General features: G+C 65.0%; 43 protein-coding genes and 3 pseudogenes. 26 read left to right on the top strand and 20 right to left on the bottom strand.

Annotated features, from left to right (window positions below; all coding sequences use genetic code 11):
• From GKO32_RS29255 to GKO32_RS29210, 10 genes are all read left to right on the top strand, one after another.
• On the top strand, positions 1–1,272 hold a 1,272-nt coding region (locus GKO32_RS29255), incomplete at its 5' end, for a nucleotide sugar dehydrogenase (RefSeq protein ID WP_246244868.1).
• Positions 1,269–3,659: a glycosyltransferase gene (locus tag GKO32_RS29250; RefSeq protein WP_154760134.1), complete on the top strand. Its 2,391-nt coding sequence runs from the start codon at positions 1,269–1,271 to the stop codon at positions 3,657–3,659. The genes GKO32_RS29255 and GKO32_RS29250, both read left to right, overlap by 4 nt.
• On the top strand, positions 3,656–4,720 hold the full coding sequence (locus tag GKO32_RS29245) for a glycosyltransferase (RefSeq protein WP_154760133.1): 1,065 nt from the start codon (positions 3,656–3,658) through the stop codon (positions 4,718–4,720). Before GKO32_RS29250 ends, GKO32_RS29245 begins: the two co-directional genes overlap by 4 nt.
• A gap of 17 nt (positions 4,721–4,737) precedes the next feature.
• Positions 4,738–6,057 carry an O-antigen polysaccharide polymerase Wzy gene (wzy, locus tag GKO32_RS29240; RefSeq protein WP_154760132.1) on the top strand — a complete coding sequence of 440 codons (1,320 nt, stop codon included), beginning with the start codon at positions 4,738–4,740 and terminating at the stop codon, positions 6,055–6,057.
• Positions 6,054–7,283 (top strand): lipopolysaccharide biosynthesis protein, encoded by a 1,230-nt coding sequence (locus GKO32_RS29235; protein ID WP_166459774.1) that lies wholly within the window; start codon positions 6,054–6,056, stop codon positions 7,281–7,283. The genes wzy and GKO32_RS29235 overlap by 4 nt, the downstream gene beginning before the upstream one ends.
• The gene (locus tag GKO32_RS40285) at positions 7,280–7,849 is read left to right on the top strand and encodes an acyltransferase (protein WP_312868721.1); all 570 of its coding nucleotides are present in this window, start codon (positions 7,280–7,282) and stop codon (positions 7,847–7,849) included. The genes GKO32_RS29235 and GKO32_RS40285 overlap by 4 nt, the downstream gene beginning before the upstream one ends.
• Positions 7,846–9,051: a DegT/DnrJ/EryC1/StrS family aminotransferase gene (locus GKO32_RS29225; RefSeq protein WP_154760130.1), complete on the top strand. Its 1,206-nt coding sequence runs from the start codon at positions 7,846–7,848 to the stop codon at positions 9,049–9,051. Before GKO32_RS40285 ends, GKO32_RS29225 begins: the two co-directional genes overlap by 4 nt.
• Complete coding sequence (locus tag GKO32_RS29220; RefSeq protein WP_154760129.1) at positions 9,048–9,698, top strand: sugar transferase; 651 nt, start codon at positions 9,048–9,050, stop codon at positions 9,696–9,698. Before GKO32_RS29225 ends, GKO32_RS29220 begins: the two co-directional genes overlap by 4 nt.
• A 279-nt stretch (positions 9,699–9,977) precedes the next feature.
• A complete protein-coding gene (locus tag GKO32_RS29215; protein ID WP_154760128.1) occupies positions 9,978–10,715 on the top strand; it encodes a GAF and ANTAR domain-containing protein in 738 nt (245 codons plus the stop codon).
• A gap of 351 nt (positions 10,716–11,066) precedes the next feature.
• Positions 11,067–13,829 carry a sensor domain-containing protein gene (locus GKO32_RS29210; RefSeq protein ID WP_154760127.1) on the top strand — a complete coding sequence of 921 codons (2,763 nt, stop codon included), beginning with the start codon at positions 11,067–11,069 and terminating at the stop codon, positions 13,827–13,829.
• Between the two features lie 565 nt (positions 13,830–14,394).
• Here GKO32_RS29210 and GKO32_RS29205 read toward each other — a convergent pair.
• Positions 14,395–14,829 (bottom strand): hypothetical protein, encoded by a 435-nt coding sequence (locus GKO32_RS29205; RefSeq protein WP_154760126.1) that lies wholly within the window; start codon positions 14,827–14,829, stop codon positions 14,395–14,397.
• Positions 14,830–15,160: 331 nt separating this feature from the next.
• Here GKO32_RS29205 and GKO32_RS40790 point away from each other — a divergent pair.
• Positions 15,161–15,790, top strand: a pseudogene (locus GKO32_RS40790) (transposase); the annotation flags it as partial.
• 120 nt (positions 15,791–15,910) lie between these two features.
• On the opposite strand, the pseudogene GKO32_RS29185 reads toward GKO32_RS40790, so the two are convergent.
• From GKO32_RS29185 to GKO32_RS29165, 5 genes and pseudogenes are all read right to left on the bottom strand, one after another.
• Positions 15,911–16,165, bottom strand: a pseudogene (locus tag GKO32_RS29185) (transposase); the annotation flags it as partial.
• 215 nt (positions 16,166–16,380) lie between these two features.
• Entirely contained in the window at positions 16,381–17,253 is an 873-nt protein-coding gene (locus GKO32_RS29180; RefSeq protein ID WP_154760122.1) for an LLM class F420-dependent oxidoreductase, read from the bottom strand.
• A 55-nt stretch (positions 17,254–17,308) separates the two neighbouring features.
• Positions 17,309–18,061 (bottom strand): N-acyl homoserine lactonase family protein, encoded by a 753-nt coding sequence (locus tag GKO32_RS29175; protein ID WP_154760121.1) that lies wholly within the window; start codon positions 18,059–18,061, stop codon positions 17,309–17,311.
• A gap of 58 nt (positions 18,062–18,119) precedes the next feature.
• Complete coding sequence (locus GKO32_RS29170; protein ID WP_154760120.1) at positions 18,120–18,968, bottom strand: amidohydrolase family protein; 849 nt, start codon at positions 18,966–18,968, stop codon at positions 18,120–18,122.
• A gap of 10 nt (positions 18,969–18,978) precedes the next feature.
• On the bottom strand, positions 18,979–20,403 hold the full coding sequence (locus tag GKO32_RS29165) for an aldehyde dehydrogenase family protein (protein ID WP_166459773.1): 1,425 nt from the start codon (positions 20,401–20,403) through the stop codon (positions 18,979–18,981).
• Positions 20,404–20,755: 352 nt separating this feature from the next.
• Here GKO32_RS29165 and GKO32_RS29160 point away from each other — a divergent pair, with 352 nt between their 5' ends.
• The 7 genes from GKO32_RS29160 to GKO32_RS29130 all read left to right on the top strand — a co-directional run bounded on the left by GKO32_RS29160 (position 20,756) and on the right by GKO32_RS29130 (position 28,235).
• Positions 20,756–21,844: a fumarylacetoacetate hydrolase family protein gene (locus tag GKO32_RS29160; RefSeq protein WP_154760140.1), complete on the top strand. Its 1,089-nt coding sequence runs from the start codon at positions 20,756–20,758 to the stop codon at positions 21,842–21,844.
• A gap of 298 nt (positions 21,845–22,142) precedes the next feature.
• Positions 22,143–22,991, top strand: a complete 849-nt coding sequence (locus tag GKO32_RS29155) for a cupin domain-containing protein (RefSeq protein WP_208024583.1) — start codon at positions 22,143–22,145, stop codon at positions 22,989–22,991.
• Between the two features lie 52 nt (positions 22,992–23,043).
• On the top strand, positions 23,044–24,678 hold the full coding sequence (locus GKO32_RS29150) for an FAD-dependent monooxygenase (protein WP_154760118.1): 1,635 nt from the start codon (positions 23,044–23,046) through the stop codon (positions 24,676–24,678).
• On the top strand, positions 24,671–24,877 hold the full coding sequence (locus GKO32_RS29145) for a hypothetical protein (RefSeq protein ID WP_154760117.1): 207 nt from the start codon (positions 24,671–24,673) through the stop codon (positions 24,875–24,877). The genes GKO32_RS29150 and GKO32_RS29145 overlap by 8 nt, the downstream gene beginning before the upstream one ends.
• Before the next feature lie 64 nt (positions 24,878–24,941).
• Positions 24,942–25,769, top strand: a complete 828-nt coding sequence (locus GKO32_RS29140) for an SDR family NAD(P)-dependent oxidoreductase (protein ID WP_208024582.1) — start codon at positions 24,942–24,944, stop codon at positions 25,767–25,769.
• A gap of 139 nt (positions 25,770–25,908) precedes the next feature.
• Positions 25,909–27,069: a lactonase family protein gene (locus GKO32_RS29135; RefSeq protein WP_166459772.1), complete on the top strand. Its 1,161-nt coding sequence runs from the start codon at positions 25,909–25,911 to the stop codon at positions 27,067–27,069.
• 50 nt (positions 27,070–27,119) lie between these two features.
• Positions 27,120–28,235, top strand: a complete 1,116-nt coding sequence (locus GKO32_RS29130; RefSeq protein ID WP_154760115.1) for an alpha/beta hydrolase family protein — start codon at positions 27,120–27,122, stop codon at positions 28,233–28,235.
• Positions 28,236–28,256: 21 nt separating this feature from the next.
• Here GKO32_RS29130 and GKO32_RS29125 read toward each other — a convergent pair whose 3' ends face one another.
• The 8 genes from GKO32_RS29125 to GKO32_RS29090 all read right to left on the bottom strand — a co-directional run bounded on the left by GKO32_RS29125 (position 28,257) and on the right by GKO32_RS29090 (position 37,754).
• Positions 28,257–29,261, bottom strand: coding sequence for an amidohydrolase family protein (locus tag GKO32_RS29125; protein WP_154760114.1), 1,005 nt, complete (start codon positions 29,259–29,261; stop codon positions 28,257–28,259).
• A gap of 74 nt (positions 29,262–29,335) precedes the next feature.
• The gene (locus GKO32_RS29120) at positions 29,336–31,024 is read right to left on the bottom strand and encodes a thiamine pyrophosphate-binding protein (protein ID WP_154760113.1); all 1,689 of its coding nucleotides are present in this window, start codon (positions 31,022–31,024) and stop codon (positions 29,336–29,338) included.
• The gene (locus tag GKO32_RS29115; RefSeq protein ID WP_154760112.1) at positions 31,024–32,472 is read right to left on the bottom strand and encodes an aldehyde dehydrogenase family protein; all 1,449 of its coding nucleotides are present in this window, start codon (positions 32,470–32,472) and stop codon (positions 31,024–31,026) included. The genes GKO32_RS29120 and GKO32_RS29115 overlap by 1 nt, the downstream gene beginning before the upstream one ends.
• 164 nt (positions 32,473–32,636) lie before the next feature.
• Positions 32,637–33,557: an ABC transporter substrate-binding protein gene (locus GKO32_RS29110; RefSeq protein ID WP_154760111.1), complete on the bottom strand. Its 921-nt coding sequence runs from the start codon at positions 33,555–33,557 to the stop codon at positions 32,637–32,639.
• Between the two features lie 100 nt (positions 33,558–33,657).
• Positions 33,658–34,848 carry an amidohydrolase family protein gene (locus GKO32_RS29105; RefSeq protein WP_208024581.1) on the bottom strand — a complete coding sequence of 397 codons (1,191 nt, stop codon included), beginning with the start codon at positions 34,846–34,848 and terminating at the stop codon, positions 33,658–33,660.
• A 77-nt stretch (positions 34,849–34,925) separates the two neighbouring features.
• Positions 34,926–35,783, bottom strand: coding sequence for an ABC transporter permease (locus GKO32_RS39375; RefSeq protein WP_154760109.1), 858 nt, complete (start codon positions 35,781–35,783; stop codon positions 34,926–34,928).
• Between the two features lie 13 nt (positions 35,784–35,796).
• A complete protein-coding gene (locus GKO32_RS29095; protein ID WP_154760108.1) occupies positions 35,797–36,636 on the bottom strand; it encodes an ABC transporter ATP-binding protein in 840 nt (279 codons plus the stop codon).
• A 14-nt stretch (positions 36,637–36,650) separates the two neighbouring features.
• A complete protein-coding gene (locus GKO32_RS29090) occupies positions 36,651–37,754 on the bottom strand; it encodes an ABC transporter substrate-binding protein (RefSeq protein WP_154760107.1) in 1,104 nt (367 codons plus the stop codon).
• A gap of 804 nt (positions 37,755–38,558) precedes the next feature.
• On the opposite strand from GKO32_RS29090, the gene GKO32_RS29085 reads away from it, so the two are divergent.
• Entirely contained in the window at positions 38,559–39,293 is a 735-nt protein-coding gene (locus GKO32_RS29085) for an IclR family transcriptional regulator (protein WP_166459770.1), read from the top strand.
• A gap of 226 nt (positions 39,294–39,519) precedes the next feature.
• Here the strand turns inward: GKO32_RS29085 and GKO32_RS29080 are convergent, their stop codons facing one another.
• The 5 genes from GKO32_RS29080 to GKO32_RS29060 all read right to left on the bottom strand — a co-directional run bounded on the left by GKO32_RS29080 (position 39,520) and on the right by GKO32_RS29060 (position 45,201).
• Positions 39,520–40,266, bottom strand: coding sequence for an SDR family NAD(P)-dependent oxidoreductase (locus tag GKO32_RS29080; protein WP_312868718.1), 747 nt, complete (start codon positions 40,264–40,266; stop codon positions 39,520–39,522).
• A gap of 19 nt (positions 40,267–40,285) precedes the next feature.
• A complete protein-coding gene (locus GKO32_RS29075) occupies positions 40,286–40,705 on the bottom strand; it encodes a nuclear transport factor 2 family protein (protein WP_154760105.1) in 420 nt (139 codons plus the stop codon).
• A complete protein-coding gene (locus GKO32_RS29070; protein WP_154760104.1) occupies positions 40,702–41,649 on the bottom strand; it encodes an alpha/beta hydrolase in 948 nt (315 codons plus the stop codon). Before GKO32_RS29070 ends, GKO32_RS29075 begins: the two co-directional genes overlap by 4 nt.
• A gap of 4 nt (positions 41,650–41,653) precedes the next feature.
• Positions 41,654–43,510, bottom strand: a complete 1,857-nt coding sequence (locus GKO32_RS29065; RefSeq protein ID WP_154760103.1) for a flavin-containing monooxygenase — start codon at positions 43,508–43,510, stop codon at positions 41,654–41,656.
• Between the two features lie 128 nt (positions 43,511–43,638).
• Positions 43,639–45,201, bottom strand: a complete 1,563-nt coding sequence (locus GKO32_RS29060; RefSeq protein WP_312868716.1) for a long-chain-fatty-acid--CoA ligase — start codon at positions 45,199–45,201, stop codon at positions 43,639–43,641.
• Between the two features lie 131 nt (positions 45,202–45,332).
• On the opposite strand from GKO32_RS29060, the gene GKO32_RS29055 reads away from it, so the two are divergent.
• Genes GKO32_RS29055 through GKO32_RS29045 form a run of 3 tightly spaced genes read left to right on the top strand, consistent with a single transcriptional unit; the run spans position 45,333 to position 48,300 of the window.
• Positions 45,333–46,511 (top strand): lipid-transfer protein, encoded by a 1,179-nt coding sequence (locus GKO32_RS29055; protein WP_154760102.1) that lies wholly within the window; start codon positions 45,333–45,335, stop codon positions 46,509–46,511.
• A 3-nt stretch (positions 46,512–46,514) separates the two neighbouring features.
• Positions 46,515–47,054, top strand: coding sequence for an acyl-CoA dehydrogenase family protein (locus GKO32_RS29050; protein WP_246244866.1), 540 nt, complete (start codon positions 46,515–46,517; stop codon positions 47,052–47,054).
• 58 nt (positions 47,055–47,112) lie between these two features.
• Entirely contained in the window at positions 47,113–48,300 is a 1,188-nt protein-coding gene (locus tag GKO32_RS29045) for a TetR/AcrR family transcriptional regulator (protein ID WP_154760101.1), read from the top strand.
• A gap of 47 nt (positions 48,301–48,347) precedes the next feature.
• Here the strand turns inward: GKO32_RS29045 and GKO32_RS29040 are convergent, their stop codons facing one another.
• Positions 48,348–49,091, bottom strand: a complete 744-nt coding sequence (locus tag GKO32_RS29040) for a class II aldolase/adducin family protein (RefSeq protein WP_154760100.1) — start codon at positions 49,089–49,091, stop codon at positions 48,348–48,350.
• Between the two features lie 663 nt (positions 49,092–49,754).
• On the opposite strand from GKO32_RS29040, the pseudogene GKO32_RS40650 reads away from it, so the two are divergent.
• From GKO32_RS40650 to GKO32_RS29020, 4 genes and pseudogenes are all read left to right on the top strand, one after another.
• Positions 49,755–49,941: pseudogene (locus tag GKO32_RS40650) on the top strand (IS5/IS1182 family transposase); the annotation flags it as partial.
• Between the two features lie 120 nt (positions 49,942–50,061).
• Entirely contained in the window at positions 50,062–51,015 is a 954-nt protein-coding gene (locus GKO32_RS29030; protein WP_208024580.1) for a helix-turn-helix domain-containing protein, read from the top strand.
• 14 nt (positions 51,016–51,029) lie between these two features.
• On the top strand, positions 51,030–51,491 hold the full coding sequence (locus tag GKO32_RS29025; protein ID WP_312868715.1) for a cupin domain-containing protein: 462 nt from the start codon (positions 51,030–51,032) through the stop codon (positions 51,489–51,491).
• Positions 51,488–51,942, top strand: a 455-nt coding sequence (locus GKO32_RS29020; RefSeq protein ID WP_312868714.1) for an NAD(P)-dependent alcohol dehydrogenase, incomplete at its 3' end; no start/stop codon positions are given. The genes GKO32_RS29025 and GKO32_RS29020, both read left to right, overlap by 4 nt.

Below are 51,942 nucleotides of genomic sequence, written 5' to 3'. Positions count from 1 at the left end.
TCCCCCACCACCGCACCCATTCGGCTGGTCGTCGTCGGCCAGGGTTATGTCGGCCTCCCCGTCGCGATGCGCGCGGTGGAAGCCGGCTTCTTTGTCATCGGTCTCGACACCGATGCGGTTCGCGTGTGGTCTTTGAAGGACGGAAAGTCCTATGTGGACGACGTGTCGGCCGAACAGCTGCAAAACGCTCTGGCCAGCGGACGGTACCTGCCGACGGACAGCTACGACGACGCGCAAGCCTTCAGCGCGGCCATCGTCACGGTGCCGACGCCGTTGAAGGACTCCGCTCCCGACCTGCAACATGTCGAGTCCGCCGTCAGAGGGCTGGCACCGCATTTGCGCCCGGGAGCGACAGTGGTGCTGGAGTCGACCTCCTACCCTGGCACCACAGAGGAAGTCGTCGTCCCGCTCCTGGAAGAAGGCACCGGTATGGTGGCCGGGCAGGACTTCTCGGTCGGTTATAGCCCGGAACGCATCGATCCGGGCAATCCACGCTGGAATCTGGTCAATACTCCGAAAGTCGTGTCCGGCATCAACGCGGCATCACTCGTCGCGGTCATGCGCCTCTATGACCGGCTGGTCGACACGACCGTGCCGGTGCGCACGACCAAGGCGGCCGAGCTGACCAAACTCCTGGAGAACACGTTCCGGCACGTCAATATCGCACTGATCAACGAAATCGCGGTGTTCGCCCACGAGCTCGACGTCGACGTATGGGAAGCGATCGACGCGGCGACCACCAAACCGTTCGGCTACTGCCGGTTCACGCCGGGGCCGGGCGTCGGGGGTCATTGCCTGCCGGTTGACCCGAGCTATCTGTCGTGGCAGGTCAAGCGGGATCTCAAACGCGACTTCCGGTTTGTGGCGCTGGCCAACGACATCAACGACCGCATGCCCGACTACGTTGTGCAGCGGCTTACCGCCGCGCTCAACTGGCGGCACAAAGCTTTGCACGACAGTGTGATCCTCCTTCTCGGCCTCGCGTACAAGCCAAATACCGGCGACATCCGCGAATCCCCTGTGCTGCGCGTTATCGACCAACTCGCGGCGCAGGGCGCGGTGATCCGGGTGGTCGACTCCCACGTCGAACCGCACCGTTGCCCGGAGTCGATGAAGCTCGTCGAGCTCACCGAGTCCGAACTGCGCCAGGCCGACGCTGTCGTACTGCTCACCGATCACGACGACGTCGACTACGAGCTCGTCTCCCGCTCGGCGACTCTCGTGCTGGACACGCGGCACCGGCTGTCCGGCCGGCAGGTGGAGTATCTGTGAGTACCGACGTCGAACCTTCCGCCACCGCGGCGGGGGTGCGGGCGGTGCCTCCGCTCCGCATCCTGCTCGTGCTGAAAACAAGCCAAGGCGGGATGTGGGTACTGCCGCACATCGACGAACTGCGGCGACGTGGGCATTCGGTGATCGTGGTGCTGCCGGCCGAATCCGGACGCCTGCGTGCCGCGCTCCAGGAGCGCGGCGTGCCGCTCACCGACAGCCCGTTCGACTTCAGGTTCCGTCCGTCCCCCGGTGCCCTCGCCGGTTTGCTGCGCCTGCGCCACCTCTTCCGCCGGCTGTCCCCTGATGTGCTGCACTACCACTTATACGCGTCGGCGCTGGCGGCACGCCTGGCCGGAATCGGGCTCGGCGTCCCGAAGGTGCACATGGTCGCCGGCCCGCTCTATCTGGAGTCGGGGCCGATTCGGACGGCGGAGCGGCTGCTGTCCCGATTGGACTCGGTGACGATCGGGGGAAGTGAGTTCACCGCGCGCCGGTATCGCGAGCTGGGCCGGCCGCATGGCCGGTATCCCGCAATTCCCTACGGGTTGGACACCCAGTATTTTCAGCCGCTCGGCGAGCGGACCCGAACGGGGACACGCACGATACTCGGCGTCGACCAGGGATCGTTCGTGGTCGTCATGATCGCACTCGTCTACGCCCCGAAACGGCTCGTTTGTGGTGGCCGCGGCATCAAGGGCCACGACGTACTCATCAGCGCTTGGCGAAAGTTCCACGCGGAGCATCCCGACAGCCGGCTGATCCTCGTGGGCAGCGGTTTCGACGAAGCGGGCGAACGGTATCGCCAGCAGTTGATCCACCTTTTGCGACTCGATGACGACACCAGCACCGGGATTACCTGGCTGGACACGACCGACGATGTCCGGCCCTACTACGCCGCCGCCGACCTGTCGGTCTCGCCGTCCCTTTCGGATAATCACGGCGCAGCCGTCGAAGCCGGCGCGATGGGTCTGCCGAGCGTCGTCAGCGATGCCGGCGGTCTTCCCGAGGCGGTACCCCGGGACGGCGGCTGGGTGGTACCGCGGGGGAACAGCGACGCGCTCGCGCAGGCACTGGCGATGGCCCACGGCGAGCATGTCCGCCGGGTACTGCACCTACGCGGTGCGCGGGCCCGGCAGCACATCCTGACCAACTTCTCCGGATCCCGGGTGGCGCAAGCGATCGCCGACACGATCGAAGAGGCCGCCGGCCGGCCGGCCACCGGCCGGGTTTTCAGTTTGTTCACCGACGCCAGGTTCATCGTCCGCGGCGGGGGCTGGGTGCCCGTGGATCCCGCGAACGGCCCATCCGCGCGGGAAGGCTATCTCCGCGACGGCAACAGGATCCGGGTGGTGGCCCGAAGTGAGCCGCTACCCGGCGGGTCGAGCTTCCAGTTCGAGGACGGCAGCGAACTGCGGCCGTTGCCCTACTACCACGGAGGCGGTGGCCTGCTGGCCAAACTGGTTCCGCTGACCACCTCCGTCGTGCATGCCGTAGCCGACGCCGATGCGGTGCTGCTGCGGCTCCCCGGCGCGGTCGGCTCGGTCGCCGCGGCTGCTTGCCGCGCCCTGAACCGGCGCTACGCCGTCGAAGTGGTGGGTGACCCCGCGGAGGTTCTGCGATCCGGTGCGCTGGGCGCGGCAGGTCGCAGGCTGGCCGGGCCGGCCGCAGGCTACCTCCGCTGGGTCGTCCGCGGCGCGTCCGCATCCCGGTTCGTCACCAGCAAGACATTGCAGCGACGTTACCCACCACGGCCGGGCACCCCGACCATGACGATACCGAATGTCCGGCTCAGCAAAAGCATGTTCGTCGACCAGGGCCGCCACTGGTCGCCGGGGCCGTTCCGGCTCGTGGCGATCGGGAGTCACGAAACTCGCTACAAGGGCCACGATGTGCTGTTGAAGGCAATCCGGCTCCTGCTCGACGACGAGGTCCCGGTCACCGCGGCCATCGCGGGCGATGGCCGGATCCACCACGAGCTACTCGCTTTAGGACGGTCGGCTGGACTCACGGGACACGTCACCTTCACCGGCACGCTGGACGACCGGGCCACCGTCATCGACCTGCTGGACTCGGCGTCGTTGTTCGTGATGCCCTCGCGGACGGAAGGGTTGCCCCGTGCACTCGTGGAGGCCATGGCCAGGGCGCTGCCGGCCGTTGGTTCCGCCGTCGGCGGCATCCCCGAGTTGCTCGATCGCTCGTGTCTCGTGCCCGCGGACGACGAGGTGGCACTTGCGGCCGGCATCCGCCGGCTGATCTCGAATCCACGGGAGTGGGAAACGCAGTCCCGACGCAATCTCGCCGTCGCCCGGGACTACGAACAATCGGTTCTCGACGAGCGGCTCACCAGCTGGCTCCGCGATGTCCCGTCGGCTCGGAGCCGCCGATGACCGTGACGGTCGTCCACATCATGGGCACCCTGAACCGGGGCGGCGCGGAAAGCGTCGCACTCGAGCTGTGCCGCCACATCCCGGCCACCGAAGTGCGGCAACGGTTTCTCGTCCTCGGCGGGCATGAGGGAAGCTTGGCGCCCCGGTTCCGGGCCGCCGGCGCGACAGTGGATTCCTGCCCCGTCCGGCCCATGGTCACGTTCGTGCCGCGGCTGTGGTCATGGTTGCGCGCCGCGCACCCGGACATCGTGTTGTCTCATGTCAGCCTGTCCAGCGGGATGATGCTGGCGGTGGCGGCCTTGGCCGGGGTGCCGGCCCGGATCGCACGCCTGCACAGCGAGGGCGACGGCCGGCCGGGGACGGTTATCCGGGTAGTGCAGCGTGCGGTGATGCGCATGGCCTTGCGTCACTGCGCTACCGCAGTACTGGGCGTCACCGATGCCGCGCTCGCATTCTCCGCCCCGCCTCGGGGAGACCGGCGATATCGGGTGCTGCCCAACGGGGTCGACACCGGCCGGTTCGCGGTTCCGGCGGAACCTCCGGCACATCCGATATTTGTCCACATAGGACGGTGTGCGCCGGAAAAGAATCGCGCCTTCCTGCTGCCCGTCCACACCGAAGCCTGCCGGCTCCGGCCCGATACCGAGCTGGTGGTGGCCGGCCCGGGCGGGTGCACCGATCTGGGCTCGATGGCGGCCGATTCTCCGCTGATCCGGCTGAACGGCGAAATCGAGCACGTCGAGAAGGTGCTCGCCGAAGGCAGCGTGCTGCTGTTGCCGTCACTCCGCGAGGGCCTGCCGGGTGTCGTGCTCGAAGCGCTCGCGACCGGAGTACCGGTGCTGGCCTCGGATCTGCCGGGGTTGCGCGCACTTTCGCGGCAACTTGGCGGAATCACCCTGCTCTCACTGGCGGCCGGCCCGCAAGTGTGGGCCCGTACGGCGCTGGGCCTCGCGGAGATGCCGGCCGCAGAACGACAGCGGATCGGGGCCGGGCTCCGCCGGTCGCCCTTCGCCCTTGATCGGAATACCGAATCCTGGAGGCAGTTGTGGACCACTCGCTGACCTCCGACCGGCCTCGCATGCGCGAGTTTCTGGTGTTCGCACTGCTTTGCATCACGTGTGCGTTGTTCATCCAGCCGCTGGGCAACGACGACCTACCCGTCCTCGCGGCGGTATATGGCATCACCTGGGCGCTGTGCGTCGCGGTGCTCGCGCGGCGAGGGTTCTACCGGCCCAGCACCGCCTATATCATCCTTTTCGGGCTCTTCCACGGCGGCTTGCTGATCAGCATCGCGCTGGGTGGGCCAGATGTTCTGCCCGGCTACGACAGTTCGTGGCTCAGTGGCGGATACACCGCCGGCGCTGTGCGCCTGACGATCACGGGCATGGTCGCCTGTACGCTCGCCGCGACGGTGGCCGCCGGTTCGGCTCCGACGCGACCCCCCGTCGCGGTTTCGCCCCTGGCCGGCGGTATATCCGCGGCGACCGGGTTGTCAGTGGAGCTTGCCGGTCTCGGTATCTTCGCGAGCGCCGTTGCGCAGGCAGGCGGTCTCGGGCTGCTTTCCGGCGGATATACGGAATTCCTGCAGGCCAACGAATCCGACGGGTCACTCGGCTACGGCACACTGCTCATCGGGGTCGGCACCATTCTGGCCATCATCGCGGGCGGGCCGGCTCGCGTTGCCGGATGGATTGGTTTTTCCTGTTACGCAGCAGTGGCTTTTCTGATCGGAACGCGTGGCGCCGTGTTGTTCCCATTGCTGGCGTTGCTTGTCGTCGAGCATCGGCGAGGGCGCCGGATCAGACCACAGTGGACACTCATCGGCGTGCCGTGCCTGCTCGCCCTGATCGGGCTGGTGCGGGCGACGAGACTGCCCGGCGGCGACACCCGGATATCCTCCCTGTGGTCGGCGCCGCTGGAGGCCGTCGCCGAAATGGGCTGCGCGCTGCGCCCCGTCACGGTCGTCCTGGACTGGCACTCATGGGGTGACTCCTTCCTGCATGGGATGACCCTGGTCGCCGTGCCGATGCGTTTCATCGAGGGGGTGACCGGCTGGCACGGGGGGCCACCAAGCACGGACGACCGGCTGCTCAACGTCGAAATCACTGACCGGGTCGGGCCCATCGGCGCCTCGCCCATCGCCGAGGGATACCACAACGCCGGGCTGCTGGGCGTCGTGGCGCTGCTGGCCGTGATCGGCCTTGTCCTCGGGGGCCTTGAACGTCGTCCACGCACTCCACTGGCCGACGCCCGCGTCGGAATCGTTCTGCTGCCCCTGCTTATCCAGACCCGGAACAGTTTCGCCCCGGTGCCCGTCCAGCTCGGGATAGGACTGCTGCTGTTGTGGCTGGTGTGGGCCGTCTCCCGCGCGGTCTCGGCACGGGTGGGGCGGCGATGAAGGGGCTGGCGACATTGTCCGGCGCGAGCGCCCTGCAGGCGGCCGCGAACTCCGCGGCCGGTCTGGTCGCCACGCAGGCGCTCGGCCCGCGAGAACGAGGATTGATGGTGCTGGGCGTGACAATCGGCAGTATCTGCGGGCTCGTCGGCGGGCTTGGCTCTGGTGCCGCGTTCCGCGCCTTCCTGCCTGCCGCCCCCAGCTCGGACGCGCGGCGGCGGCTGGTTTCCACGTTCACGTGGTGCTCCCTGTGCGGTCTGGTGGTTGCGCTGGCCGGTGCGCTGGCGACCACGGCGGCCTCGTCACGGTGGATCGACAGCGCGCTCGCCACGCCCGGATTCCTTGGCGCCACAGCGAGTTTCACCGTGGGTCAGGTACTGCTGGCGCTGGTCCCGGATGCCTGGTTCGCCGACGGCCGGTTCCGGCGCGGCGGGATGGCTGCGGCCCTGGTGAGCGCGGGTGGTCTTGCCGGTGTGCTCGCCGCGTTGACGGTCTCGGTGTCCGCGTCGGTTGTCTTGCAAGCGCAGGCATCCGGCATGGTTCTCGCCGGGCTGGCCGGGTTGTGGGGTCTGCGCCGGGCAGGCCTTGCCAGGCTGGACTGGCCCGAACCGGCCAGGATCCGGACGTTGCTCCGCCGGGGCACACCGACGCTCGGATTGACGGTCGGGCTGGTCGTGGCGCTGCGCGCCGATCGCTACTTTCTCGGCCTCGCGGGTGGAACCACCGCGGTCGGAATCTACTCGCTCGCCGCGAGCCTGTCCGAGACCGCACGGCTGCTGCCGGCGGCCGCCGGGCAACTGTATCTGCGGGATACCTCAACCGGGCTCGGTGCCCGCCGGCTCCGTCCGGCGACCGCTTTCGCGGTCGGTGCCGCGCTCGCCGGCGGCCTGATCGTCGTCATCGCCGCCTGGCTGTTCATAGTGCCGGTCTTCGGTACCGAGTTCGCTCCTGCCCGGCCGCTGGTGGCGATCCTCGCCGGAGCCGAACTCTGCCTGGCACCGTACTCGGTGGCCAGCCGCGGCTTGCTCGGCGGCGGCTGGACAGGGGCGGCCGGCACGCTGGGAATTGCCGGCAGCGCCGTCGCGCTGGCGGTGTACGCGATTTCGGCCGACTGGGCTGGGGCACTTGGTGTCGCCATCGGATCCGTACTCGTCTACGCCGGTCTTTCCGTCGGTTCCACCGGCATCCTGCGGCGCCGGGTCCGTACCGTGAAGGCGGTGATCCGGTGAGAAGGATCGTGCGAGGTGCCGGCAGAGCGGCGTTTCTGGCCGCGTCGGCGGTGAGGGTGAACTACCTCCGACTCGCCTTCCCCGGCGTCGAGATCACCGGCTCGGTCATCGGGCCGGGCTGCGAGATACGCGCGGGCGCGGGAGCCCGGATAGTCCTCGACGGTGTCATCGTCGGCCGGGGGTGTCAGATCATCGCCGGACCTTCGGCGTCGGTCCATATCGCCGCCGAGTCCATCGGACCGCATTCGGTGCTTGTGGCGCGCGAACGGATCGAGATCGGCGATGGCTGCTTGCTGGCCGAAATGGTCGTGGTCCGGGACTCAGACCACGACCGGAGCGGCGGCTTACCACTGCGCGCGGGTGCGCACCGAACGTCGTCTGTCCACATCGGACCTGAGGTCTGGCTGGGCGCTCGCGCCACCGTGCTCAGCGGTGTCCGGATCGGTGCCGGCGCGACAGTCGGTGCCGGTGCAGTGGTGACCCGTGACGTGCCGCCAGGCATCACCGTGGCCGGTGTCCCCGCGACAACCATTCGACCCACCTCACCTTCTGGAGGCAGCTCATGACGTCGCTAGCCGCTTCTGGCGGGCGCCCGGTCAGAACAACTCCGCTGCCATCGTGGCCGGTCTTCAGCCAGGAGGAAATAGCGGCGGCGGGAGAGGTACTGGCCTCGGGGCAGGTGAATTACTGGACCGGCAATCATGGACGCAAATTCGAACAGGAATTCGCTGAGGCTACGGGAACGGTATACGCAGTCGCGGTCGCCAACGGCACCGTTGCGCTGGAACTGGCACTGGGCAGTCTCGGCATCGGCCCCGGGGACGAGGTGATCGTGCCAGCGGCGACCTTCATCGCGACGGCCTCAGCGGTCGTGCGATGCGGCGCTACACCGGTAGTCGTCGACGTGGACCTGCGCACCCAGTGCCTCACCAGGGAAACCGTGGAGCCACGGCTTTCCCCGGCCACCCGGGCAATCGTGGTCGTCCATCTCGCCGGGCACCCCGCGGAGATGGCACCGCTGCTGCGGCTTGCCAGGGAGCGGAGCATCAAGGTGGTCGAGGACTGCGCCCAGGCGCACGGAGCCCACTATTTCGGTCAGCCGGTGGGCAGCCTCGGCGACGTAGCCGCCTGGTCGTTCTGTCAGGACAAGATCCTCAGCACCGGTGGAGAAGGCGGCGCCATCACCACCTCCGATCCGACGCTTTGGCGACGCTGCTGGGAACTCAAGGATCATGGCAAGAACGCCGCGGAGGTAGAACAAGGCGCGCGACACCCCGGCTTTCGCTGGCTGCACGACAGCTTCGGCACCAATGCCAGGATGACGGAGATGCAGGCCGCGATCGGCCGGGTGCAGCTGTCCAATCTCGACACCATGGTCAAGCACCGGCAACTCAACGCCGGCATTCTGCTCGAGACTCTCCGCGAACATCCGGCGATCCGGGTCGAGGATCCACCGGCCCACGTCGAGCACTCGTACTATCGCTTCTACGCGCATGTACGGCCGAACCGGCTGCGCCGCGGCTGGGACCGCGACCGGGTGGTCGTCGCGATCAACGCCGAAGGAATCCCCTGCGGGTACGGAGGTTGCGCGGAGATCTACCGCGAGCGGGCCTTCGAAGTGATCGACGGCGCGCCGAGACGACTGCCCAACGCCGCGGAACTCGGCCGTACTTCACTCACCTTGCCCGTCCAACCCAATCTCGACACCCATGACGTGCAGGACATGGTCGCGGCCGTGGTCAAGGTGCTGATGGCGGCGACGGCATGATCGCGCGGGCCCGGCCGGGATCCGACGGGCGGGCCCGGCGCACCTGCGATGTGCTGGCTGCGAGCATCGCGCTGATCGTGCTCACTCCCGTCCTGCTTGCCGTGTCGTTGCTGGTCGGTTGGCGGCTGGGCTCGCCCATACTGTTCCGGCAGCGCCGGGCCGGGAGGTTCGGCCGGGAGTTCGTGGTGCTCAAATTCCGCACGATGCGCCCGGCGAGCTACCCGGGTGAGCCGGATTCCGTACGCGAGACCCGGCTCGGCACCATACTGCGCCGGATGAGCCTGGACGAGCTACCGCAGCTGGTGAACATCCTGCGCGGCGACATGAGCGTCATCGGTCCACGCCCGACTCTGCCGGAGCAGGTGCGCCGGTACGACCGGAGGCAGTTCGGCAGGCTGGCGGTACGCCCCGGCCTGACCGGCTGGGCTCAGGTACACGGGCGAAACCTGCTCAGCTGGCCGGATCGGATCGAATTGGATCTGTGGTACATCGAACGCCGGAGCTGGCATCTCGACGCGTGGATCGTGTTGCTGACGGTGGCCTGCCTCATCCGCCCACATGGCGTCGTCGGCCAGTCGGGCGTCAATCCCGATTTTCCCGAAATCCACCGGAGTGGCGATGAAACTCGGCCTGCATCTCATCGATGAGCTCGAGACCCGCATCGACCCGCGGCTACTCGCGCCACTGCGTCCGGTCGCCGTGGCCCTCGGGCGACGTCAACGCCGCCGGGTGAGGTTCTCGGGCGGAGCGTGGGGTTCCCTATTACGTATATTGCCGCGCGCACGTGAGTCCGCACGTGCATTCGATCTTCACGTTTTGACCCGTACGAGGTGATTCTGCTGGAAACCACTTCCCGCATCGCCCGCGAGCCATAACAATGTCGCACCGAAAGAATTTCTGACGAACGTTGCCATGAAAGGGAAACCATGCACCGCGAGGTCGAAATAGCCGCGGCCTTCATCGCACTAACCGATCTGAACGACCGGCTGTCAGACGAAGCACGTTACGCCGACTGCCTGGCCGGATATGCGTCCCGCCTGCTCAACTGCGACGCGGCCGGTGTGCTGTTGGCCGGACCGGACGGACGACTCGGCGCGGCCACCACCTCCCCGGGACTGATGGAAATCATTCAACTTGCCGAACTGCGCGTCAACGACGGACCGAGTGTCAGCGCCTTTCACACCGGGGCCGCGACGAGTGTGGCGGACCTGCGGACCGACGAACGCTGGAAACCCTTTCGGTCGGTCACGCTCCAGACCGGATTCACGGGAGTACACGCCATCCCCGTGCCGTCGCCCGGGAAACCGGTGGGCGCGATCACGCTGCTGCGCAGGCGGCCCGGGCCGTTCAGCTACGAGGACGACAGGCTGGCCGAGTCGCTCGCGGCCATCGCCGGTGCCCACCTGTGTGCGAAAAGAGCCATCACCAGCGCCGAGACTCGGTCCGAACAGCTGAAGACCACGCTGCGCTCCCGCATCGGGATCGAGCAGGCGAAGGGTATTCTTGCCGAACGGCACGGAATCACATTGACCGCCGCGTTCGAGCGAATGCGCTCGTTCGCGCGCCACCACCGGCGCCGCCTCGACGACGTGGCGCGTACCATCGTCGAGAACTCCCCGAGTGCAGCGCAACTGGATCCATTGACCAGGCCGACGCCAGGGTGAGGTGTCTCCATGGATATCGGCAGCCTCCCGTCGCGGTTACCGCTCGTCAACCAAGAGAAGCAGGTATTCACCCGGAACCGCGTGACCACGCCAACCGCGCTTCGGGGATGCGGTTCATCACTCCAGTGGCGGCAGTGCCATGGTGCAGCTGTGCCCTCCCATGCCCAGGGACGATTTCACCGTGAGCGCAGCCGGCGGGGGTGTCGGCCCGGACAACGGCTGAAACATCTCTCGTACCCCACCGGGATGGCCGCGACTTCGACGGCGGACGCCGCACCTTGGCGGTGCGCCACCAACGGTTTGACCGGATACAACCCCGTGTCCATCATCGATTGATGATCGGAGAGCAGCATGGGAATCGAGGCCAACGATATTGACAACCTTACCGCCGGCACCGACCTGGGCTCCGACCTGCTCACGAACCTCGCGCTGTCGGAAAGTGGAAGCGCCGGATGGCGGCTGGACCTGGCCACGAACTCCGTTGTCTGGATGCCGGGAATCGGCGAACTACTGGAACTCGACGGAGTTGCCCGCGACGCGGTCGACCGACGCCTTCACCAGGCGGTGAAACCGTTGATCGAGGAAGCCCGGACAAACCCCGCGCAGGATGAGTTGGAGCTGGTCCGGAAATTCGAGAAACCAAATGGCGGCGTCCGATGGACGCATTTCCGGGCGTTGCGATTCGGTTCCGGCGACGCAGCCGGGCTGGTGGGCGTGGCGACGGACGTAACCGGGTACGCCGAATCGCAGCAGGCGCTGACCGACCTCAGTGACCGCTACCGGCTTCTGGTCGACCTCAGCCCCGACGGGATCGTCGTCCACCAGAGCGGTCAGATCGTCTACGTCAATCCGGCGAGTATGCGATTTGTCGGCGCGCGTAGCGAAGCCGAGCTCATTGGACATTCCATTTTGGACTTCGTACGGCCGGAGTCCATACCGGCGCTCCAGGCGCGAATCCGGTCGCTGCGCCGGCCGGGGGCGACCTCTGAACCCGCCGAGGCGACACTGCGCCGCGTCGACGGCGGCTCGCTGACGATCGAGTCGGTGTCGGTCCGCACCACCTGGCATGGCGAAGCCGCGTTCCAGGTCATCATGCGCGACGTCACTGCCCAGCGTGCGGCCGAAGCGGCCGTACGGTACCAGGCGGCGCTCGTCACCCACGTCAGTGACGCGATCGTGGCTACCGACGAAAGCTGGGTGGTGACCAGTTTCAATCCCGCCGCCGAGGCCATCTTCGGCGTCTCAGCTGACGATGCACGCGGCCGTACCGTCGAAGAATTCGTCGGCGTACGCCTGGATGCCGAAGCGGTGGTGCGTGCGGGCGGGGCAACCTTGACGACCCACCGGCTGTGCGACGGCGAACTGCGCCACCTGCGTGTGTCGGCGGCACATATGGACGGCGGATACGTATTGGTCTGCGCCGACGAGACGGCACGGCGCCGCGCTGAGCAATATTTCACCGCCGTCGTCGCGTCGCTCGAAGAAGCGGTGGTAGTGCTGAACAAACAGGGAATCGTGGAATCGGCCAACCCTGCGACCTCCCGGATGTTCGGCCTACCGGCAGAGCGGATCATCGGCGCGCGTGCCGACTCGTTCACCGCCTACGACGAGACCGGGCAGCGCATACCGGTAACGGAATATCCGACAACTATCACGAGGGCGACCGGCGAGCCACAAAACTCACAGGTGATCCGGATGAAGCGGGCCGATGGTCGTGATGTTTGGCTTTCGGTAAGCAGTCGCCCCCTGGAGCCCGACGGCGACGCTCCCTACGCCGTGGTCGCCTCCTTCAGCGATACCACAGAAAGCCGCGAGTTCAGCAAACGCCTGCTCTACGAAGCCACCCACGACGCGCTCACCGGGCTCGCCAACCGAGGCCTCCTCGTCCGAAGGCTCAACGATGCCCTGCGCGAGCCGTATCGCAAGGAGACGATCACCGTCCTGTTCGTGGACCTGGACAAGTTCAAGGTCATCAACGACTCTCTTGGGCACAGCGCCGGCGACGACGTGCTCCGGATCGTCGGCAAGCGGCTGCACGGGATCATCCGGCATGGTGGCCTGGTCGGCCGTTTCGGTGGCGACGAGTTCGCGGTGGTCGACTTCCACATCGGCGATCCGAAGGAGACCGAGACACTGGCGAAGCGGATCCAGGAAAGCCTTGCCGCACCGATCAGTGTTACCGGCCGGGAGCTGCGCATCGGCGCCAGCATCGGAATTGTCATCGCCACGCCCGAGGACAATCGTCGTGCCGAAGATCTGATCCGTGATGCGGATGTCGCGATGTACGAGGCGAAGACCCATGGGCCTGGCCGCTTCGAATTCTTCGACGTCAAGCTCCGGGAACGGCTGCAGCGCCGGCTCGGGCTGGAACAGGACCTACGGCGCGCGGTACTCAATGAGGAACTGTGGGTGGCCTATCAGCCGGTAGTCGAGCTAGGCACCGGCCGGACCGTGGCAGTGGAAGCACTGCTGCGCTGGGACCAGCCGGTCCTCGGCGCCATCTCGCCCGACGAGTTCATTCCGCTCGCCGAGGAAAGCGATCTCATCAACCGGATCGGCATCCAGACGTTACGGGTGACCACCCAGGACATCGCCGAATGGCGACACGAACACGAAGTGCCCCTACAGCTGGCCGTGAACCTATCAGCCCGTCAGCTCGACGATCCGGATCTGCTTGTCACGGTGGAGCAGGCGTTGCGTAGGGCGGACCTTCCCGCGAAAGCGCTTTGTCTGGAAATCACCGAAACCACGTTGATGCGCGACCCGGTCGCCGCGACGGCGAAACTAAAGGCGTTGCGAACGCTCGGCGTATCTCTCGCCATCGACGATTTCGGTACCGGCTACGCCTCGCTGGCCCAATTGCTGCGACTACCGCTGGATATCCTGAAGGTGGATCAGTCGTTCGTCACCGCACTCGTCGATTCCCATGAAGCCGAGGGTGTAGTCGGTGGCATCATCGCAATGGCACATGGAATCGGGCTCATCGTGATCGCGGAAGGTGTCGAAACGGCACAGCAAGCCGGAATCCTGCGCCGTCTGGGCTGCGATCAGGCGCAGGGCTACTTTTACGGCCGCCCCGAATCGAGCACGACGTGGATGCCGCCGGAAGCATGACCCAGGTCTCTCCCTACGCTCCGCCGTGGACCCGGCACGGACCGGCCATCGAGAGCTGTCCCCACTGCATTGCCGTGACGGCCGAGGCGATCGCCCGCCACGGCCGGCCCAACGCCGCAACGACCTGCACAGCTTGCACGGACACCGCATACCCACTCGCCGCCCTGGCGTCTGTCCAGTAGCTACAAGGGGTACGACAACCCCGCCAGGGCACCGGCATCCTTCGCCTCGACCGAACCGGCCGCGCTGCGGAATGTCCCCCAGCCCGTTGCCAGCGGCCGGACAGCGTGGTGGTGCAGTCGCGTTGAGCACCAACCAGCTGTACGCGGGCGGCACCAGCCGAGTCGCACAGATCGACTCTGGGGGCGCGCACGGGAAACGACAGCTACAACGTGTCGAGCTGGGAAGCTTGCGCCGTCTTACCTCTTCCACACCTGTGCACGACACATCGGCCGCCGGTGCGGTCATCTCGCCGAGCATGCTCATCGACAACGAGGTACGCCAGTGGTCCACCACCTCATCAGGACCGACACGAACCGCACTACCCGCCACCACCGCTCCCCCATCACCGGGCACCCCGCTTCGGCCGCCGCTCCATCACCAAGGGCACGTCAGCCCGAATCAGCAGCCCACCAGGCACAACAACTGGTGTGATAGCTGCCGGAATCTCACCGGGGGCACCCGCAGCAATCACACCATGCTTGACCTGGTGTTTTTCCAGTCCGACCTTTGTGTCGTCGCTTACCTCCGCAGCGGCTTCGGCGATGCCGTCGATTCTGTCGCTGGGCAGCGCGATGTCGATCATGGCGTGGTCCGTTTCGTGGTCGACACTGAGATGCAGTTTGGTGAGTTCGTGAAGGCGAGCCTGGAGCTCGACGGGCGCGCGATAATGGTTCACCGCCAGGTGCGGTAACAGGTTCAGAAGGTCAAGATCCTCACGAGTGGCAGTAGCCGGTGACCACTGGTCGTGGTGATCGAGTTCGGTGATCTGGTCCAGCACGAGCCGGTGTTCCGCCCCGAGCAAGTTGCATCGCTCCCTGAGCCCATGCGTAACGGATCCTCGGGGTCGGCATCTTCGGCCTGACGGAGCACGTTGTTTTGCTTGCGGGCCGGCTCCGCGGCATGCTTCTCCAGCCGAACACGACGCCCGGCCCGTTCGCGACGTTCCCGATCATCAACCTGAGCCAGCTGCGGGGTGAGTAGCTCCATCCGGCGATGACCGAACAGGTACCCGGCATAGACGTGATTCACGGCGGCAAGGATCGCGTCTTCGCGCATGTACACGCTCTGGGGATGGTCGGTTATGGCCACGGTGGTGATGCCCGAGCTTCGGCAACATCGATGACATGATCCTGTCACTCTGTTCGCGGGGAATGACAACCCGCGAACAGAGGTGCAATTGTGTGAAGTATATGGCGTGAATGCGTCGCGGGAATTGATCTCGAATGTCACCGAGGTGGTGGTCGACGAGATCAAGACGCGGCAATCGCGGCCGCCCGACGGGGTGTATCCGGGTCAAGGACAACGGGGTCGTCACCACCAAGGTCGCCTACCTGGCCATCGGGGTCGACGTGGACGGCCGCAAGCACGCCCTGGGCTGCTGGATTCAGGACACCGAGGGCGCGAAGTTCTGGCAGAAGATCCTCTCCGGCCTGCGTCGTGCACGTCATCCGCAACGCGATGCGATTCGTGTCCTACGGAGACCGGAAGACGATCGTCAAGGCGATGAAAGAAATCTACACCGCACCCACCCTTGAGGCCGCCGAACTCGGCCTGGCAGAATTCGACAGGCAATGTGTGGCGTAACGCAGTGGGATGAATTCATCCCAATTCTCGACTACCCGCCCGAACTACACAAGATTGTCTACACGACCAACGCGATCGAGTCGATCAACTTCCAACTCCGAAAAATCACGAAGAACCGCGGACATTTCCCCGACAAGGACGCCGCAATGGAACTCTCAACACACTGATCAACATCTTCCCAGGACGCATACTTTTCTGATAACCTGTAAATGTAAGCAATCACCTCTGGCTTACACAAAAGACGTGACAGGCTCACCAGTACCACTTCGACGTGTACGCAGACTCGCCCGCACCAGGTGCACCACGCACAATTGCACCTCCGCCTGCGGCCACAACGCTGTGATCGCGTCGGGCAGCCCTTTGAGCCCGTCGCAGGCGACGATCAGGATATCCTCGACGCCACGATTCTTCAGGTCCGACAGGTGATTCATCCAGCCCTTGGCGCCCTCGCCGCCGGTACCGACCCACATGCCCAACACGTCCCGCTCACCGGCCAGAGTGATGCCCACAGCAACATAAATCGACCGGTTACCGCGCCGTCGCGAATCTTGTGAATAGCATTGGCGGCCACATCGGCCGCCCTGTCCTCGCCTCTCAACCTTGAACCCTTTTCCACCGGAGCAACCGCCCCAGCATGCTCAAGATCACCCGCCACCCACAAGATCACGGACAGCCCCGCCCCTTGGTCACGCCATACTTCGCGACGCCCGTCGAGATCCATCGTTCGGCGCAGGGGCGCACTGGATCAGGTCCACCGTGAGATCTCGGGAATGATGTCTCGTCCGATCACGTCCAGGGCCGCTACGTCACCGGCGATGGGTGTGCTGCCATGTACGACTTGGATGCCAGCGTCGTGGAGTTGACGCAGATTCTCGAGCAACTGTCCAGACTTCTCGCCGTCGCTGCCGACGTCGAAGTGGATAGACGACGTACGCAGGATCGTGTCGTAGTCGCGACCGACCGCGGCACAGTGGTCGCGCAGCACAGTCAGTTTGTGCGCGACTGTCTTTGCGTCTCCGAACAGGTTGCAGGCATCCGCGTACTTGGCCACCAGTCGCAGCGTTTTCTTCTCGCCTGACCCGCCGACCATGATGCGGGGGCGGTTGATCGGCAGGGGGAGGTTCAGCGTCTCGGCCAGCTGGTATTGCTCCCCGCGGTAGGGAGCGACTTCCCCGCTGAACATCTGCTGACAGATTTGCAGTGCCTCCTCCAAGCGTGCGAATCGTTCCGCGGTGGGCGCGAAGTCCAGGCCTAGTCCAATGGCCTCCTCCTCGTTCCAGGCGGCTCCGACACCCAGCCAGGCTCTGCCGCCGGAAAGCACGTCGAGGGTCGTCACCGCCTTCGCCAGGAGGCCGGGTGCCCGATAGGTGACTCCGGTGACGAGCGTGAACAGCTCAACTTTGCTGGTGTGGGCGGCGAGATACCCGAGCGTCGTGTACGCCTCGAGCATATCCATGTTCTTGTTGCCGACCTGATTGATTTGCCAGAGGTGGTCCATCACGGTGACCTTGGCGAACCCTACGTCTTCGGCCTTTCGAACGACGCTTGCCAGGGTCGGCGCCAGTTCGGTGTTCGGTCCACCGAACGTGAAGTTGCTGATGTGTAGCCCGAGTTCCATACCTGTCCGTCCTTTTGCCGCGGCTCCGTGCCGATGGCGTCAACTGGTCGATCGATCAGTACACGGCTCTGTCCAGCATCCTGGCGTCGTGCGAGGCCAGCACGATGTCGGCTTCCTGGTCGAGTTTCGCGAAAGCTGTGTGGCAGTCTTCGAGGCTGGCGTGAAGGCTTGGTGCAATGTGCCCTGGAGATTCCGCGGTGCCTTCCCAGTTCTCGATCTGGTTGACGAGGTCGCCCACGACTGCGTAGCGGCCGGTTCGTCCCTGAAAAATTACACCGGCCGACCCGGGTGTGTGCCCCGGCAGCGAAACCATCCGGAATCCCGGGGAGACTTCGATGTCACCGGTGACGGGTTCGATGCGGTCGAACGACGGCATCCAGCTGGGGGACGTTCCGCGCGTTCCGACCTCGTATCCGCGCCGGAACTGGGTCGGCGGCGAGACAGCGAACTGAAGTTCGCGTTCCTGCACGAAGATCCGGGCGTTGGGGAGGTTCTCCGCGCCGGCGCAGTGGTCCCAATGGAGGTGGGTGTACACCACGGCGGTGATCTCAGCGGGGTCGACGCCGGCGGCGTTCAGCGCTTGGTCAATCCGATGATGTTCCTCGACCACGACCGGGAAGGTCGAGACGCATCGTGGCGCCGGTCCCGTGTCGACGAGGACCGCGGTGCCGTCGCTCCCCCTGGCCAGCCATGAGATGCAGGGCGCGTCGACCGTAGCGTCTCCGTGGTATCCCTCGAGGAACTTGGTCAACGGGAAGGCTGGAAGCATCCCGACCAACAGAGGTTCTAGCGTGAAAACGGTACTCATCTCTGGGTCTCCCCTATTTGACGGCGCGTCACGGGCGTCATCGATTGGCTGAGGTTGGTCAAAAGCCGAAGAGTCGCGCGGGGTTGTCGACGAGGATTCGGTGGATGGCTTGAGGGTCTGACGAAAACTGGAAAAGTAGGTCGAGCAGTTCGCTCTCCGTCGGCGGATCCTCGATCAGGGCGTGCGGCCAGTCGGTGGCCCAGATGACGCGCTCGGGCGCATGTTCGACGTAGGCGCCGGCGATCTCGACGGCATCCGGCCACGGTCGTCCGAGCTTGGAGGCTCTGTTGCCGTTGGACAGCAACAACCACCAGTTGCCGCGATCCAACAGCCTGGCAACATGGTCGAACCGTTCGCGATCAGTAGTCGGGTCGAACCAAACGGCTGGCATGTGATCGAGCACGAAGGTCGCGTCGAGGTCCTCCACGATCTTGGTGATGGCGGTCGTTTCGCAACCGTTGATGTGGAGCTTGACGTGCCAATCGCGGTCGACGGCGCGCTTCACCTGTCGGCGGAGTTCACCCGGTTCCATGCCGAGGTTCAGCGCCGGGAAGAAGTTGAATCGCGCTCCTTTTACCCCGGCGCGCTCGAGGCTCGCCAGCGTCGCATCGCTCACCGAGTCATCTATCACCGCGATCCCTCGATAGTTCTCGCCCGCTCGATCGAGGGCATCCAGGAGCGCCCGGTGGTCGGTGCCGTACGCGGAGGACTGCACGAGCACGCCTCGTTCGATGCCGATGGCCGCATGCATGGCCAGGGCCGCGTCGAGTGTGGCGGCCGGGTTGTCCCAGGGCGCGGTGGGAGCAAGAGGAAACTTCGCTCGATCACCGAAGACGTGCACCTGGCTGTCACAGGCGCCGGGTGGCAAGGGGCGGGCGGTGCTCGGGATCTTGGTTTCGACCGTCATATCTGTTGCTTCAGAGACCGACCACGACAGATTTCTCTTCCGTGTAGCTCAGGACTTCCTCGAGGCATGATTGCTTGCCGAGCCCGCTGGCCTTCGTACCTCCGAACGGCATACCGCGGATTCGGCGCCCGGTGCTGTTGACGTAGAGGGTGCCCGCCTTGATCCGGCCGCCGATTTCCATCGCCTGCCCTAGCGTTCCGGCAAGCACGCGGCAGATCAGGCCGTACTCCGTCTGGTTGGCGATGGTGATCGCTTCATCGGTGTCCGAGTAGGGCATGATCGCCAGCACCGGCCCGAAGATTTCTTCGTTTGCTATCCGCATGTCGGGTGCGACGTCGGCAAAGACGGTCGGCTGAAGGTAGTAGCCCTGATCGAATCCGGCCGGGCGCCGGCCGCCGGCGACGAGCCTGGCCCCTTCGTCGTGGCCCACAGCGATGTAGTTGCGCACTCGGTCGTAGTGAGCCTGGTATGCGAGTGGGCCAATGTCGGTCGCGTCCTCTCGCGGATCTCCGATCACGAGCCGGCCTACTCGATCGACGATCCTGTCAATGACGTCGTCGTATATCGCCGTCGGCAGGAGAAGCCTCGTTGTGGACTGACACGACTGACCGGCGTGGGTGAAGTTCATGCCGCTGACAGCAGCGGCAGCCACGGCATCGGGCGCAACGTCCTCGGTGACCACGAGGGGATTCTTTCCGCCGAGTTCGAGGGTCACGTTCTTGATGTGCTTTGCTCCAAGTTCGAGAAGGCGACCGCCGGTTGGCACGCTTCCGGTGAATCCGATGCGCCGAATGGCCGGATGCGCGGCGATCGCGGCACCAGCCTCGTGCCCGAAGCCGGTGATGACGTTGAAGACACCGGGCGGGAAGACGTCCTTGGAGATATCGGCGAGGATGAGCGCGGAAAGGCTCGTCTGCTCGGCAGGCTTGATGATCACGGCGTTACCGGCGAGCAGGACAGGCGCGGCCGACTGAACGGCGAACATGAGGGGATGGTTGAACGGGACGATCCGAGCCACGATTCCGTACGGCTCTCTCACTGTGTAGGCCATGGTGCCGGCCGGGCTGCTGAAAGTCGAGCCGGTCAACGTCGGCGCGTACGACACGAAAAGATCGATCGATGCGATGGATGCTTGTATGTCGTTGACAGCCGTGCGACGGGTGAGGCCGGCATCCACGATCTCCGCTTCGATGAGGTCATCTGCTCGGGCCAGAATCGCTGCGGCGAAGTCTTTCAACAGCTGCGCCCGCCTGGCAGCGCCGAGAGCCGCCCATGGTGCGAGCGTCGGCTCGATCATTCGAACGGCGCGGTCCACATCGATCTCTTTGGCGGCCGCGATATGACCGATGACCGTCCCATCGATCGGGGAGATCGACTCGATGCGGTCGGATGCGTGAAGCGGCTCCCAGTTTCCGGCGACGAAGATGCCTTCCACGGTCGGAAAGGAACGTAACCCAGCCAATTCGTGCTCCTGTTGTCTGCATCGTCGTTGCTTAGTCGATCGGGGGCCTGTCGCTCGGGCCTGGCGGGACGAGCAACCTGTCGCAAGAACTCAACTCTGTCTGTCGACTCACCGATACGGGCGTCGACCCCGTGGAACGTCGGGGACCTGCTGGTCCTTCCGGAGTCCAACGGGAGAACCACCACTCCCTGTGCGTCGCCATGACAAGCCTGATCGAGACACCGGACGCATCGAGTGCATAGCTCCGCGCAATTGAGTCGCCAATGTTCATCTATCAAACCATGACGACCGGTTATCGGTCAACGATGAACACCGGGCCTGTTTGATGGAGGGGACATCCGTCGACGACTGTGTACCGGGCGAGCGAGATCAGGCCCAACGGTCCGGCCGGCTTGACCTTGTCTCCGAGCTTGCGCTCGGCGCACCATCGGCTGATAATAGACCCACAGCGGCTGTTATTCATACACCCTGGTGTGACCGCTCTTCACTGCCTCCCGTTTGCAACGGCTGGCGTTACCCGAATCAGGAGGTTCAGCGGGTGAAGCTCGCGTCCTTCGACGGTTTCCGGATCGGGGTGCTCGTCGGAGCATCGCTGCATGACATCAGCGAGGTGATCGACGCACGCTGGCGAGCCACGCCGCACGCGATGACCTCGCTCATCGAAGACTTCGCCCTACTGCGGCCCCAGATTGACCGGCGGGTGTCCGACAGCACCGGGGTCCCGATCGAGTCGGTGCAGCTACTTCCCCCTGTGCCGGCGCCCACTCACGTGTTCGCCGCGCCCCTGAACTATCGCCGGCACATCGATGAAATGGACGGCTCGTCCATCGTCGGGGCGGACTTCTCCGCTGCGAACTCGGCCGAAAATCTGGGGTTCTTTCTGAAAGCACCCGGATCGCTCATCGGTGCGTCCAACGCGATCGAACTCCCGCCGCTCGACGGACGCTCGTTCCACCACGAACCCGAACTCGCCGTGGTCATCGGCAAACGAGCTCGCGCATTGACACCACGCAGCGCTCGCGGCGTCGTTTTCGGCTATTCCTGCCTGCTCGACATCACGCTGCGCAACAGCAGCACTGTGCAAAGCGAGCGGGTCATGCGGAAGTCGTTCGAGACCTTCACCCCGATGGGGCCTTTCATCGTCACCGCCGACGAGGTCGGCGAGCCTTCTGACCTGACGATCAACCTCTGGGTCAACGACGAGCTGCGGCAGTCGGCGTCGACCGCGCAACTCATCGTCGGCGTCCATGAGCTGCTCGCTCAAGCCAGTCACGTTCTTACCCTCAGACCCGGTGATATTTACGCGACCGGCACCCCTGAGGGCGTCGGACCCATCGTCGCGGGTGACACCGTCCGGATCGCGATCAGCCGTATCGGCTCCATGAGCGTGCCGGTGGTGCAGCGGAAATGGTGAACCCCGACACCAAGCTCAGCGCACCGACTCCGAACTACTCGACCTCATCCCACCCAGCAGCCAGGAGGTTCACCACGTGATGAACTACGACCTTGCTACTACCGACCTGACGTACGCGGATCTCATCGCGCGGATGCGCTCGAGGGAACTGCTCCCACTCTGGGAACAAGTACGGCGCCTCAACACCGACCACCCACAGCCCAAAGCCGTCCCCTGGCTGTGGCGCGGGGAAGACATCCGACCGCTGGCCGAAGCAGCGGGTCGCCTGGTCACGATCGACCGAGGAGGCGACCGGCGAGTGCTCGTACTCGCGAACCCTGGTCTGGACGGAATGCCGTTCACCAGTTCGACGCTGTGGGGAGCGATTCAGTATCTCGGCCCGCGCGAGACCGCCCCGGCCCATCGGCACACCGCCGCTGCCCTGCGTTTCGTCCTCGAAGGGTCAGGGGTCTTCACGACCGTCAACGGCGATCGCGTCGACATGGCGGCCGGTGACCTGATCCTCACACCGGGATGGGATTGGCACGATCACACAAATACCTCCGACGGGTCCATGGCATGGTTCGACGGGCTGGACCTCCCCGCCGTGTACAACCTGGACGCAGTGTTCTTCGAGCGCTTCGCGGAGTCGATGCAACCGCTGACCGGCAGTGACCTGTCCGAGGTTACGCATGCGGAAGCAGGTGTTCGGCCAACGACCGAGGAAGTCCCGCTCAAGCGGCAAGTCCGCTACCGCTGGGAGCGGACCGACCGGGCGCTCGACGCGCTTCTACGCGAGTCCGGTCAGTGTTCGGCAACGATCGAGTACATCGACACCCGGACCGGCGGCTCGGTGCTGCCCACCATCGCCTGCGAAGCTCAGCGCCTCCTCCCGGGGTATCGAACCCCGACCCGGCGGCACGCCGGAAGCCGCATCTGCGTTGTCTATGAAGGATCGGGCATCGCCGTGATCGGCGGCAAGCGGTTCGACTGGGAGCGTGGCGATGTCTTCGTGGCACCCTCCTGGGCCGCCATCGATCTCGAGAGCCATACCCCCTCGTCACTGTTCTGGATGACCGATCGCCCCCTGCTGCAAGCGCTCGGGCTGTATCGCCAACACCAAGCAGAACAGCATCAAGTCATCGAGGCGACCTTCGAGCCCACGTAATCCGCCCGTACTCGCGAAAACAGCCGAGCCGATGACATAACCAGGTGGGAACGTGCCCGAATCCCTGTACTTCGAATATCCGCACTATGCCGCGCGTCGAGCGCCGGAACTGGACGGCCACGCTTCGGCGACATCGGTCGTCGTGGTCGGCGCCGGGCCGGTAGGCATGGCGCTCGCGCTGGGCTTAGCCCAGCGCGACGTCCCCGTGGTGGTTATCGAGCCGCTGACCACTGTGGGTTACGGCAGCCGAGCCGGCTCTGTCTCACGACACAGCATTGAGTTCCTTCGCCGACTTGGCATCGCTGACGAACTGCTCGACATCGGATTGACCTACAGCGAGGGGTGGACATACTTCCGGGCGGACGAGGTTTTCCACCTCGAGATCCCGGGTGACTCCTACGACCGGCTACCCCCGATGCTGAAAGTTCAGCAGTGTTACATCGAGGCTGCGCTGGCTGCCGCGTTGGACAAGCACCCGCTTGTGGATCTCCGATGGGGCACCACACTGACCTCGCTCGCGCAGATCGACGACACGATCGTCATCGACCTCTCCAGCGAGGACGGCGACTATCAGTTGAGTGCCGACTACGTGGTCGCCTGCGACGGCGCCCGCAGTACCGTTCGCTCAGTCCTTGGGCTGGAACTGGAGGGCGTCACCTATCCGTCGGCGTTCATCATCGCCGACATTCAGTTCGTCAAGGAGTCTCCAGCGGGTCGGCGGGTCTGGTTCGACCCGCCGTGGAACCCCGGAGGCAGTGTGATCATGCACAGGCAACCGCGCGATATCTGGCGATTCGACTACCAACTACCCCGCGGTTGCTCGCTGGCCGAAGAGAACGATCGTGCGGTGATCACCACACGGATCAAGGACCATCTCCAGTGGATCGGATTTGACGGCGACTGGAAGCTTGACTGGACGAGCGTCTACTACGCCCACGGTCGCCGGCTCAGCAACTTCCGGCACGACCGACTCCTGTTCGCCGGAGACGCCGCGCACTTGGTGCCGATCTTTGGCGTGCGCGGGCTGAACGGGGGCCTGGCCGACGTCGCCAACCTGGCATGGAAGCTGGCCCGAGTCGTCCAAGGTCGGTCGTCGGACGAGCTTCTCGACTCCTATGCGACCGAAGCCCAAGGCATGGCGGACTACAACATTGCGCAGGCCGATCGGAGCACCCGATTCATGTGCCCCCGATCGGACGGCGCTCGCACCCTGCGCGACGCAGCCCTTAGGCTCGCGCTCAGCAACGAGTTCGTTCGGCCGCTCCTCAACCCACGCCAGAGCAGCGCAGTCCCGCAATATGACTCTCCGCTCAACGCAACGCCTCAGGCGATCGGCTGTCTCGGGGCCGGCGATGTCATCCCGGATCTGCCGCTCGGCCCTCCGGACGCGACACCGCAGTTTGTGCACGACTACCTCGGCGACGGCTTCACCCTGCTCCACTTCGACGACGGGAGCGCCGATGCCGAAGTGGCGAACGCCGAGATCGGATCGGAGCAGGTCCGTGTCGCACGCCTGCCTGTCCTGCCAACGACACCGGCCTACGACCGGCTCAAACCTCTATCGGGACGACACTTTCTCGTGAGACCGGATACCTACATCGTCGCGGCGTGGGACTACCCGCCGATAAACGATCTCCCGGAAGCGATACGTCACGCCACCGCGACGCCAAACCACAGTCATGACTGACGCGAGCCGGTTGGTGTTCTCCGCGTCGCCCATCGAAGACCGGTTCCAAGCCCTGAGCGTCGCCCTCGACGAGCTGGAGCCTGAACGCGTCACGATGTTTCTGGCCGCCCTGGTGCTGTTGTTGACCGATCAGGCCGTGGACACCATGGACATCGAGCCGTTGATCGTGGTCGCTCGATCGATCAGCGACATCCCGTGATTGGACCTACCCGCGAACCGCCAAACCTTGCGGAACGATCGACACTCAACCAGGAGGTATAAACGTGACGCACAGTCAGTCAAGCACGACCCCGGCCGGTGAAAACACTCCGGCGACGCCGGTGAGTTACAACCGGTTGGCGGGACGAGTCGCCATTATCACCGGTGGCGGTAACGGCATCGGCCGGGCGTACGCGACTCGGATGGCAGCCGAAGGCGCGCATGTCGTGATCGCCGAGCTTGACAAGAACGCCGGCGAAGCCGCTGCCGAGGAGATCCGAAACAGCGGCCGTTCAGCCATCGCGGTCCATACCGACGTCGCCGACGAGGCCAGCACACTGGCGTTGGCCGAAGCGTGCCGCGCGCAGTTCGGCCGTATCGACATCCTGGTCAACAACGCCGCGATCTTCGCCTCCGTCCAGATGTCGCGAACCTACTTCGACGAGATTCCGATCCCTGAGTGGGACTCGATGATGGCCGTCAACCTGCGCGGGACGTGGTTGTGTTGCCGAGCGGTTGTGCCAGTCATGAAGGAACGCGGCTACGGCAAGATCATCAACATCAGCTCCGGGACAGCGTTCCGCGGCCCCGCGACTCGGATCCACTATGTCACGACCAAGGCCGGGATCCTCGGCTACACCAAGGTGCTAGCCCGAGAAGTCGGCCAGTTCGGAATCTGCGTCAACTGCATCGCGCCGGGGAACACGGCCAGCGAAGAAGAACCCGACCCCCTCACCCTGGAACTGCGAACGGGAGCCGTGTCCAACCGCGCTCTGAAGCGAGTCGAGGTGCCAGAGGACCTGACCGGCGCGGCGGTCTTCTTCGCGTCGGCAGACAGCGACTTCATCACGGGGCAGACGCTGGTCGTCGACGGCGGCGCCACGATGCACTGACCCTGCCAACTCCGCGCCACTTCACTGGATCGTTGATGGGTGTCGTTCCGAGTTTCGGGGCGGAGCGACACCCATCAACAACCGACAAGAAGGCTCGCTGTCTCGGCGCTTGCCGAGCGGAAGGATCGAGGTCGCAACCGTGACGCTGTTCGACGCGTACATCGGAACCTTCACCGCTGAGTTCAAGGCCTCAGACGGACAGCCGATGGGGGCAGCGTCTCGAGGCATCGAACGGTTCGAGTTCGATGACGATTCCGGCGTACTGCGGTTTGTCGATGAGACAGCCGGTCTCCTCAGCCCGTCCTACCTCGCCTTGATTCCGGACCAGTCACTGATTTATGCCGTCGAACGACAGCTCGTGGCGAGTCCCTCCTTTCGAGGCAACTTCCGGCCCAAAACATGGCGCTTCGATCCAACGACGATGCATCCCGGCGCGATCACGACGTTCAGCATCAGCAGCGACGGATCGCTGTCACCGGCTTGCCGGATCTCCTCCGCGGGAGAGTCGCCTTCACATGTGAGCGTTCATCCCAGTGGGAGACGGGTGTACGTCGCCAACTACTGGAGCGGCCAGATCGCATCCTTCCGCGTTGACTCCGCAGGTCGTGCGCACGCTCCCGATGTCGTCGTGAGAGACCCCGCCCCGTCGCACAGCGACCATTGGCGGCAGGCTGAGACCCACGTGCACCAGGTTTATCCGTTGGCGCCCGGGCACGGCGTTCTGGTGACCGACCTCGGGCTCGATCGACTGGCGGCGTACGAGACGCAACCTGACGGTCGGATGGCGGAACATCCGGCGTCCGCGGTGACGCTGCCGCTCGGCACCGGGCCCATGCACGTGGTCGCGCATCCGTCCGGACGAGTCGTCTACGTCATCGGCGAGCTCGACTCGCGGGTGCACATCGTTGCCAGCGAGAACGGATTCCCAACCTGCCATCGCGCCTCCATCTCGACCGCCCCCGAGGGTTACGCCGGGACCAACATGCCGTCTGAAGTCCTGATCAGCCAGGACAGCCGGCATCTGTACGTGATCAATCGTGGGAGCAACTCGGTCGCGGGATTTCTCCTCGACTCAGCAGGCGGGATCGTCCGGGCTCTGGGGCACTGGCCGACGCACGGGCAGACGCCCAGGGCGGCTACCTGGAGCCCTAGTGGGCGGCACCTACTCGTCGCCAACCAAACGCCGGGCAGCCTCGTGGTTTTTGCGAGGTCGGAGGACGGCGCGTTGCACCTGGTCGGAGACCCCGTGGAAGCGCATACCCCGAGTTGCATCCTCATTCGCGATCGCCCCAGCCGGTAGCTGATCGATCCCCCGACCTGATTGGTCCGAAAGCGATGACCCACCCGAGCGTGTCACTACACCGACTGGTCACGCATGACGGCGCTGCCGTCGACGGTGTGCTGCGCCGTCTCCCCGGTTCGCGAACCGTGGTGAGTTTGATGCACCCGCGAAGCGACCAGACGCATCACGGCGTCATCTCGACCTTGCTCGAAGCCGGCTTCTCCGTATGGACCCAGACGTCTCGCTCCCCGAACAGCGATGTGAACCTCCTGCACGAGTTGGCGCTCGTCGATTACGCGCGTGGGCAGGAGTTCCTGCGCGTCGACGCGGGCTTCGAGACTGTCGCATCTCTTGGCCACTCCAGCGGCGGCGCGTTGGCAGCCTCCTATCACCAACAGGCCGGCTTACCGCGCCCGGAACGGATCGCCTACCTGCCGTCCGGACGCCACGTCCCGCTCGCCACCACCGTGATGCCCGCGGTAGATCTGGCAATCTTTCTCGCCGCCCATCCCGGCCAAGGGCAGGTGCTTCAGCGATACATCGACCCGTCGGTCGCGGAGGAAGCCGACCGACTCTCCACGGTGCCAGACCTGGACATGTACAGCGAGCGCAATGGATTCCGGCCCCCGCCCGAACCGACCCGGTACTCGGCTGAGTTCCTTGCGCGGTACCGGATCGCGCAACAGGCGCGCGTCGCCCGTATCGATGCGGCAGCCTGGCGCATGATCGAGACTTCCTCAGGAGCCACGTTGATCATCACGTACCGCACGGACGCCGATCCGGCGATGGTGGACCTGTCGATAGACCCGAATGGTCGCGTGTACGGATCACTGTTCGGCGCCCGGCCCGACCTGAGCAACTACGGGCTCCCCGGGTTTGCCCGCATCCTGACAGCGGAGGCATGGTTGTCATCGTGGTCGGCGAATGTGTCCAGAGCGAAGTTCTCGGAGTGCGCACGCGGTGTGCAGGCGCCGACCCTCTTTCTGGAGTTCGACGCGGACACCGGTTGCCTACCGCATGAGGCAGATCAGCTGGTGATGGCGTTGGCGTCGACGGACGTGACGCGTGGCCATATCGAGGGGAATCACTACGGTCTTGACGCAAGCGGGCAGCCGACCGGACTGGTCATGGCCGCCGAGGCGGCCGCGGTGTGGCTGGACAACCAGTTGGGCGGCACTCGCTGAGGAGTACCGATTCGGCACTCTTCAGCGCAGCCGTGGGAACAGGCGCGCCGCGTTCCCCCTCGCGATCTTCGCCTTCGCCTCTTCGGAAATGGACCAATTGCCATCCAGCTCATCGATGAAATGGGCGATACGCTCGGCCTCGGCGAACGGCCAGTCGCTGCCGAACAGCACACGGTCAGCCCCCACGAAGTCGAGCAGCGCAGCCATCGTGCTCGAGCCGGTTGACAGCGCCGTGTCGTAGTAGAACGTGCGCAGATCGTTCAGAAAGTCATCAGAGGTTTGCGGCCGCGCCGATGAGTCGAGGTCCGCCGGCAGGTCGGTCTTCTGAACTCCGGCGTAGGGAACGACGACGTTCGAATAGGCGACGCGGTGGGCGGCGTAGGGCAGGAACCCGCCGGCATGGGACAGGATGATCTTGAGGTTCGGGAAGCGTCTCGGAATTCCGTGCATCACCATGTTGACTGCGGCCCGTGTCGTGTCGAGGAGGAAGTCGACGAGGAACGGCGGGATGCCGGGGACGGGCGGGGCCGCGATACCCATCGGGTGCACGAAGATCACGCTGCCCCTCCGGTCGAGTTCGGCCATCAGCGGGTCGAAGGACGGGTCGCCCAAATACACGCCGCCCACCGAAGCAAAGAGAACGACTCCGTCGGCGCCGAGCTCTCCCAATGCGGCGTCCGCCTCCTCCAGGCAAGCCTCCACGTCGGGGAGGCTGAGCGAGGCGAAGAAGCCGAATTGCATGGGCTGGGCGCGCTTGAGTTCTGCGCAGAACTCGTTCACTCGCCTGACCATCGCGCGGTATTCACAAGGTTCACCGAAGTACAGGCCGGGCCGGCTGACGGACAGAACCCCGGTCGCGACGGAGTGGCGGTCCATGAAGTCCAGGGCCGGCTGTTTGGACCACAGAGGCAAAGCTCCGCCGCTGAACTTCTTGCCACCAAAATAGCCGTGTGACTCGATGAGCCACTCTGCGTAGAAATCCGGGATAACGTGCTGATGGGTGTCGATCCGGCGCGGCGCGGTCATCGGACTCCTCAACTCGGTTGCGAGACGCTGAACAGGCGCCCCGGGGTGACGCCATCGGTGACATCCACGCTGCACTAGCCACGCGCTGCGGTTGCCGGGCCGTCCAGAAGTAAATGCCAGGCGCTCGGCATCGATTCGACGGGAACCTCGATGAGGTACGGTCGCCCGGTACTGAGAGCCGAGGCCAAACGCGACTGCAGTTCGCCGGGTGTGCGTACGCGGCTCGCCGCGACGCCGAACGACGCAGCAAGCTCGAGATAATCCGGGTTCGTCAGACTGTCGGCGATGAACCGCCCGCCGAACTCTTCGGCTTGGATCCGGCGGACGTTACCGAACGCGTTGTCGTTGAACACTACGACCACGCTGGCAATGTTGTAGTTGGCCGCGGTAGCCAGTTCGGACATGGTCCAGCCGAAACCGCCGTCACCGGTGATCGACACCACGGCGCGATGCCCGACGCCCACCTTCACGCCGAGCGATGTCGCGTACCCGTAGCCGAGAGTGCCTTGATATCCGGGCGTGAGGTAAGTCCGGGGTCGACGGACCGGGTAGCCCGCGCCGGCAAGGTATCCCACTTGGGTCAGCTCATTGACCAAGACGCCGTCATCGGGCACTGCCGCACGGATAGCGTCAACGAAGTCAGACTGGGGAAGGACCGACCGGACCTGCTCCGCCGCCCATCCCCGGATCGCCGTGAGCTGTGGCCAGGTTCGAGCCGCGGTCGGGTCGGGATCTGTGGCGCTCATCGCGTCAATGAGCGCTTCCAGCCCCAGCTTCGCGTCGGCCTGCATCGTCGCAGTCGGAGTTCGCGGCGGACCGAGGTCACTCGCGTCCGCATTGAGCAACAAGAGTCTCGCGGTGGAGGCCACGCCGATCGGTGCGCCGGAACCTTGGATGAAGCGGCTTCCTACGACGAGCACGACGTCGGCCTCAGCCAACATGCGTCGCGCGGTGAAGCCTGGAAGCGCAAGCGGATGATCGGCAGCAATAGATCCGCGGCCGTTTCGGCTCATCACCACGGGCGCGCCGAGTCTCTCGGCCAGCTGCGTCAGCTGTTCGGTCGCATCGGCGCTTTGCACGCCCCAGCCGGCGTAGATGATTGGCCGGGACGCTGAGGTCAGCGCTTCGGCAAAGCGCGCGATGTCCGCGCTTTCTGGAACGGGCCGGCAGTTCATCACGTCGATGGGATCGATCAGTTCCACTTTCGTCCCGGCGGCGAGGACGTCGGGTGGCAACTCGAGGGTGACGGGTCGAGGTCGGCCCGAGCGAAGGTGCGCTACTGCCTCGTGCACGAGTCGAGGAATTTCATCCGGGCTGTTGGCGCGGAGCACCAGTTTGCTGACGCTTGCCAGGACACGGTCTTGGTCGGGTATCTCATGCAGGATGCCGAGTCCTTGCCCGATGACCCGGGATGGAATCTGGCCCGCCAGGCAGAGGACCGGCGATGAGCAGGCGTATGCCGTCGCCAGTCCGGCCATTGCGTTGAGCACGCCAGGTCCGGGGACGACCATGCACGTGCCGATTCGGCCAGTGGCCCGGGCGTAGCCATCGGCCATGTACGCCGCGCCCTGCTCGTGCCTGGCGCTCCAGTAGTTGATGGCTCCCGGCGCGCGGGCTATCGCGTCCAGTGCGTGGTCGAGCTGGACTCCTGGCACCCCGAAGACGTCGGTGATGCCTTCAACGGCGAGCTGCGCTACGAGCGCGTCCGCCCCAGTACTCGGCGTCGAATCAGCCGGACGCTGCGCTGCGACATCGGCGCGCATCACTGATGGATCGCCTTCGCGACGAGAAACTCTTCGATCCCAGCTCGGCCCCGCTCACGGCCGTAGCCGGACGCCTTCACGCCGCCGAAGGGCGCTGCCCACTCCGTCGCCACCCCGTTGCGTGACACTCCGCCGACACGCAGCCGGCGCGCGGTCGTCTCAAACCGCGAATCGTCGACGTCCCATACCCTGGCGACGAGCCCGAACTCCGTCTCCTCGGCGAGTTCGACGGCGTGCTCGGGTGAGTCGTAGGCGATGACGGACAAGACGGGGCCGAACACCTCCTCGCGGGCGAGTCGGCTGGTCGGCTCGCTCTCAACGACGACAGTGGGCTGCACGAACCAGCCCCGTTCGCAGCCCGCTGGTGTCTTCGAACCACCGGCAACGATCCGCATTCCACTGGCTTCGGCCTCGGCGATCATGGCCCGGACCCGGTCGCGCTCGCGCTCGCTCACCAAAGGCCCGACCGACGTCGAGTCGTCGCGTGGATCGCCGACGACCAGGCCTGAGCACTCAGCCTCCAGAACGCTCTCGACGTCGGCCATTGTCGCCCGCGGCACGATCAGACGAGTGAGGGCAGCGCACGTTTGGCCGGCGTTGCTCATGGCGTTGGCCAGGGTGAAGCGCGCCGCCTCGACGGCCAAGGTGGGATCCATCACCAGCGAGGCCGACTTGCCGCCCAACTCGAGGGTCGTCCGCACGCCATGTTCGGCAGCGGCTGCGGCCACTCGCCGCCCGGTGGCGACCGATCCGGTAAACGTCACCAGGTCGAGGCCGGGGTGCCCAGCGAGGTAGCCGCCGACGTTGCCGTCGCCCTGCACAAGCGCGAATACGCCGTCTGGTATCCCGGCTTCAGCGAGCACGCGGGCCAGCGTCATGGTGGACAAGGGAGCCAACTCCGAGGGTTTGGCGATGACGGCGCAGCCGGCGATCAGCGCGGGCGCGACCTTGAGGCCCATGAGAAACAGCGGGTAGTTCCACGGCGTGACGGCGGCGATGACTCCCGCCGGCTCATGTATCACCTCAGCTGTTCCGACTGGTTCGCGGTCCTGGACGACATCGGCGAACTCGCTCGCGTGCTGGAAGGCACGAATGGCGGCTCCGAGTTGAGCGACTCGTGCCTCGGAGCGCGGAGTACCGACCTCGGCCATGATCAGCGCGATGACCTCGTCGCCCATCGCGGCAAGCTTCTCCCCCGCGGCAGCCACGATCGCGCGACGCTCGGCCAAGGGCGTGGCCGCCCATTCCGGCTGAGCCAAGCGGGCAGCTTCCACTGCGCGGTCGATGTCCTCGTACGAGGCGGCTCGGACGTGAGCGATCACCTGTTCCGTAGTGGAATCGTCAACGGCCAAGACATCCGAGCCGTGAGCAGTGACGAAGGATCCGTTCAGGAACAGAGATTCATCAATGACCACCAGATCCTCCGCTCGGCGAACCACTGGATGCATGATCAGAGTCGAGCGTCCCCATCGTGGTTGCCTGGGCACTCAAGTCTGCAGGGAGACGATATTTGCGAACGAACCTGCACGTTTATCGTGCCATGACGTTCGCATAACAGTCAACAGTCAACAGTCGAAGTGAGGGGTGAGCCCGGATAGTGTGGACTGGCAGATCAATCTTCCTTCAGCGCTTCGCGGACGATACTATCGTCAATGAGCGTAGCCAATTGCTCGCGCGTACGCGCTGGGCGTTCACTCTTCGCCGCAAGCCAGGCTTCTTCTTCGACCATCACGTCCAGCAGGTCTGGAACGATTACGGCCGGGAAGGTGTGGTGATGCCAGATATTCGCGACGAATTCGGGGCCGAGGCCTGATTTCGCGGCGACGATCGAGTAGCCGATTTTGGGATCGGCGGTAATCCGCCGTGACGCCTCGATGATCGCACGGACGTAAGCGACGATGCTTGCGCGCTTGGCGGGATCGGCCAGCACGCCAGTCGTGGTGTTGAGGTTGTACACCTCGCGATAAATGCCTTTGCCGTCGAACTCTATCGTGTCGGCGCCGAACGCTTCCGCGGCGCGTTCGCTCTCCGGCTCCCACGTCGCTACCGCGTCTACCTCACGCGCCGCCACCATCGGCGTAACGGGCGTGTTGTAAGCGATCGGTACAATGACGACGTCCGCTGCCGTGAGGTTCGCGGTCTTGAGCATTTTGTGGAGGAAAAAATCCGAGGACCCGTCCGGCATGACAGCGATGCGCTTGCCCTCGAGATCGGCAATCTTGGTGATGCCGGCGGAGCGCCTCGCCACGATCCGGTAGAGGCCCTCTGTCACCGTAAGAATGATACGCAGGTCGGGGTGGTCGACGGAAGCGCGCAGGGCTACATTTTCCGCATTGCCTGACACGTCCGCTAGGCCGTTCGCATTGGCCGTGAACAGGCTCGGGATGCCGCCCAGAAATACCGGCGCTTCGCCTTTGTAGATCTGTTCGGATGCGAGATGAATCGGTGCGATCTCAACCAGCGGAACGACGCCGAAAACCTTTATGGGCGCCAGCGGTGCGGGCTCTGGCTTCGACCGTTTCGATGCCTGCATGTGTCTCCTCCTGCGCGCACTGTGGGCGCTTCTTGAAGTTTACGGGCTGACGGATAGATATCGTGCCGTGACGTTCGTATATCGGTCAATACGGCAGGCGTTAGTGCGTCCGCGTGAGCTCGACCCCGCGGCGCCATATCCGACGGATGCTGAGCGAGTCCGTGATGTCAGCACACGGATCTCCTTCCACAAGGAGCAGATCGGCCTGAAGCCCCGGCGCGATCCGGCCTCGATCGGGCATGGCGAACACATCAGCCGGCGCAGATGTCGCGGCAGTGAGCGCTTCCGATGGCGTCAACCCTGCCTGCACGAGCAGCCGTAGCTCTTGATGCAGACTCACTCCGTGGCAAGTGCCGTGAAAGCCGACTCGGGCCGCGTCCGTCCCGGCCAGAATGGGAACACCGGCACCGTGGAGCAGCCCGACAGTGGCGAGCGCGTATTCGATCCGCGAGGCCACGTGTCGAGGAGTCCATGTTCGACGCAGGTTGTCACGCAGGTCATCGGCGATGTAGGGCGACACCCGTGGGTCGTCTGCTAGCTCCGCTCCCGAGTACTCCCCGAGCGCGGCACCCAATGTCACGAGCGTGGGCACGACGAATACGCCGCGCTCGACGAAGAGTTCGACGAGCGCCGTCGTCGCAGGCGCATCCACGAAGACATGTGCGAGACCGTCTACCCCATTGCGAACCACGATCTCCGCAGCCCGTCGACTGGTCGCGTGCGCGATAACGAGGAGGCCGGCCTCATGCGCTTCTCGGGCTATCGCCGCCACGATGTCCGGTGGCGTCGCCGGCAAATCAGGCTCACCGAGCGCAGCTCCATTTTCGGCGAACACCTTGATGTAGTCGGCGCCCTCGGCTACCCGATCGGCGACAAACTTCTTGGCAACGCCCGGGTCGGAAAGACTGGGATAGGCGTTGCGTTGCGCTGGTTCCATCCAGTGCGTCGGGTGGCCCCCCGGAACCGTGACACCAAACGAGGCCGATCGAATGTCCGCGACGTCGTCGCGGGTGGCCGAGCGCCGGCGGACGCCGTCCATCCACGCCGGCATCGAGTTCATGTCCAGTTCGGTCGTCACCCCGAACCGCAACGCGATTTCAGTTGCGTCACCCGACGAGTGGGTGTGGCAGTCAATCATGCCTGGAAGCAGCGTGCAGCCAATGCCATCGATGCGCGCAACGCCAGGTATCGGTGGCTCAGCCGCCGTCAACGCAGATATCTGCCCGTCGACCACGTGGACGTCGCGGTGCTCAGGTGTTCGACCGTCGAACACCTGAGCACCGGTGACCACGAACGTCCGTGAGGTGTCAGTCATCGACTCCGCTCTCGTCTAATCAAGTTCTCGCGTCCTGTCTCGATGCACGTAAGTCACGTCTTGCGTTGCGACACATGCCATGGGATGGCGACGCGTTCGAAGAGCGCGACCAAGCCGTAGAACACGAGTCCGAATACGCTGATCACGACGACGGCCGCGAAGAGGAGCGGCGTGTTCAGGCTTTGCTGCGTCTGGAAAATGATGAAGCCAAGACCGGACGCGGCCGAGATGAACTCGCTGACGATCGCCCCGATGAGCGCGAACGTGGAAGCGATCTTGAGGCCGGCGAAAATCGACGGCAGCGCGGAGGGCCCTTCGAGCTCGCGCAGTCTCGTCCACGGCCCCATCCCCAGCACCTGCCCGAGATCCCGCACGGCAGTCGGCACGCTCCGGAAGCCAGACGCTGCGTTCACCACAATCGGGAAGAACGTGACCAGGAAAACCAGTGTGATTCGGGGGGTGTAACCAAAGCCGAACCAGACGATCAGGAGTGGAGCGAGAGCGACTTTGGGGATGATCTGCGCGGTCAACACCATCGTGTTGATCGTGCCGCTGATGATTCCGGGCCGGGCCAGGACCCAACCGAGCGGGATCCCGATCACGACCGCCAACGCGTATCCGACCCCGGTCTCAACCACGGTCGGGTAGGTGTTCAGCATCAGCGCGGAGAAGTTGTCCCACAACGCCTGTGCGAGGACGTCCGGAGATGGCAGGAGGCCCGAACTGACGTCGAACAGCCTGATGACCAGCAACCAAATCACGATCGGGACGGCCACGGCGGAGGCGATGGTAATCGCTCGCGTCGCTCCCTTGGACAGGCCTTGCCGCCTCCGGGCGCGAGTCCCCGTGCCGGCGATGACCGTCAGCTGCTTGGCTTGCCTCGGCTGTTCCCTCGTTACAGTGTCAACCACGATGGACTCCCACCTATCGAGGAGCTAGTGCGGACAACAGGCTCACTTCGAGACTGCGCGCGGCTTCTGAGGTCCGGTCATCGAGATGCCGAGGATGACCCAACGGCACCGCCAAGTCCTCAATGATGCGGCCAGGTCGCGCAGCCATCACCAGTATGCGATCGGCCAGGAAGATCGCCTCAGAGATCGAGTGAGTGACCAGAATGGTGGTCATGGACCTTCCCCGGGTCACGCGCTCGACTTCGACGCACATCTCATCGCGAGTAATGGCGTCCAGCGCACCGAACGGCTCGTCGAGGAGAAGCAGCGCCGGCTCCGTGACCAAGGCGCGTGCCAGCGCAACCCGCTGCTGCATTCCTCCCGACAGCTCGTAAGGACGCCGCCGCGCGAAATCGGACAAGCCGACGATGTCGAGCAAGTTCTCTACCAGCGGCGCCGCCTCCTTCCGGCGCACGCCCTTGATCTTGAGCGGAAGCTCAACGTTTTGCTCAACGGTCTTCCAGTCCAGCAGGGCCGGCGATTGGAACATCATCGAGATGCCCCCGAACGCGGAGCCGGCCCTCGCCGCGAAAGCCGTCTCGAACCGACCCTTCTCGAAGGTCTGTAGTCCGGCGATAAGCCGAAGGGTCGTGCTCTTACCGCAACCCGAAGGCCCCAGCAGCGCCACGACCTGGTTCTCGGGTACCCCGAAGGCAAGCGACTCGACAGCAACGAGGGAACTTGCGCGGTTATGAAAGCTGACCGACACATCGGTCAGCCTCAGCACGTCGCGCGCGCCCTCGCCTGCCCGCGGCGCCCCGTGTTGCCGAGAGCTGCGGGCTTCATCGGCAGCGGACTGCAAACCTGAGGACATTTCCGTCTCCAACCTCACGGCGAAGCGTTCGTCGTGCTGGTGTAGTAGTCGTTCGTGAACAACTTGCTGACATCAAGCGAGCCTGTGTACCCGGCGTACTTCTGGGCGTACTTCAGGGTTTCTGTCCAGTCGTCGGGAGACATCCAGCCGTACGGGTGACCCACGTCGTTCGGGGTCTGGAGGTAGTCGAACACCGACTTGGCCTGGGCCACGGCCACCGTCTTACTCGGCGCGCCTGTCGGATTGGCTTTGATCAAGGCATCGACAGCTTTGCCGGGGTCCGCCTTGGTCGCCACGAGAGCTGCCTGGAGTCCCTTCAGGACGTTCTGCGCCAACTCCTTGTTGTTCTGAAGCCATGTCGTTGCCGCCGCAGCGACGTAGGTCAGCGCGTCGAATTCCGGGTTTTCATCAGCGAACACAAACTGCCCGGTCGGAATGCCCTTCTCGGCCATCGACGGCGCAGGCGAGAACGGCAGGGTGAGAATCGCCGGCGCCCGGTTCGCAACGAGCAGCGGCAGCTCTTGCGTCAGAGCCACCTGCTGGATCTTGACGTTGTCGACACCGTGCAGCTTGAGCCAGGCCTGGGTGTCCGCGATGTTCGGTGCACCGGTTGCGGCGAGCACGGTTTTCCCAGCCAAGTCGGCCGGTGAGCTGATGCCGCTGTCCTTGCGGTAGAGAATGCCCTCAGGGTTCTTCTGGTAGAGCCCGAACACCGACACCACGCCGGAGTTCGTCTGCATGTACGACGCGAACTGATACGGCGAGACAATCGAGAGGTCGGCGCGGCCCGACTTGAGGGCCTCAGCGTCCGTCGCCGTCGCCGCGGCGGTCGGCAGGTAGTTCAGCTTGAACCCGTACTTCTGAAAGATTCCGGTGTTGCCATAAAAGATCCACGCCGACGCGCCCGTCGTTGCCGGGAAACCGACAAAGTTGATCGTGACAATCTGCTGGGTCGCGGACGAGGATGTTTGCGAGTCACCCTCCTTGGAGCTGGATCCGCAGCCTGCCAAGGTGGCGACGAGCACTGCGACAGAGAGCAGGATCGTCGCCGTCCGACGTGGACGGGCTGACTGGATCTTTCTTCGCGCTCCGGCGGACCCGATCAGGTGTGCGCTCACTTACCGTGCTCCTTCACTGAGTGGCTCGATTGATTGCGCCCAGCGCGACCATGGGCGCCGTCGGCGATTCAGGCAGGCTCGGCAGCAAAGAACACCGAGGCAGACGGACTCTGCGGACCGGATTGCAGCTGGTATAGCGATCGGAACCAGCACGTCGGCAGGACAAGCGCCCTGGCGGATCGCCGCGCCGAGAGCGCCGCGGATCGGAGCATCTGTGCCCGTTGATCACCCGGCGTCTCGTGCCGTCGGCTGAGTCGATCATTGCGACTCCTCGTTGAATCGGAACGATATGACATCGCGTGGTGACGTGTGTCGGGCACCGGCGCTCGGGCCATGCGGACAACAGCGCCAATCTGGCGGAGTTGCCTGCTCGCTCGCGACCCTCGATCTGCTGTCAGGCCCGGTGCTCCGAGCTCGGCGAGAAAGTGCCTGACTGGCCGATAGTCGGTCGCTGACGGCTATTATTCATACTCTCAGGGAAGAAGGGAAGAGGCAGTTTGCCTGCTGGAACTCCGGACACAGCTCCCCCGGCGCAGCGCGCTGATCATCCGGCGGCTCCGGTGAAGCCCGCGTCCGCTGCGGGTCTGGGTATCCGAGCGGTTCACGACTGGGCATCTCACAGCGTCCAGGCGCCGACTGGCAGTTCGTAACGGTGGGGGCATCCAGCAGGGCGGGCGACCAGATCACAGATATCATAGGTACCGGCCGCCTATCGAACGGCAACGCACTGATAATGTGACGCGCGGAGGTCACATGGCGCAGAACTCTTCGGGTATTCCGGCGGATCGAGACACGGAGGCCGGCTTGCGGTCCGAGGTGCTCTCGGCGACCGATTACTCCAAGACCACCGACAACGCGTTGCAAACGCTCATCAATATCGCCGAACTGGGCCCGATCAGCACCGCCGACCTCGGACGGCACATGAACCTCAACCGCACCGTGGTGCGGAGGCTTCTGAATACGCTGCAGGGACGTGGTTTCGTCCACCGCACCCCGAACGGCTTCGTGCTGGGTTCTCGCCTGCTCAGCCTTGCTGACAGGGTGGTCCCCGCTCTGCGCGCCACGGTCGGCCCGGTCATGCGCGACCTCGTCGACGAGCTTGGCGAAACCGTGCTCTGTCACATGCGCCAGGGCAACGAAAGCCTGCTCGTCTCCCAGGTGATCGGGCACCGCCACTTGGTCCGGATCGAAGATCAGGTCGGCAGCAGGCATCCGCTTCACCATGGGTGCAGTGGGCGGGCGATCTTGTCGCAGTTGCCCGAGGCTGAACTGGAAACGTACCTGACTTCCGTGGGCGAACTCGCGGGACAAGTGCGGAGGCAAGTCCGCGCGGCCGCGGCCGCGGGCTATGCGATGTCGCACGAGGAGAGGCAACTCGGCGCGCACGGTCTCGCGATGGCGGTGCGCTCCCGCAACGCACCGCTGTGCAGCCTGTCGATCATCGTGCCCTCGACGCGAGCCGACACTCTGGACGATTGTCATGATGTGCTCGCCCGCGCCGTACATAGCCTCGCCGCCGATGAGTTCGGTGACGACTGACCCCAGGGGTGCGGCTTCCCGCAGGTCTCCCGGCACCGTGCACGGTCACCGGTCACAGCCGGGCTGTCTCGGGGACCACTCGGTCGCCGAGTATCTCGATTCCCCGGATCGTGTCGGCGCTCGCGATGCCCAGGTCGGCGAACCGTTGCCGGCCTCTGCGGCCTGGGCGATCTGCCGCAGATCGGCGGGCCGGCGACTCCGGGCCGCCGGCCCGCGTGAAACTCGTTCATTGCCACCGCCCGCCGTCCAGCGGCAACGCGATCCCGGTGAGGTAGGAGGCAGCGGGCGAGCACAGCCACACGGCCGCCGCCGCCACCTCCTCCGGCTGGGCCACCCGGCCCAGTGGCGTCGCCGCTGCCGCGTTCGCCGCCATGCTCGTGCCGGTAGCGATGGATTCGAAGAAGGGTGTCTGGGTTGCTCCCGGGCACAGCGAGTTGACTCGAATCTGCCGCGAGGCGTAGTCGCGGGCTGCCGCCTTGGTGAGACCGACGATTCCGTGTTTCGACGCAACGTACGCCGGCGCGTTGGGCATCGAATGCAATCCGCCGCTGGAGGCCACGTTCACGATCGCCCCCGCGTCGGAGAGCACGGCCAGCTCGTATTTCAGGCATAGAAAAGTGCCGACCAGGTTGACATGCACGACTCGGGCGGACTCGTCGACGGTCATCTCGTCCAGCTGGCGATGGAAGGATGGAACTCCTGCGTTGTTCACCGCGAAGTCGAGTCGTCCGTAGGTAGTCACAACGTTCTCGACGGCAGCCTTCACCGATCCGTCATCGCCGATGTCCACCTGGACCGCGATCGCGCTGCCACCGGCGTTGGCGATGGCAGATGCGGTCGCCGCGGCGGCCTCCGCGTTGATGTCGAGGACCGCGACCTTGGCCCCGGTATGGGCGAACTCCAGTGCCGTGGCACGACCGATTCCGCTACCGGCCCCGGTGACGAGTCCGATCCGGTCGGCAGGCGCGATCACGACGTCGCTCCGGGTCTCATCATGGGTGCGAGCCGGAGGTGCGGGCCGCGCCTGCCACCGGCTCGATCACGCGATGGCTGATGAGCCAATGCCCGTCGTGCCGGCCGATCGTGTCGCGTTGCACGACGCTTTTGAGGCTGCCGTCTCGTAAGAGGAGCAGCACCTTTGACAACACCCTGGGCACACCATCATCGGTGACCGTGACAACCAAGTTCGTCACGTGATGGGCCAGCGGACCGCGCGCCGCCATGTCGCTCGCGGCTTCGCGAACCGCGGCGATGCCGCGGAACACTCGTCCACCGACTCCGGTCATGTCGTAGACGACGTCAGGGGTGAAGATCTCCTCGATTCGGTCGAACTCTTTCGCGTCGAAAATGTGTCCGTGGAGGGCGACCACGTCTTCGATGAGCGAACGGTGCTCGGCGGTGAGCTCCGTCATCGGACAGTCACCTCGGACGGGTTAGTCGACGTGCGCGCGGCCACCAGCGCGGGATCGGTGTCCAGGTGCTGAGCGAGGAAAAGCGCCGCCCGCGCGAGCGCGTTGTCCGCCTCGTCCAGGATGCCGGCGAACGCTTGGAAGACGTGCGGGACATCCGCGGTCACGTCCAGGATCACCTCCACTCCGGCGTCGAGGGCGCGAGCCGCGAAGCGCGTCGCGTCGTCCAGCAGCACCTCGTTGGCGCCGCTCTGCAGAAGAACAGGCGGGAACCCGGCGAGGTCGGCGAACAGGGCCGGGCTCAGCAGCGGCGTCTTCAGGTCTTGGCCGGCGCAGTACAGGTCGAGGAACGGCTGCAGCCTCTCCTTGGTGAAGAGTGGGTCGATGCCGGCCTTGGTCTCCATACTGGCGCCGGTCAGCGTGAGGTCGAGACCAGCCGAGAACGTGGTGATGGCAGCAGGAACCGGCAGGCCCAGATCCCGTGCCACAAGGGCGGTCGCAACCGCGAGCCCGCCGCCGGCCGAATCCCCCGCCAGAGCAACAGGCCCGGAGTCCTCCGAGTCCAGTAGCGTGCGGTAGGCGTTGACGCAGTCGTCGACAGCCGCCGGGAATGGGTTTTCGGGCGCGAGGCGATAGTCCAGCGACAGTGAGCGAATGGCGGATCGCACCACGAGGTTCGCCGTGATCGACAGAGACGTCTCCGGAGCGCCCAGCACGTAGCCCCCTCCGTGGAAGTACAAGATCGTCCCCGGACGCACAGCTTCGCTCGGCTCAATCAGCAGAGCGCGGCGATCGCCCAGCGTCGCCTCCGACGTGCGAACTCCTTCCGGCACGAGGTTTCGCGACTGCAGGCTCATGAAGCCGGCCCGCCACTCATCCACGCTGCGAGACGCAGGCCGAGGTTCTCTCATCATGGCGTCGACCTTGGCGCGCTGTTCCTTGCTCATCGGTTCATTGCCTCTCTGCCACCGCCGACTGGAGTGCGGTCGATCCATCCGCATCAGACTCGACGCTTCCCAACTGCACCGACATCCCGGCCATCGAGCCCTCGTCGCGCCACGCGCTGAGCAAGCGACGGAAAGCGTTCACGCCGGGCGCATATGCCTCGCCGAAGAGGCCATAGCCTCGGCCCTCGCCGAACTTTCCTTCGTTGTTGTAGTAGCCCGGAGTGCAGGTGGCCATCCTCTGCAACGCCGGTCCGCTCCCCCGGCGAATGGTGGCGACCCAGTCCTTCTCAGCCTCAGACGTCGCTTCGATGGCGGCCACGCCGCGTGAGAGGGCCTGCTCGATGATGTAGCCGATGTGCTCGACCTGAGCATTGGCGGACCAGGGATAGTTGAAGGACAATCCGTTCTGGCTGTATCCAATAAAGAACCAGTTGGGGAAGCCATGGACTGAGTGTCCGTGCAGGGTGTTCAGCTCGGTGGACCAGCGCTGCGCGATCGTCATGCCGTCGCGTCCGATGATCGGGAGTCCCGCGATTCGACCGACGCCGGTCGAGATCTCGAAGCCGGTCGAGAAAATGATGCAGTCCACGTCGTACTCTTGGTCGCCGACAACGATCCCGGTTTCTGTGATTCGCTCGACGCCACCGGTCTTGCTGGTGTCGACCAGCGTCACGTTCGGCCGGTTGAAGGTCGGTAGATAGTCGGCGCTGAATGTAGGACGCTTACATTGGCGCGGATACCATGCCTTCAGCAAATCAGCGGTCGCTTCGTCTTTCACGATCGAATCCACCAGGTTGCGGAGATCCCGCATCTCAACCATGTCCGCGAGTGCGAGTTGCTTCGCGAGATCTTCGGGTGACAGTCCCTCCGCCACGCGGGGTGTCGCCTTCCTCCAGGAGGCGTCCACAAGGTCGAGGTCCGTCAGTTCGCCGGTGAAGAAGGCATCGAAGGCTTCTTGGCGCTGTCGCTGCCATCCGGGCGCGAGGCTTGCCGCCCATTCCGGATCCGTTGGCGGGTTCGGGCGGACACCGACGGCCGACGGGGTCCGTTGGAAAACGTAGAGGTGTTCGGCCCACTCTGCCAGATGGGGTATCGCCTGGATGGCCGTCGCTCCCGTGCCGATGATGGCGACCTTCTTGTCGGTGAGCTTGTGCAAACCCCCCGTGGGATCACCGCCCGTGTACTCGAAGTCCCAGCGCGACGTGTGGAACTTCTTGCCGGTGAACGTCTCGATTCCCGCGATCGCGGGCAGTTTGGGACGGCCGGTCGGGCCGGATGCGTTGACGACGAATCGAGCGCGCAGGTCGTCGCCTCGATCAGTAGCGACGCGCCACCTCTTCAGCTCCTCGTCCCACCGCACCTCGGTGATCCTCGTGCGGAACAGGGCCGCCTTCCGCAGCGAAAACGTCTCGGCGATCCGCTGGACGTGCTCCATGATCTCGGGCTGGCCCGAGTACCGCTCTCTCGGGATGTAGTTGGTTTCATCGCACAACGGCAGGTAGATGTAGGACTCGACGTCGCAGCGGGCGCCCGGGTACCGATTCCAATACCAGGTCCCGCCGAAGTCGGCTGCGGCTTCCACGATGCGAATGTCATTGACGCCTCGGCGGCGAAGTTCGACCGCCATCATCATCCCGCCGAAGCCCCCGCCGAGCACGACGACGTCCACGTTTTCGTCGAGGGGCGGCCGATTGTCCTCACCCACGGCGTAGAAGTCTTCGTCGACGTCGAAGGCGTCGGCCATCGGCACGTACTGCGCCTGTCCTTCCTCGCGGAGGCGGCGGTCTCGTTCGTAGTCGTAGCGGGCCTGGATTTCGTCGGGATCGAAGTCGAGGTCGTCAACACTGATTTCGTCGGTCATACGCACCTTTTCGTTGTGCCTGGCGCCCGCGGAAGCTCCTGGTTGGCCACCGGCGGGCATGTGATTTGTCTCCGGGGTCGCGTGGGTGTCGAGGTCTGTTGCTCGTTGTCAGGCGAGTGACTGATACGTCAAGTCCGGGCCGACTCCGGTGAGGCTTGTTCGCCGGCGGTGACGTGCCGGCGCCGAAGCTCTCTCTTGAGCACCTTGCCGGCGCCCGAGATCGGCAGCGCGTCGATGAGTTCAAGGCTGCGTGGCAACTTGTAGCCGGCGATGTGGACGCGGCAGAAGTCTTGCAGCTCAACGAGGTCCACGACGTGACCTGGCCGGGTGACGACGACGGCGTGTACTCGCTCTCCCCATTGGTCATCAGGGACGCCCACAACGGCCACTTGCGCTACGGCAGGATGCTTGGCGATCGCGTTCTCGACTTCAACCGAGTACACGTTCTCCCCGCCAGTGATCACCATGTCCTTGATCCGGTCGACGACGAACACGAACCCGCGGGCATCCATGTAGCCCGCGTCGCCGGTGTGCATCCAGCCACCACGAAGCGCACGGCTCGTCTCGTCGGGCTTGTTCCAGTAGCCCGTCATCACATGGTCGCCGCGCACGGCGATTTCGCCGACGTCGCCGTAGGGAAGTTCGTTGTCGCCGACGGACACGATCCGCACTTCGGCGTGCGCGGCTGCGCGGCCGCATGAACGGGTGAGCGAGGGATCGTCGTGGTCCTCGGCGGTGAGCAGGGTTGCTATGGGGGCCAGTTCGGTCATGCCGTAGGCCTGCGTGAAGCGGGCATTCGGCAGCGCCTGGCGGGCTCGGATCAGGACGGACTCGGCGATGGGTGAGGCGCCGTACATGATGCGCTGGACACTGCTGAGGTCGGCGGCGGCCAGCTCGGGGGCGTCGACAAGCATTTGGATCATCGTGGGCACGAGGAGCGCGTCGGTCACGCGATGGTCGGCGATTGCAGTGATGACCCCGGCGGAGGTGAACGACGGAACCATGACGTGGGTCGAGCCGGTGAGGTTACCGATGTTCCACGCCGCGATGTCGGCCAGGTGATACATCGGAGCGGCGTGCAGGAGAGTTCCTCCGCGCGACAGGATGTCGGTGCTGACCAGACTCCCCATCGCAGATGTCAGGCATGCGCGGTGAGACAGCATCACGCCTTTGGGCTGGCCCGTGGTGCCGCCGGTGTAGAAGATTCCGAAGAGGTCATCTCCGCCGCGCTCGGCGTCGGCGGCCGGTGCGGTATCCCTCACCAGGGTTTCGTAGGAGATCATGCCGGGCGGTGTATCTCCGTCGCCGCAGAAAATCACCGTGTGCAAGCCGGGCACGAGGTTTCTGAGCTCGTCGGCCACGCTGGCGAACGCGTCGTCGACGAATAGCACTGAGGTCTGGCAGTCGGTCAGCGAATAACCGACCTCCGCAGTGCTCCAGCGGGTATTGACCGGATTCACCACGGCGCCGGCCCACGGGATCGCGAAGAGCAGCTCGTGGTATCGGTCGCTGTTCAGTGCGTAGATGCCAACTCTGTCGCCGTTGCCGACGCCTGCTTCGCGCAATGCGCCGGAAAGGCGCGCAACGCGATCAACGGTTTCGGCCACCGTGCGGCGGCGCCTTCCGAACACGGTCGCGATGCGTTCGGGGCCTTGCTGACGAGCCCGATGCAAGGACTGCGTGATCCGCACCGTCCACCTCCTGAGGTCTCGACCCCCATCGAGTGAATTTCGGTCCGCGTAATGCAGATAACAATGCCGGTGACTCTTGCTGCCAGTCAAGGCCTGTGCCAGTCTAAGTGAAAATCCATTCGGGAGAAAAGATGCGCCGCACACTCATCGCCAGCGTAGGCATGGTGCCGTTCGTTACGCCGCGTAACAGCGATCCCTACGATGTCCTCGGCGGCAATGCGATTCGACGCGCTCTCGACGACGCAGGTGTGCAGCTCGACTCCGTTGATCAGATCTACGCGGGTTACGTGTACGGGGATTCGACGAGCGGGCAGCGGACGGTCTACCAGGTTGGCCAGACCGGGGTGCCGATCGTCGACGTCAACAACAACTGCTCCACCGGCTCGTCAGCCTTGTGGTTGGCTCGACAGGCGGTGGCTGGTGGCGCCGCGGACTGTGTGCTCGCGTTCGGCTTCGAGCAGAGGGAACGCGGAGCACTTCAGCTCAAGTGGCCCGATCGTCCCGACCCGCTCGGCGAGTTTCGGTCCGTGCTGAGTGCGGAACAGGGGGCGAGCGATGCTCCATTCGCCGCACAGCTGTTCGGCGGTGCGGGAGCTCCGTACACCGAGGAGCACGGCACCTCGGATGAGACATTCGCGAAAATCGCGGTCAAGGCGAGGCGCCACGCGGCGAACAATCCGTACGCCGTCTTCCGCGACCCGGTAACGGTCGACGAGGTGCTGGTGTCCCCCATGATTCATGGGCCACTCACGCGACTGCAGTGCTGCCCGCCCACGTGCGGAGCTGCGGCCGCGGTGCTGGTCAGCGACGAGTTCGCCCGACGGCATTCGCTGCGCGCAGACGTCGCGATCACGGGCCAGGCGATGACGACGGACGCCTCCGCCTCGTTCGATGGTGACCTGGTGTGCCTGGTCGGCTTCGACATGACGCAGCGCGCTGCCGATCAGGTTTACGAGGCGACGGGCGTGTCACCCGACGATCTCGATGTCGTGGAGCTGCATGACTGTTTCACCTCCCATGAGCTCCTCAGCTACGAAGCACTGCGCCTCACGCCGCCGGGGACCGCGGAAAAGTTCGTCCTCGCCGGTGACAACACCTATGGCGGGAAAGTGGTCACCAATCCCTCGGGTGGGCTGCTGTCCAAAGGACATCCGCTTGGCGCGACCGGACTCGGTCAATGCGCCGAGCTCACCTGGCAGCTGCGCGGCCAAACTGAGTCTCGTCAGGTCGAGGGTGCGCGGCTGGCGCTTCAGCACAACATCGGTCTCGGTGGAGCCGCCGTCGTGACGTTGTACGAGAAGCTGAGCTGAGCGATGGCAGTAGATCTCGAGTGCGCCCTCGCCATCCCGTTCGCACCCTTGACGGTCGACATCGAGCGCGGCCGGTTGCGCTTCTTCGCCCACTCGATCGGGCAGACCGATCCCGTTTATGTCGCCAACGGCATCAACGCCGAGCTCGTGATCATGGCCGTTCGGACCGGAGAACACCGCCGCCGCGGGCTGAATCTGCTCGTAGGAGAACGTGGGACAGACGGATTCAGTCGCCCCCGCAACGCATTCGGCGCATCCCTCGGTGCTTCACAGACCACACGGTTCCGGCTGGCCGAGCTCGTCACCGAGGTCGAAATAACGCAGCACTACGTGGACCGGTGCGTCCACGAACTGATGGCCGGGCGACTCTCCCCGGTCGATGCCGCCAAGGCCAAACTGTGGAGCACGGAACTGCAGGGGCGAGTGCTCGATGCGTGCGTCCAGCTGCAGGGCGGATACGGATACATGGCCGAGTACCCCAAGCCCGCGCGTTCGTCGACTCCCGAGTCTCGCGAATCCACGGCGGAGCAAGTGAGATCATGAACGAGATCGTCGGCCGGTTCCTCACCGGCTGCCCTGAACCGACCCCCGGGAGTCATTGATGCGCAGTGCCGCCCGTCCTGTCCGGGGCAGCCGTCCGTCCAACCGCCGCGAGCTGATCCTCGATGCCGCCACCGAACTGTTCGCGGCCCGCGGCTACGAAGCGGTCAACGTAGCCGACGTCGCAGTCGAGGTCGCGGTCGCGCCATCAGCGCTCTACAGATATTTCCGCAGCAAAGAATCCCTGCTCGAAGCTGTGCTCGAACGAGCCGGCAACACCCTGTCGATCGCGACACGATCAGATGCCGAAGACCTTGAGCAGGCCCTGCACGAACTCGCAACATCTGCCATGGACCTGCGCCCGCTCGGTGCGCTGTACCAGCGCGAAGCCAAGCACCTCCCAGCACCCGCCCGACGCCATATCGATGCCGTATTCGCCACAGTGCGACACGAGCTCGGCGAACGCGTAGCCGCGGCCGTTCCTGACATCACCCAGGTCGAATCCGACTACATCTCCGTCGCCGTACTCGGTGCGATTCTCAGTCCCTGGGTTCACCGAGTCGACATAGCGCGCCCGCACCTCGAGGACCTCGTCACCCAGCTCGCCCTCCGGGTCGTCAACGTACCCGCCATGAACCGGCCAAGGCTGACGACCTCTTCAGCAGCAGCCGTGCGGGCCCCGCTGGGACGATCTTCGCGACGCGAGGTCATCCTGCGCGCAGCGCTCGACCTGTTCGCAGAGTCCACATTCGCGTCTGTCAGCATGAACGACATTGCCGCCGCCGCCGGACTAGCCTCGGCAAGCGTCTACCACCATTTCGCCAGCAAAATGGACCTTCTCTCGATCGCCCTGAAGCGAGGAGACGCCTACCTACAGCTGAGTTTGGAACGAATCCTGTATTCGTCGACCGAGGAAGCGGCCGCACTCCGAGAACTTGTAGCGAGCTACAGCCATTTCGCCTTTTCCCACCCCACGATCATCGACTTGCTGATCACCGAAGCCCGCAACTTGCCGGTCGAAGACCACACCGCCATAACTCAGTCGCAACGCGAGTACGTCAACGAATGGGTACACCTGTACCGCCGCCTCAACCCGAAACGCGATGAGGCCGAAGCGACAGTCATAGTCCAAGGCGTTCTTATGATCATCAACGACTTAGCCCGCCTCCCCGGCCTACAGCATCGTCCCGACGTCGAGCACTACGCCAGCGAACTCGCGGCCGCTGGTCTCCTCCTGGACGGTCCGTAACACTGCATCAGCCGGGTGACGCTTTGGAAAGCGTTCGTCGGTCATTGTCACAGAAGATCACCGAATCCCACCTGAGCCGCCCAGTAATCCCATGATCGGCGCGACGCCGCAGACATCGGGTCGAACAAATCTCGCGCGGCAATTTCACCTGACGACAGATCAATCGGCGTCCGCCCGAGGAGCAGCACAGTCGTCAGCACTTCGGCGTTGCGAGCCATGTACACACACATCCGCACGACACCCGAGACGGTGCCGGCGCCGGCGGCGAACCCGTGCCCTCTCATCAGGACAGCCCGATTGGTGCCAAGCTTCACGGCAAGGCTGTCGCCTATTTTCGGGCTCGTGACGAGAAGATCCGTGTTCTCACCAAAATCGTCGCGAATATCCCACACCGGAACGAACGCGCCCATCGCGCTGGCGTCGTGTACTACCGGCCGCAGCGGGATGTCGGTCAGGGTGAAAGGGAGGATCGACTCCGTGTGCGCGTGAACGATGCAGCTGAAGTCCGGCCGTGCAGCGTAGAGCGAGCTGTGAATGAACCGCTCTTTGTACGCAGGGCGTGACTCGGAGAGTGGAACGCCGTCAAGGTCGAACTCCGCTATGTCGTCAACGGTGACGAGCTCGGGAGCCAGTGAGACGGACTGAAAAAACCGGCTCGGATTCTCTGGATGCCGTGCACTGACATGTCCGTAGGCATCCAGCACGCCTTTGTCGGCCAGAATCCGATTTGCGATGACGAGATCGTGGACCGTGCGACGAACCGCGTCGGAGTAAGTATCGACTGCGATCACCCCTTGCGATCAGCTTCCAACCTACAAGCACATCAAACACGGTGAACGATTATCGGTCAAGAGTGTTCGAACTTTGTGCCAATGACCGCGCGACCCGCCAGCGCTCCCCCATCATCGGGCACCCCGCTTCGGCCGCCGCTCCATCACTAACGGAACAACAATCCACCTTTCTGCCGTGTGGGCGATTTCGGCTAGTTGGTCGGCGGGCAGCTTGATGGTGTGGTCGCTGTCCTCGTGTAAGTGGACGGTGAGCTGCGTGATCTCGAACAGCGCGACGTCGGTCCGAGACGGCCCGGTTCGGTTTCGTCGGCGGTGTGGAGTTGGGCGGTGGCGGCGAGCGCGGCGGATCGTTCGGCTTCGCGGTCGCGGGCCGGGTGGCCGTCGAGTCCGGCGAGATCGGCCGCCAAAGCTCGGGCGGCGTTGGGGCCCGAACACCCGGTCGGCGAAGAACCTCGACCCCGCGTCCAGCAAGGCATCTTCGCGCGGCCCCAGTGCCAGAGGGGTCGAGGCTGCGGGTCACGAGGTACCGGCATTTCATCGCGGCGGCTTCGGTGGGGAAATGGCCCCGGCACGCACCACAGCCGGATCATCGCGGGGTATTTGTTTCCCCAGTTCTCTTCCAGGGTTGCCAATACGGCTTCGGCCGAGTCGGGTCCGGATGCGGTGTGGATAGCCCAAGGGCTGTCTCGTCACCCGTTCCGCAAGCTGGTGCGCGTCGTGGCCCAGCGCGGCGGGGACGAGATCGCCGACGGCCGCCCTGTCCCGGCAATGGCGACCGGACCTAGCCGACCGCTTGCTACGCACCAATTCCGATATCGGTGCTGCGCTCACCGTTCGGCCGTTGGTCGGCGGCGCGACCGAGCCGTCCACCGCGTGCACCAGAGCCTGGTAGAGCAGATGCGGGCCGGCGCCGCTGTAACGCCCGCCGAACACCGTGGCTGAGCGGACGTGTCGTCGTTATCGTTGACCGGTGATCGGCAACCTTGAGACGTTCCAGGACGAGCTGGCCGCCAGCGGGTTTCCGCCGCTGGTCAACAAGCTGGCCGGGGCCAGCTTCCGGGGCCGGATCGCCACCCGTGACCTCGGGCCGCTGCGGCTGGTCTCCCTCGAGACGCCAGAGAGTGCCTGCCTCGGGCGGGAGCGCGACGCCTCCGACGGCGAGAACCTGGCGGTCAAGGTGATGACCTGGGGCCGGACGCGGATCGAGCAAGGGCGCGGCGACGCCGAACTCGGGCCGGCCGACCTGGTGCTGCTCGATCCCACGCGTACGTTCCGGTTCGAAAGCACCGCCGCGGCGCACGTCACCATCCTCGTTCCGCGCCGGGAGCTTCGGATCCGGCCCGCGCAGCTCGACCGGCTCATCGGCGTACGCATCGACGGCAGTCACGGTCCGGGCGCTCTCGTCTCCGTGCTGGCCCGGGAGTCGGCGCGGTCGGCGACCGAGTTCCGCGAGGCGGAGGCGCTGCGGTCGGCGGCGGCCGTCGTCGAACTGATCGCGGTCGCACTGGAGGCCCGGCTCGGCGACGAACAACCGGCCCCGGACGAGTGGCTGCGGGACCGGATCACCGGCTACATCGAGGCCCGGCTGGCTGATCGCGATCTGTCCCCGCCCAGCATCGCCGCCGCCCACTACATCTCAGTACGCCGGCTGCACAAGCTGTTCGAGGATCAGCCGCTTACCGTCGCGGCCCTGATCCGCCGTCGCCGCCTGGAGCGCTGCCGAGCCGAGCTGACCGGAAGCGGACGTACTGTCACCGCCGTGGCCGCCCGGTGGGGATTCTCCGATCCCGCCCATTTCAGCAAGCTCTTCAAGGCAACGTACGGCTACAACGCCGGTGCACTGGTAGCCAGCAACCGTGCACCGACGACCAAGACGCGCACAGTCGGCCCGGGAAAGGATGGTGGTGACCAAGGCAGGCAATAGCACTAGGAGAATTCGTGGCGAAGGTAAACATCGTCCGCCCCGGTGAGGGCGAGATCCTCAGCAGCGGGCCACAACAGGTCCGGATCCTGGAGAGCGGCGAGCACACCGACCACCGACTGGGGTTCGCCGAGATCACTATTCCGCCAGACTTTCCGAGCCCGTTGCAGCATCGCCACGCCCAGCATGACGAGGGCTTCTACGTGCTGGCGGGGACTTTCCGGTTCACCATCGGCGAGGACCACTACGACGCCGGGCCTGGCACCTGGGTCATCGTGCCGACCGGGGCGCCGCACACATTCGCCAACGTCAGCGACGAGAACGCGGTCATGCTGAACACGTTTACGCCGGACCTGTACGTGCAGTACTTCCGCGACTTCAAGGCCATGATCGATTCCGGGCAGCCGGTCAACGCCGAGACCATGAAACCGCTCTGGAAGAACTACGCCACCGAGATCTCGAACGAATACGCCTCGTGAAGCGCCTTCAATACGACCGCTACGGCGGCCCGGAGGTGATGCGGCTGGCCGAGTTCGAGCCATCACGCCCGGGTCCGGATGAGGTTCTCGTCCGCGTCCGGGCGGCGGCTTCCAACCCGCTGGACTGGAAGATGCGCAACGGCGAGATGAAGCTGATGACCGGCCGCTCCTTTCCCCGGGCGATGGGGCACGACTTCGCCGGAGTCGTCGAGGCGGTCGGCGCCCGCGTCACCCGCCTGAAGGCCGGCGACGCGGTACTCGGCGTGGCTCGGTTCCGGCAGGCGGGGGCGTTCGCCGAGATGGTGACGGCCCCGGAGAAAGGGGTTGTGCTCAAACCGGCGGACCTTTCGTACGAGCAGGCCGCCGCCCTGCCGACCGTGGGCGTGACCGCCTACCAGGCCACGGCGGAAGTCCGGCCCCGGCAGGCGGTCTTCGTCAACGGGTGCCTGGG

The organism is Amycolatopsis pithecellobii (assembly GCF_009707865.1).
Taxonomy (GTDB): Bacteria; Actinomycetota; Actinomycetes; order Mycobacteriales; family Pseudonocardiaceae; genus Amycolatopsis_E; species Amycolatopsis_E pithecellobii.
This window is presented reverse-complemented; position numbering and strand designations above follow the sequence as displayed.

Bases quoted from the DNA above. Each gene is read 5' to 3' on its own strand.
- GKO32_RS29175 (WP_154760121.1), bottom strand. From the start codon at position 18,061: ATGAGTACCGTTTTCACGCTAGAACCTCTGTTGGTCGGGATGCTTCCA.
- GKO32_RS29065 (WP_154760103.1), bottom strand. From the start codon at position 43,510: ATGACCGACGAAATCAGTGTTGACGACCTCGACTTCGATCCCGACGAA.
- GKO32_RS29180 (WP_154760122.1), bottom strand. From the start codon at position 17,253: ATGGAACTCGGGCTACACATCAGCAACTTCACGTTCGGTGGACCGAAC.
- GKO32_RS29110 (WP_154760111.1), bottom strand. From the start codon at position 33,557: ATGCAGGCATCGAAACGGTCGAAGCCAGAGCCCGCACCGCTGGCGCCC.
- GKO32_RS29220 (WP_154760129.1), top strand. From the start codon at position 9,048: ATGATCGCGCGGGCCCGGCCGGGATCCGACGGGCGGGCCCGGCGCACC.
- GKO32_RS29045 (WP_154760101.1), top strand. From the start codon at position 47,113: ATGCGCAGTGCCGCCCGTCCTGTCCGGGGCAGCCGTCCGTCCAACCGC.
- GKO32_RS29125 (WP_154760114.1), bottom strand. From the start codon at position 29,261: ATGACCGCGCCGCGCCGGATCGACACCCATCAGCACGTTATCCCGGAT.
- GKO32_RS29115 (WP_154760112.1), bottom strand. From the start codon at position 32,472: ATGCATCCAGTGGTTCGCCGAGCGGAGGATCTGGTGGTCATTGATGAA.
- GKO32_RS29245 (WP_154760133.1), top strand. From the start codon at position 3,656: ATGACCGTGACGGTCGTCCACATCATGGGCACCCTGAACCGGGGCGGC.
- GKO32_RS29215 (WP_154760128.1), top strand. From the start codon at position 9,978: ATGCACCGCGAGGTCGAAATAGCCGCGGCCTTCATCGCACTAACCGAT.
- GKO32_RS29095 (WP_154760108.1), bottom strand. From the start codon at position 36,636: ATGTCCTCAGGTTTGCAGTCCGCTGCCGATGAAGCCCGCAGCTCTCGG.
- wzy (WP_154760132.1), top strand. From the start codon at position 4,738: ATGCGCGAGTTTCTGGTGTTCGCACTGCTTTGCATCACGTGTGCGTTG.
- GKO32_RS29225 (WP_154760130.1), top strand. From the start codon at position 7,846: ATGACGTCGCTAGCCGCTTCTGGCGGGCGCCCGGTCAGAACAACTCCG.
- GKO32_RS29050 (WP_246244866.1), top strand. From the start codon at position 46,515: ATGGCAGTAGATCTCGAGTGCGCCCTCGCCATCCCGTTCGCACCCTTG.
- GKO32_RS29075 (WP_154760105.1), bottom strand. From the start codon at position 40,705: ATGACGGAGCTCACCGCCGAGCACCGTTCGCTCATCGAAGACGTGGTC.
- GKO32_RS29170 (WP_154760120.1), bottom strand. From the start codon at position 18,968: ATGACGGTCGAAACCAAGATCCCGAGCACCGCCCGCCCCTTGCCACCC.
- GKO32_RS29210 (WP_154760127.1), top strand. From the start codon at position 11,067: ATGGGAATCGAGGCCAACGATATTGACAACCTTACCGCCGGCACCGAC.
- GKO32_RS29055 (WP_154760102.1), top strand. From the start codon at position 45,333: ATGCGCCGCACACTCATCGCCAGCGTAGGCATGGTGCCGTTCGTTACG.
- GKO32_RS29120 (WP_154760113.1), bottom strand. From the start codon at position 31,024: ATGCGCGCCGATGTCGCAGCGCAGCGTCCGGCTGATTCGACGCCGAGT.
- GKO32_RS29235 (WP_166459774.1), top strand. From the start codon at position 6,054: ATGAAGGGGCTGGCGACATTGTCCGGCGCGAGCGCCCTGCAGGCGGCC.
- GKO32_RS29145 (WP_154760117.1), top strand. From the start codon at position 24,671: ATGACTGACGCGAGCCGGTTGGTGTTCTCCGCGTCGCCCATCGAAGAC.
- GKO32_RS29070 (WP_154760104.1), bottom strand. From the start codon at position 41,649: ATGAGCAAGGAACAGCGCGCCAAGGTCGACGCCATGATGAGAGAACCT.
- GKO32_RS29160 (WP_154760140.1), top strand. From the start codon at position 20,756: ATGGAGGGGACATCCGTCGACGACTGTGTACCGGGCGAGCGAGATCAG.